The following is a 57,671-nucleotide window of genomic DNA, read 5'->3' on the forward strand; positions in this document are numbered from 1 at the left end:
GTTGGCAGTAATTTGAAATGACGAACTTTAAAACTGAAAAAGATAAATTACTATTGGAATTAGATTTCGAAATTAAACGGAATCTTGACAATGGAATTCTAAAATCATTGTATCGGAATTTGAATTCATTACAATCTGTTTCTGACCTGAATGGAATTTTAAGTAGACTTGTTGTTGACAGCCTCGATTATGAATTTAAAATCGGAGAAAAATTAATTGAATTTGAGAATTATTTCTCTGACTTTTCTAACTCAATTCGTTCAGCTGAATTGAAACGTTTAGCGAAAAAATTAATTAAGGAAAATACGAGAATTACATTTTACGGAAAAGCTTGGTCTGAAAGTAAAGCGAATTGGATTTATTTTGACAAAGTGTTTGACTTAAAAAAAATGCGGAACAAATTCGAATTTGGAGAAAATATAATTGAACATCAGAATTTGGACATTAGGTCTGGATTAGAAAGCGGATTTATTGACAAAAATACTAACGAGGGAATAATGGGAAAAATAAAAACTACTGCCAACAATGTATAAAAATAATTGCTACATTAGTGCTTAAACAAAGGTAGTTGCAGTTTTGTTACGTCTGATTTTCCTGCGGAAAATCCTCGCACACAAAACCGCAACTATTCTTATACGAGACCGTTGGCAACAATTAAGAAATGAACTTATTTAGACAATTTTTTAAAAAAGAAACCAAAAGCATTAGTGATGATTTTTATAATCGTGCCAAACTTGCAATTGAAATGTCCATTAATTCTTCCGTTGATGTGCATAAAACACTTTTAAAAGAAAAAAATTGGAGTCAAATATTATTTTGTAATAAAAGTTTAAGTTCTGGACTATTACGTCTTCACATGTTAGAAAGAAGAAGTAAAATAAAATTAGGTTCTGAAATAGAATTTAAAAATAAAGAAATAATATTAGATTCTCTTTTCAGTATTATACATAAGACAGAAGTATCAATAGCTGATGTTTATTATCAACTAAACCTTTGGATTATTCATAATCGATTTGACAAAATAAACGAACTTATTAAAATAATTCACCTTATCAAACCCTCAAGATATAGAAAACAGAGTCTGTATGAAAAACACTATATGAATTTTTTAAATTTCCTGTCTAGGAATACTGAAAAAATCAATCATGACTTTATTCAAAAAAGCCATAAAGACCCTATTATCACTTACTATTCTTTATTCCCTGAATTGTATGACGGAATTTTGAATAAAACCGATATAAAAGATAACATTCTAACTATTAAAGATGAGTACAAAATTTTACAAAAGAAACTATTCAAAGACTCATCTTCTTTGTACGGAGGATTTAAAGACACTGAAGTAGTAACAAATTTCACATTAGAGGTTCCTTTGAAAATATCCAGTAATATAGACAAATTAAAAGCTGACTAATAAAATAAAAAACTATTGCCAACATTGTATAAAAATAATTGCTCGACAAGCGTACTTGGGAAATTCCTTCCGAATTTTCCAATGGCAGTTTTTATTTGGTAATTTAGTAACCTAACCAAGCAACTATTCTTATACGTAACCGTTGTACAAAATATAACCACTCAATCCCATTTAGAATTTGACTGACCAGAAAGTAAATCGATTTTTAATACCTATTGCGGTAATCGTTGTAATATTTTCTATTTTCAAAACGATTAAGAATGACAAAAAAGAGGAACAACTGAAATTAGAAAATAATTATGTGATTGGAGAAATTACAGACCATAAAGTAACAGGTTTAGCCGAAACCTATCATATTTATTATAAGTATAGCGTTGATGGAACTGAATACTCAAAATCTGTAAATTATAGTTTTAAATATTCAGATTGCCAAAGAACAAAAAATTGTATCGGAGTTAAGCATCCTGTATACTATGACATAGAAAATCCGAATAATGCATTTATGGACTTTAATTCAACGGAATTAGACCTAAAAAAACTGAATATTCAAAAAAAGAGGTTTAAAGAACGGATTGATAATTAAAAAAAGGAATAAAATACTGTGTACAACAACGGCTATAATTCATTGCTTCTGACTTTCCTTTCGGAAAGTCCTCGCAGATTTGCTATCTTCGGTTTACGGCGGAAAATCCTCGCGGATTTTCACGCAACGAAATCATAGCCAAAACCGTTACCTGCAAGCTGAAAAAAAAATCCGTAAATGGAAGAAATAAACGAACTACAATTTAAAGAATTACTTGCTTCTACGGAGATTTCTGAACACAATGACCTTTTAATAAATTTTGAGAGTGTAACTAATGTAAACTTAAATAAAGTTACTCTTTCAAATAAGTTTAAAAACTGTAAACTTACAGGTAAAAGAGTTGATTTTATGAACTTGAGTCTTGAAGAGAACTCTGAATTAACTCATTTTTTTAGCTTTGATAATTGCGAATTTGAAAACGATGTTTATTTTAAAGATTGCTTTGTTCAAGAGATTAAATTTTCAAATATTTCAAAGCCAATTAAAAACTTACATTTAGCACCAAAAAAGCTTGGATATTTTACTTTTGAGTGTTCGGAAAGTTTAGAGCGAGAAATATTAAATGAAATTAATATTACTATCCATAATTGTGAAATTGTAAAATTTTTAGACTTCTTACATCTAAAATCAACGGGCAATTTACTGATTTCTCGTTGTAAAATTAATCGGGTTAAAATCCACGATTCCAAGTTCAAAAGAATAGATATTGACCATTGTAATTTTGTTAGTGATTTTCAATTTACTCTCAATTCTGTAGAGGATAGTTATTTTAAACATAACGAGTTTAATAAAACAAATTTTTCACTCACAGATTTCGGAATTGACGCAGAATTTTCTTTTAATGATTTCTCTGGAACTGCATTGTTTGAGAAACTAAAAAACGAGAATAGAACTAGAGTTAAATTCAAGAGTTGTAATTTTATGAAATACACATATTTCAATAAATCAACTCTTTATGACTTATATATTGATACTTCAAAATTTCAAGAATTTACTTCTTTTCAAGAACTAGAGTTAAACTCTATATTTTTAGACAGAACCATATTTGAAAAATCTGCTTTTTTTGATGACATTGAAATTTTTAAATTCAGTAAATGCAACAAAAGAACTTTAAGAAATATAAAACAACAATTATTACGAGCTGACAATAAAATAGATTACGACAATTTCCGTGCTCACGAACTTAATTCATACAAAGAAGAATTAAAGAAAAATATTAAGTCAAAACCAAAAGCTAATCGGAAAAAATTACGGAGAGATTTAACAATTTTACGAGTAAACTCATTCTTCTCAAACAACGGAACTGATTGGGTTAAAGCAATTAAAAGAACTTTATTTGTTGCGATTCTATTTTATTCAATATTTTATGGAATTCATAATTCCGAAAGAGAAATTGATTTGTTAAATACATCTGCTTATAGTGAGTATTTTATTGGACTATTTAGGTACTTTTTGCTAACTGACTTTCATAATCCTTTAGTAAATAGTAGAGAGTATTTGACAAGTGTTTGGGAATGGATTCCATTTATTTTCGGAAAGATATTTATTGGAATCGGAATTTATGAAATTTTGGTTTCATTTAGAAAATTTAGGAAATAAAGCCAGCAGGTAACAACGTATAAACGCAATAACGGCTGAATTTCCTAATCGGAAATTCAAGCCTTTTTATTATCTTGGTTGCGTCAGCGGAAAATACTCGCGCATTTTCCCGTTACTGACGCTTATACAAAACCGTTAGCAAACATAACTCACTCAAGTTTAAAAAAATAGAATTAACACAATGAACCATTAACACTATATGAGAAAATACTTATTAATTATATGCCTAATCTGTTTAAGCTCTTGTATAAAAAATTTAACTGATGAAGAATTAATAGAAACATATCAAGAATCGATTAATAATCATAAATGGAAAAAGGCTCTTGATTGTGTAAAAGAAGGATTAATAAGAAAACCTACTGATACTTCTCTATATTTTAGTCAAGCATTATGTTTGAAAAATATAAACCCTATAAAGAACCATCAAGAGGTTTTAACAAACATAAATATATACCTTAATCATTATAAAACATCTAGTCGGGGGAGATTATTAAAATATATAAATTACTACGAAAATGATCTATTTACAGAATCAATTGAAGAAGTAGAAAGAATCGAGAAATATTACGGAATTTCAGCCATTACACTTTTGATGAAAGCAAATGCTCATTTTTTAAATAAAGATTACAAAAATGCTGCTTTTAATTATGAAGAGGCAACAATGTACCCTAACTCTATAGAAAAGTTTAAAGCTATTTATTATTATAAAATTTATTCCAAATATTTTGCAGGAAACAAAGAAGGGGCGTCATGGGATACAGCTTTTTTGGAAAATTACGGGCTTGAAGAAGATATGGAATTGATGAGTTTAATTTCAAAAGACCAACTCAATATTGATGACTATAATAAAATCCCCTTTTATGCAGAATCAGAGAACTTTGATAAAGAAATTAGATTAAAAATAAATTTAAGCTATGACAGGCTTTTTAAACCCATATATACAGAAAAATTATTTTATGAGCCTAGAAAAACAGTAAAAGACTTAAAAAACTTAGATAAAAATCTAGAACTTCTCAATTTAAGTTCTTCAAATATATCTGAGCTTCCTGATAACATAAAAGTATTTAAAAAATTAAAGGCATTAGATTTATCGAGAAACAGAATCAAAGATTTTGATAAATTATTTAATCAATTAGGTGAATTACCAAGTCTTGAATATTTAGAATTAGATTATTCAAATCTGAAAGAATTTCCTTCTTCTATATCCAAATTACAAAAACTAAAAGGTTTATCAATTGAAGCTTCAAATATTCGTAAACTTCCACCAGAAATAGGAACACTAAAAAACTTAGGTTATTTAAGTATTCGTAATAATGGAAAAATTAAAGATTTACCAAAAGAAATAAAATATTTAAAAAATTTAAATTGTTTAGATGTTTCAGGAAGTGGAATTCAAAGATTAAGAGAAGAAGTTGGTCTATGTTACAACCTAATTTCAATTAAGAGTAATGCTTCTAAAGTTAAAACGATACCGCATACAATAGGCAATTTAAAAAACTTGAGGTCGTTAAATTTAGGTTTCAATAGAATTGAGACTATTCCTAAAAGTATTGGAGATATTAATTATTTAACCAATCTTGATTTAGGTAGTAATGAAATTAGAGAATTACCAAAAACAATTAAAAATTTACAAAACTTACAAATGCTAAGTATTGAATTTAATCGCTTTAGAAAATTCCCATCAGAAGTACTAGAATTAAAAAATCTACAAACGCTGTGGCTTCACAATAATAATATACCGCATTTACCAACTGATATAGGTAACTTAACAAAACTCACTCACTTGTTAATAGACCACGAAGTTATTTCTGATAAAAATATCAATCAAATAAAAGAAAGAAATACTAATATTTATATAGTAAGAGAAGATTGTAGAAAATATGTAGGAGGTATAAAAAGAAAAAAATAACGTTTGCTAACAATGTATAAAAAACATAGGGCGTTTGTGCTAAATCGAAAGGTCTATGTCTATTAACAAAGTCCGCTAAATATAAAATTTGGCGTTTATAGAAGAAAAGATAAAAGCAAAATATTTATATTTAGCTAAGTAATAAACCGAAACGAATGTGCTTATTTATTGCCCTACGTTTCTTATACTAAACGTTGTGTGCAATTTGAGAAATGAAAGACATTTTAAAATCAATTTTACTTATTCTAATATTTTTAATTGGAATTATTGTTAGTCCATTCCTCTGGTTCATTTCTCTATTCATAGGAAATGACAAAACGGAATACTACCATACTATAAGGAAATTTATACGTAGAGAAGATAACTGTAATGAACATTGGAACGAATCTTTCCATTCAGAATCTGACTTTATTAAATTTGAAAAAATATTAGAAAAGAAATTTACACCAATCGCACAAACAATTTCTTATTCACCAAAAGTTAAGTTTCTAATTTATGAATATGGAGCGGAAAATTGGGAAGGTGGATTAATTTATGAATGTGCTAACTGTAAATCTCTTTGGGAATTATCCCATCCTGAAAATGCTTATAGAGGATATTTTAAGTCAATTAATCTGAATAAGAATGAAATTGAAAAATATTTAAAAAAATAAAAACTGCACACAACAACGTGTAAAAATAATTGCTATTTTTAGTACAAAACAAAGGTAGTTGCAATTTTGCACACTCGGATTTTCCGTAGGAAAATCTGCCGCGTACAAAACCGCAACTATTCTTACACCAACCGTTGTAGGTAATTAAAAACTCACTAATGAAATTATTGTTAAGATTTTCAATTTTACTTCTGATTATCTCTTGTACTTTGAATAAATTCAGAAATGACGAATTAATTGGAGAGTGGAATACTTTTTATATAATCAATAGTGACAATGTAGATTTAGCAAAAAATTATTCACAAAAAAGTATTTTGACTAAACCACTATCTATTAGGAGAAATGGCTTTTTTTTAATTCAATTAATTGACTCTGCGAATACTTATTTAACAGGAAATATAGAAAGAATTGATTCAACTAAAATCAAAATTATCAACTCGAATTATTCAAGACTTAATGGAACTTACAATGTTTTTATCGAAAAAAGGTTAAGAAAAGGTTCATTGACAAGTTATTTAGAATTAACTTCTGATCAAAACCTGATAATAGCGGAAAGGTTTGAAAAAAGGATTAACCCAAAATGGAAATAAAACTACCTACAACAACGTGTATAGTTCATTGCTTGTTGATTTTCCTCTCGAAAAACCCTCGTACTTTTACTATCTTTGGTTTATAACCGAAAATTCTTGCGAATTTTCTCGCAACAAATCATAACACAAAACCGTTGTGCAACATTTGACAAATCACACGCAAAAAATGAATTCGGAAATATTTGAACATATAAAATTCATATTAATTGACTCAATAAATGATGATATTCAAGGAATGTATGAATTGAATTATGCTGTGAAAAAATATTACTCTGAATTGGAAACTCAAAACGAAACTGAGTTTGTTTGCGGAAAAATACTCTCTGAATTGATTTCGGAAAATTATGTGAGAATTATTAAAATGACCAATCCTGAATTTAAAGTAATTGAATCACTTGAGACCGAAATCGGACTGAAAATAGCGTCGGACAAAACTAATTGGACTGAATATGAAAATGAATGGATTTATGGAATTGAAAGTGTGGATGTGAAAAAATCAGTTGAATTGGAAAATATACTGTACGAAAAAATAAAAACGTTGCACAACAATGTATAAAAATAATCGCTCAATTTTGGGCTTAACCAAAGGTCGTTGCAAGTTTACTACGTCTGAATTTCCTTCGGAAATTCCTCGCACGTAAACCCGCAACTATTCTTATACTAACCGTTACCTACAATATGAGAAAGACGATTTTTATACTAACATTTTTTATAATCATTAGTGCTTTTTCACAAGAAAAAAAACTAGGAAAAAGTGAATTAAAGTATTACAAAGAACTAATAAAACATTTTAAGTCTAAATCAATAAACAAAGATTCAATTGACTGGGAAAATTTTGAAAAAAAAATATTAAAAAAAGCTCTTATTTCTAGAGATTCAGCAATTAAAACAGCACTAACTATAAACGGAGAAAGTCACTCTTTTTATTACAAATTAGATAATAAAATAAGAATCTATGGAAATTTTGAGTCAAAATCTTTTCTTGGAAAAAGAAAGAAAATAAGTGATATTAAAATTAAAAATACTGGTTTTATTAAAATAAACCACTTTATTTCATCTAAAGTAAGTTTAAAAGAAACAATTGAAAGTTCTAAAATTTATATAAATAAGAATATTGAAAATATTAAATCTAATGATAGTGAAAATTTAAAATGTTGGATTATTGATTTAAGAAATAATGGAGGTGGGCAAATGTGGCCAATGATAATTTCATTAACTCCTTTTTTAAAGGAAGGAAATATAGGATATACAATTAAAGGGAAAAAAGAAACCAATTGGAGAAAAGTGAATGGTGAAATCTTATATGGAACAAGAAATAAAACGAAAAAATATTTAGGAAAAACTTTCAATTATTCTCTAAAAAACCCAAGAGTGAAAGTTGCTGTATTAATCAACGAATGGACAGCAAGTTCTGCAGAAGCAACAGCAATTGCAGTTATGAGTAATTCTAATGTAAAATTTTTTGGAACTAAAACATTAGGTTATCCATCTAACAATACAAGTATTAAAATGAAAAACGGAGATTATCTTCATTTAACAACTGGATTTTGGAAAAATCATCTTGGAAATAAAATTTCAAAATCGATAATACCAGACGAAATTGCAAATTCAGAAAAAGACTTGATTGAAAAAATAACAAATTGGATAAATGAATAATACTGTAGGTAACACCGTGTATATTTTATTGCTTTCTTTTAGCCAACTTACGAAAATCCTTGCGGATTTTCTATTCAGTATTTATTTGCTAAATTTACGCTAAACCAACGCAACAAACCATACACAAACACGTTATGTGCAATTAAAAACAGCTATGAAAGATTTATTATTGTTTAGAAATAAGCAAATTAATGTTACTGAATTTGAAAAGAAAAACAACTTGAATCTTCCTCCTGTATATAGGTCATTCATTTCTGCATTTAAACCTTATTTTGGGTTTACAAATTGTTTAGACGAATCTGATAATATTGAAAAGGAATTTATGACTCATATATTCTCTTCTGTTAAAAAAGAAAATTATGAAATTGATGATGATGAATTGAGTTTTGAATCATTTATAGATTTAGAAGATTTATTAAAATATGATAGTCAAAAGTCATATATAGAAGAATTTGACTTATTACCTATTAGTTATCATGGTCATGGAGGGTCTTTATTTATTGGAATGAAAAAAGACAATCTTGACAAAATATACTATGCCATTGATTCTTATGAATTCAAATTTTTAGCTGATAATATTTTTGATTTATTAAGTCAATTTAGGGTAGTAACTGTAAATTACGATTTCGAAAAATTAGATACTAATAAATTATATAAAAACTGGAATGAAGATTTTTGGAGACAAAAAAGCACATAACAATGTATAAAAAACATAGGGCTTTTGTGTAAACTCCAAAGGTCTGTGTATTTTTATGAAGTCCGCCAAATATAAAACTTGGCATTTTCAATAAAAAAAATAAAAGCAAAATATTATATTTGGCTAAGTTATAAACCCGAAATGTAGTGCTTATCTTCTGCCCTACGTTTCTTATACTAAACGTTGCCACACATTAGAAAAAAAATATAATGCTGAAAAAGAAAACCCTAATTATAATCATATTAATTCTTGTCGGAAATATTAATCAATCATTTAGTCAAGAATTAACAATCGACCCAATGTATCGAATTCAATTATTGATTCAAATGGAAAATTATGAATCCGCTATTGAATTTACTGAAAAGCTTAACGATAGTTTAAAATGTGAGAAATTGGAAATTTTAGGATTTAGTCATCGAAATTTAAATAATCATTCAAAATCGATTTCTTACTATGAGCAATACATTAAGGAATGTGACCCAAGTTACATTCAAAGAGTGAATTTAGGAGATAGTTACTATAAAACTAATCAACTAGAAAAGGCAAAAGAACAGTTTTTGATTGTAGAAAAAGAAGTGCCAGATTTAGGATTAGTTGATTATAATCTCGGATTGATAGCATATGATAGCGGAAATAAAGAAAAAGCAGTTGAATACTTCACTTCTGCCATAAATAAAACAAAAGGCGAAACATTAGATTTTGATTATGTTGAAATGCAAATTAAAATACTTAATGAATTAGGTAAATATGATACTGCGATTAAAAACATTGATACTATTTTAGAAATTTGGGATAAAAATTCTGTTGAATATAAATACACGTTGATTATCAAATCTTCAATATTTGGAGCAAAAAGTGAGTACATTAAAGCAATTAAAATGTTAGACCAAATTATTGAGACGGGAATTGAAAATGAAACGGTTTTACTTGAGGCTTATTCTTATCAACTTGACTTCTATTCGAAAATGAAAAAGAAGAAAAAAACTTGTGATATTTATCAAAAAATTAAGAATGTAAATTCCAAAGCTAGAATACTAAAAGAATATAAATGCGAATAAAAACGTGTGGCAACACCGTGTATAATTCATTGCTACTACTTGCCTACTTACGAAAATCCTCGCGGATTTTCTATTCGGTTTGTATTTGCTAATTTAGTTGCTGAAACACGCAACGAAATCATACACAAACACGTTGGCAATAATATGAAAAAACAAATTTTACTTATTCTTTTCGGATTGACATTAACTTTGTTAAATGCTCAAAAAAATATTATTGACTCAACTTTAATAACTAAAACCACATTCATTGAAACTATAAATCATAGCACAATTGACGGAAAACTGATTAAGCTCAAAGGCTATAATTATAACTCTATTTATAATCAAAAATATTCCAACGATACACTGACATTAATGTTTGCTAGAAAAGGACTTGGAAGCCAAATATTTAAACTAAATATCACTGACACTATAGTTCCTGAAATAATTCTATGGTCAGACTATCCCGCTTTTAATGGTAAATATTTTAAATCTCTTGAATTTGAACACTTAGAGATTATTGCGAATAAAAAAAATTACAAATCTGGCGACACAATAATGATTAAATTAAAATGTATATCTAAACAACACAAAGGACACATTGGACACCCTAAATTTGAATACAAAGGAACAATTAAACATATCCTAAAAAATTGATTAGAACACTATTGCCAACACCGTGTATAAAAAATTGCTAAATTAGTGCTTAAACAAAGTTAGTTGCATTTTTTGCTACTTCTGATTTTCCTACGGAAAATCCTCGCACACAAAAAACGCAACTTTCCATACACAAACACGTTGGCAGTAATTTAGAAAAACAATAATGACTCAAGAACTATATCAAAAAGCTCTTAAATTTGCTGGGCAAAAGCATAGTAATCAGAAAGTCCCAGGAACAAAAGCAAACTATCTTTTACATATTTCTAATGTAGCTATGGAAGTGATAATGGCTTATAACTTTGAAAGTTCTTTTAATTTAAACTTTGCAATACAAATAGCTATTTTACACGATACCATTGAGGATACTGATACCAATTATGAAGAAATCAAAAAAATATTTGGACAAGATATCGCAATGGGAGTTCAAGCCTTAACAAAAAATGAAAATCTGAAATCAAAATCTGAAAGAATGCTCGACAGCTTGAACAGAATAAACACATTACAAAAAGAAGTGGGAATTGTTAAAATTGCTGACCGCATAACAAACTTACAATCACCTCCTGAACATTGGAGCAGAGAAAAAATAATTAAATATCACAAAGAAGCTCAAATCATTTCAGATTTACTTAAAGAAAAAAACAATTATCTAAATAAAAGATTAGAATCTAAAATATCTGACTATGAAAAAAATATAATAAAGTTTAAGCCTAAATAGAAAATTAATATGCATACAACTTCAAAGAACTATTTAGAATTAAACAACCAAGATTGGTTTAACAAACTAACTTTAGATTCAGTTTTCACTCTTAATGGACTAAAGATTGCAGACTCTGAAAACCTTATTGATAAAAGCTACAAATCTACTGTTTTCAACAATACAGAAAAAGATAATCGAAAAATATACAGATCCTCAAATTATCAAAACCATTATAAAGTCAAAAATGGTGAAATTATCGGATTCGGTTTAGTTATTAAAAATATATCAAAACTTGATTTTTCTATTAAATTTGGAAAACCAATTTCTGAGTATGCTATAATTGGTCATATATATTCAATGGATTTGTATGAAATAGAGGGGTACGATTTGGTTTACACTAATTTTAGATTGGTTCTTGACCCTACAAAGGAAAAGTTAGAATCTATCCAATTCGGCACTAAATTACTTTACGGAGATGAATAAAACTACTGCCAACAATGGCTAAAATCAATACGGGTTTGAGTGTCTAATCCAAAGTTTAGTGTATTTTTATAAAGTCCGCCAAATCTTTTGATTTGGCTTTAGAATAGAAAAAAATAAAACAAAATAAAAAGTTTTGGCTAATCGCTTAATCCGAAATTAAATGCTAATTTAATCCCGTACTAACCTTAGCCGAAGCCGTAAGCTGACAAAAAATTCGTGAAATAAGAAAATGGGAGTATTTGACTTTTTAAAAGGTAATAAAAAAGGTAAATCGGAAAGAACCGAAAAGCCATCGCCTGAACAAAAGTTATTCTTTGAAAAAGCTATGGAAATCGTAATTCCGACTTTTGAACAGTTCGGATTCCAAAAACACCGAATTGAAATCGGAAAACATTCTTCGACAATAATTTACCGAAAAGACAAACAGTATCTTAAAATATCAAGTAGCACTTATCCAAGGGATTATCCTTATCACTATAACATAATACTTGGAGAAGGAAATAGCGAAGACTTTTTTGAATACGACTGGAATTCAATTGCACTCTGGAGATTTAAAAAGGAAATTAATCCAGAATTAAAAGTAACGGAATATGAATTCCCAAAGGATAACGGAATTGAACCAAGTTTGAAAAATGCTAACTCTGAATTAATAAAATACGGACTGACTTTTCTAAATGGAGAATTGGAATTGTTCCATAAAATTAGAAAAGAGCAGAATAAAGACAGAGAACCTTACAAGATTCACTCACCTGACAAAAATGGAAATTACCAAACGTCATTTGAACCGAAAAGTGTGGAACAAAAGAAAAAATACAGTTGAATAAAAAAAGCCTACACACAACAATGTATAACCGCAATTACGGCGGATTCGACTACGTCCGAATCCACTCGAAATTGCTAAAGCCTGTGTCAAACAGAAAATAAACGCTAATTTAACCCGTAACTGACGGTTATACGAGACCGTTGTAAACAATTTATGAGAACCGAAAAAATAATAATAATTTTAGTCCTGATTTTGACATTTAGTTGTCAAACAGGAAAGAAAGAGTCGGAAACAAAAACTGATTCGAAAACTGAACTTGAAAATCAAAATTCAGAAATAGAATTAAATTCTGACACCAAGACTATCTCAAAAAATGATTCTGAAAGTGTTACTTTCCGAAATATAACGGATTTAGAAAAATATAATGGATTTGAAAAAGTAAGTGCACAAGTTTTAGGTAATTCAGATAAGGCTTTGGTTTACATTCAAAAAGACAGTTTGAAAGTGTTGATTTTAGAGAAAATAATTAAAAATTCATCCCCTATACCTAATTATTCAATTCTTGACGAAGTGAATTTGATATTTAAAAATTCTGACCAATACGTTGCTTTAACTCAATGTGAATTAATTGAAAATCCAAATGAAAGAATGGTTTTTAGTTTGGTAGAGAATGAGGATGTTGAATTTTTTGACAAAATATTAAAAACTTGGTTTATTGACTTAAAGGAAAATAAATTCAAGGAAATTGAATCGAAAAAAGTTAACTGTGAAAACGAATGGTTTGGTTATGATGGATAAAAACTGTTTACAACAATGTATAACCGCAATTACGGCGGATTCGACTACGTCCGAATCCACTCGGAATTGCTAAAGCCTGTGCTAAACCGAAAATAATCGCTAATTTAACCCGTAACTGACGGTTATACGAGACCGTTGGCAACAATAATGAAAATGAAAAAGATAATTCTAGTATTGATTTTAACAACAACCTTTACGGAAACTTTCGGATGTAGTTGTAGTTCAATGAAAATTACAAATGCTTATTCTATTTTGGATTTCATTGGAATTATTGAATTCAAAAGTTTGACAGAAATTGAAAATAATTACGGAATCTATAAATCTACTTTTGAAATAAAAGAGCTATTTAAGGGAAAAGAAAATGAGAAAATATTTGTAGATAGTATGAAAGATAGTTCTTGTTCTTTTATTCCGCAAAAGAATAGCAAATATTTAATCTTTGGTTACAAAAATACAGACGGGGAAATTATGACTTCCTTCTGTCTTGCTCAAGGAAATCCAGACAAAAGAAGTTTATCTATTTTAAGATATTTAAAAAAGAAAAAAATTGAGAACGAAATAAGTTCTAATCTAAGACAAACTCTTAACAATGAAATTAATTCTAATCTTTTTGAAAAAGCAATAAATGGGATTTTCCTCTACAAAGTTATTTTAAATTCAGATTTGAGAATCAAAGAAATATTACCCTCTAATGAAAATGCTAAACGAAACTTTAATGAAAAAATCAGAAAAGAATTAACTAGTAAAATAGGTTATAAAATAAACGAAGTAGATAAAGGAATAAGGACTGAAAATCTGATTTCATATATAATTCTAACCTGGGAATATAATTATGAAAATGATAAAATTATAACAACAACTAAATTATAAATTACAGTTGCCAACAATGGCTATAATTCAACGTTCCGAATGAATAAGAAACAAAATTTACTAACTTTAAAACGGCTGATTTCTACTAAGGAAAAGTCTCCGACTTATTCCACGCCGAAATCATAGCCGAGACAGTTAGGCAACATAAAACCAAATATGAATCTACAAAAACTAAATGGTGAAATTGTATTAAGAGCTATAGTCGTTTTTATCATTGGGACAATTTATGGAATACTAGATAAAGGAGAATTTAAAGAAGGGTCGCTTATTGGAGATGGCCTAGGGCACTTGATTCTTTCTTATGGCTTGGGATTGATTTCATTTTACACATATAAACTCATCTCTAGAAAAAAATACCCTGATGGAAGAAAAAGGAGAATAATAATTTGGAATACCTCTATTTTTTGGGCATTATTTATTCTCGTATGGCTTGGACTATTATAAACCGACAGAAACTAAAATAACACCTAAATGAAATATTTAAAGAGTATTAAAAAAAGTTATTAATGAACAAACCTGACTTCTTATTTCTACTACTTGGAGCAAGTTACTCCTCTTTCAGATTTGCTAAAGAATTTGTGAAAAACGACTTAAAATCTGAATTCAAGTATGATTTAGAATTAAATGTTTCTCACGACAATCCTGAATTAAAACAATTTGACATTTATCCAGATGATAACGGAAAGAAATACTTTGATTTAACTGACAAAGAAGTAGTCGAAATTCTATGTCGAAAAAACAAAATTCCTGTTTGGATTGATATTGCAGTCTCTAAATCTGACAGAAAGAAAACAACATTTAAACTTCTATGTGCGGGTAGATATTCTGATGATAAAAATGAATTCTATTATACAGATGGTGGTTCTGGACCTTTTGGAATTAAAAGCCCTAATCATCCAATTGGTTATAAAGAAGGAACTAAATTTAAACTGAAAAAGAAATAACGATTGCCTAACAATGGCTATAATTAATACGGGTTTTGGTGCTTAACCCAAAGTGTAGTGCTTTTTAACTAAGTCCGCCAAATCTTTTGATTTGGCTTTAGAACAAAAAAGATAAAACAAAATAAAAAGTTTTGGCTAAGTGCTTAATCGGAAATTTAGTAATTTTAATTCCCGTACTAACCATAGCCGAGACGTTGCACTGCATTAAAATCGACACCGAAAACAACATCTAATTAATAAAAAACAAATCTGAAATTATTAATTCTATTCTGACAAAAAATTATCAGTTGAAAACCTTTTGCTGAAAGAAATGGGGAATTTTGATGTTTCCAATAGAATTAGAAAAACAAAAAACCTTCATTTCGTTACTACACGCTCCGATTGCGATAAGTCAGACAAATAAAGGTTACCTCAAATATACAAAAAATAACTTTCGTTCCTGTTTGCGCTTTGTTGCGTTAAGGTGATTTTTCTTAATTACTAACTCTAAAAAAACAGAAACAACTGATATTTAATATGTTTTAAATAAATATTTAATACTTCTTTTTTGCGTTAATTTCGTTTATTAAAAATATTCTTTAACAAGTATTGAATAGCCTCTTCCTTTGTTAATATTACTCTCTTATCTTTCTCAACATAAAATTTATTAATACTAAACTTTTTCTGTAGCATTTCAAACAACAACCTTTGCTCTTCTTTTGGAAGAGCTTCTGCTACTTGATATACTACTTTTGCGTTCAAAACTTATCTTAAAAATGATATTAAAACGCAATAATAGTATGTTTAAAATATAAAAAATAAGCTAGGTTAGGTTAGGTTAGGTTAGGTTAGGTTAGGTTAGGTTAGGTTAGGTTAGGTTAGGTTAGGTTAGGTTAGGTTAGGTTAGGTTAGGTTAGGTTAGGTTAGGTTAGGTTAGGTTAGGTTAGGTTAGGTTAGGTTAGGTTAGGTTAGGTTAGGTTAGGTTAGGTTAGGTTAGGTTAGGTTAGGTTAGGTTAGGTTAGGTTAAAATGAAATATTACTCTATAATGCACAACACATTAAGGTTATTATTTCATTAATATAAAAATAATCTTCTAGTAACTCTGGAATATACTTTTCTAAAAAACGCAATTAATGTAAAGAAATAAGCTAAACATGGAAAAAATTACAAAGTCAAAATCTCATTTCTCAACAGATAAAAATCCAAAAAAGTTACTTAATTATATATAACTAGTTGGCACGTATAATCAAAACCTGGTTGATTCTAAGAAACTTTAAAAAAAAAAGGAAAAACTTACTATAAAAAAGTTCCAAATGGCACACTAGTAGTTCTAATTACTTTCGCTCAAAAATGAAACATTAATCAGATATAGACTTTACGCAAAAGCGCAAATAGAAACGCAAAAAATAAAAACAACTACTCAAACACAATTAATATACTTGCTATCAGCTAGTTAACAAAATCCATCTAAGAAAAATGTCATTTCCGCAAGAAAACGCAAAGAAAGCGCAAAACGCAAAAAAGAGTTATTTGATTACAAAAAAGCTCTAATTGCCAAAGGTTCAAAATAACTCACTACTCTAAAATTATAGTGTTTGTAAGTTTATTCAAAAAGGCACAAACTTTATTTTCTATTATTCTATCAATGAAGAATAATCTTCTGGTAGCTCAGCATCAATATCTCGGAGATATTTATCTAATGCTGTCATGGTCGTATGACCAGTGATTAACATTAATTTACTTTTTGATTCAAATGGTGACATTGTTTGTCGTATTTCTCTATATAGTTTTGTGATAAAAGTATGTCTAAAACTGTAAAGTCCATATTCTTTACCTAGTTCAAAATGCTCTTTTACTTTTTTGAATCTTTTTGTAAAATGATCTCTTTTATTGGTCTCATCAATATTCCATATACCTCCTATTTCTTTCTGAGTAAATAAAAATGACTTAGGATCTTTTTTAGAAAGGTTAGGAATCTGATTTAATAATATTTCAGGAATAATTTTAATTTTTACAGGACTATTCTTTGCTTTTACATACAGTTTCTTATCTATTATATCAACATCTTCAACTCGTAATCTACAAACTTCAATAGGACGTAGAAAGTTGTACGAAACAAATTGAATAAATAGTAATAAATGCTTATTATTATCTTCTAGATAGTTATAAATATCTTCTTGAAGTTTCGGGGTGTATGTTTTATTTCTTTTCGGAATAGATTTCAATACATTAATTTTCTTAACATAGTTTTCTAAAATCAATTCATTATCCTCTAGCATTTGAAATAAAGAACTAATATCTGTTCGCGTATTATTTCTATTTCTAGCACTTGTATCTTGTAACACTTCATTCAAATACTCTATAATAATTTTCTTATTTAAAGTATCTATTGATTGGTTTTCAAAACCCTTCCTCTTAAGCCATTTGCTAAAACGAATAATTCTACTTTTATACTTAGTAAAAGAATTTTTATTCATTAACCTTTTCTTCAATTTAAGTCCTAACTCAAAAGCCTTATCAATTGAAATTTCACTTACTTCCTTCTCTTGTTTTGCGCTTTTTTGTGTTCTTTCGGAAAGCGCAAAAGAATTTTGTGAAGCTGTTTTAAGTTTTTCTTCTCCGAATAATTCTGCTTCTAATAATGAATTATCTTCATAAGGGTTAAAACCAGCTTGCAGCAATTGAAATAAGGCTCTTTGCATTGTTTTCAAAAATGCAATTCGTTCCCTTTTCGTTTTTAACTTATTTACACCTGCTTTTATATAAGGCTGTCTTTTTAATTTTAACGTTTTAGGGTCTCGATAAGAATAATAAACAAACCAATCCTTACTTAAAGCTAATTCTTTTTCTGTTTTAGTGAGCTTTGACCACTCTGAAATTAACACCCCTCCAGTGTAAATTTTAGGTTCAGAAAAATTGAGTTTCATATCAAAAACGTTTACGGTAGCGTTTACGGTTCGTAAAAGTAAAAAACTTAAGGGCATAAAAAAACGGATTGTCGTAAACAATCCGTTAGTTTTAAAAGCTTTAAGCTTAGTAGCGGGAACTGGACTCGAACCAGTGACCTTCGGGTTATGAGCCCGACGAGCTACCTACTGCTCTATCCCGCGATTTGCGGTTGCAAATATACAACCTTTTCTTTCTTCTATCCAAATAAAACAATACTTATTTTGAAACTATTTTATAACTCACACCATAACAGCACAATAAAAAACAATAAATCTTAAGTAAAACAACTTATCTTTGCCACATGATACATAAAGCAGGATTCGTAAATATTATTGGTAACCCAAACGTTGGTAAATCAACTTTAATGAATGCATTGGTTGGTGAAAAACTTTCAATCATTACTTCTAAAGCACAAACAACTCGACACCGTATTTTAGGTATCGTAAATAATGAAGATTATCAAGTTGTTTTTTCCGACACTCCAGGAATTATTCAGCCAGCATATGAATTACAATCATCAATGATGGATTTTGTAAAGTCTGCTTTTGAAGATGCTGATGTACTTATTTACATGGTTGAAGTTGGAGAAAAAGAACTTAAAAATGAAGCTTTCTTTAAACGAATAATTCACAGTGAGATTCCTGTTATCTTATTATTAAACAAAATTGATAAGTCTTCTCAAGAAGAAGTTGAAGAGAAAATAGCTTATTGGAGAAATAAAGTACCAAACTCTTTTGTTTATGTTATTTCGGCTTTAGAAAAATTTAATGTGGAAACTGTTTTTTATAAAATTATAGAACTGCTTCCTGAAGCGCCACCTTTTTATCCAAAAGATCAACTAACTGATAAATCAGAGCGTTTTTTTGTAAACGAAAAGATTCGAGAAAAAATCCTACAACAATACAAGAAAGAGATCCCTTATTCTGTTGAAGTAGAAACTGAGGAATTTGTTGAAGAGGAAGACATTATTAAAATTCGCTCGGTAATTATGGTTGAACGTGATACTCAAAAAGGAATTATCATTGGGCATAAAGGAAGCGCAATTAAACGTGTAGGAACTGAAGCTCGAAAAGATTTACAAACTTTTTTTGAGAAAAAAGTATTTCTAGATTTATATGTAAAAGTGAATAAAAACTGGCGTTCAAATGAGCGTCAATTAAAGCGTTTTGGTTATAAAGACTAGCTGGTTTTTATTTTATTTAACAACTCTTTTGTAAACTTCTTTAATTCGTCCATTTGTTTTTTACCTGTAGACTTACCTATGGTTCCGACAAAGTATAATAACACCCAAACTATTGGCAAAACAAACAACATTACAATAGATAATAAAGAAGTTTTATTTAGCGACCAATTGCTATAGGCTATTACTCCAAAAACTAAAAAAGCAGTTGCTACAAAAAAGTGAAGAAACATAAAAAGTGTCCAAACTTGAGGCTTGGGTCCAAACAATCCTTTAATAACAGAAGTTTCTTTTGTTAACTCTTCTATTTCAATATGTAATTGAGGAGACCAAAAATGTGTTTCACTCTCAGGAACATCAATAACTACATGGTTATCTACCATTTTCATCTTGTACTTAGAATCATCAAGTGTATGCTTACTAATCTCTTTTAACAAAGCGTCTGACTCTAAATCAAAATTTATTTGAAATCGAGGTTTTAAAAAAATCTGATTGTATAACTGATCATCCATAAAACTAATTTACTTCAAAATTTAATTTCATAGTAATTGAAGCTGTTTTTTCTTTTGATGATGTATTATAAGTTCCTCCCCAAGAATAATTCTCATTTGAATTCTGACCTGTAATTTGGAAAATTCCCATTTTAGCAGAAATCAAATCTCCTAAACTCTCACCTGAATTCTCTGCTATTTTTTCAGCTCTAGAACGAGCATCAGCAGTAGCTTTACTAATCATTTCAACTTTTAAATCAGCTAACTTTGTATAATAATATCGTGGGGGCTGTGAATAAAACTGAATTCCTTTATTCAATAATTCTGTTATCTCACGAGAAATTTTCTCAACTTTTTCTACATTATTAGATTCAACTTTTATCGATTGCGTTAGTCTATAACCCAAAAACTCTTCTCCCATATATTTTCCTTCAGGAGAATATTTAGTTCTTGTATTTTTATTACTTTTTACAGCTTTAAAAATTAATTCTTCAGGTTTAATGCCTTTAGACATTAAATAGTCAGTGATAATTTTTTTGTCTTTTTCTAAATTATTATACCCTTCTTTTAAATTTGGATTCTCCTTCGAAAAAGACCCCTCCCAAACAATTAAATCTGATGTAAAATCTGCCTTACCTAAACCAGTAACAGCAATATTTCCTTGAGGTTTATTTCTATTTATAATCGAATTCCCTAATAAATAAGCAGCAATTACAATAGCTATTCCAAAAATTACAGCATTTAAATTCGTGTTCTTCATAATCATTTTTTTTATTCATATAAAACTACAACAAATATTGCAACGTTAAATTGTATCTTTGCACAAATTTTAACAAAATGAGTAGTATTGTAGCCATTGTTGGTAGACCTAATGTAGGTAAATCCACTTTATTTAACCGCTTAGTTCAACGTCGTGAAGCTATTGTAGATTCTGTTAGTGGAGTTACAAGAGATAGACACTACGGGAAATCTGAATGGAACGGAAAAGAATTTTCGGTAATAGATACTGGTGGGTATGTTGTTGGTTCTGATGATATTTTTGAAGGAGAGATACGTAAACAAGTTCAGTTAGCAATTGATGAAGCTGATATTATTGTTTTTGTAGTCGATGTTGAGCAAGGAATTACTCCAATGGATGATGCTGTTGCTAAAATATTACGCCAAGTTAAAAAGCCTCTTTTTATGGCTGTAAACAAAGTTGACAATGCAATGCGTGATGCTGATGCTGTTGAGTTTTACAACTTAGGTTTAGGTGATTACTATACTATTTCTTCAATAAACGGAAGTGGAACTGGTGAATTATTAGATGCTGTTGCGGAAGCTATTCCAGAAGAGGAAGAAGAAGAAGTAAACGAACTACCTCGTTTTGCAGTTGTAGGACGTCCTAATGCTGGTAAATCTTCATTTATCAATGCGTTGATTGGAGAAGATAGAAATATTGTTACAAATATCGCTGGTACTACTCGTGATTCTATCGATACAAAATACAATCGTTTTGGTTTCGAGTTTAACTTAGTAGATACTGCTGGAATTAGAAAAAAATCGAAAGTAAAAGAAGATTTAGAATTTTATTCTGTAATGCGTGCCGTTCGTGCAATTGAACATTGTGATATTGCTATTTTAGTTGTGGATGCTACTCGTGATTTTGAGGGTCAGGATGAAAAAATATTCTGGTTAGCTGAAAAAAACAGAAAAGGAATCATTATTCTTGTTAATAAGTGGGATTTGGTAGAAAAGCAAACCAACACAATGCGTGATTTTGAAGCGCATATTAGAAAGAAAATTGCTCCTTTTACAGATGTGCCAATTGTATTTATTTCAGTATTAACAAAGCAACGTATCTTTAAAGCAATTGAAACTGCTGTTGAAGTTTTTGAAAACAGAAAACGTCGTATTCAAACAAGTAAACTAAACGAAACAATGTTGGAAATCATGGATCATAATCCACCACCAGCAACGAAAGGAAAGTTTATCAAAATAAAGTACTGTATGCAATTACCAACGCATACACCTCAATTTGCATTTTTCGCGAATTTACCTCAATATATTAGAGATCCATATAGACGTTATTTGGAAAACCAATTACGTGAGCGATATGACTTCAAAGGGGTTCCTATTAGTATTTATTTCAGACAGAAATAATATTCATTAAATATTTTTAAAAAGCCATTATTTAAATAATGGCTTTTTTATTGGTAACAAGATAGTATCAGTAGTAAAAAACGACCAACTACTTACAATTTTGTAAATTTGCAGTTAGAAAGAGATAGAAAACATGGAAATAAGGCAACCTAAAAGCTTACAAAACATAGAATTACCATTACACCTTAACATTAGTTTTGAAAAGGTGTATGATATGTTACGTGGATATGCTAGTGAAGAACAAAAGGATCATCCTTTTTATGCTTCTGCTACTATCTTAGTAAAAGAAGTAGAAAAACATCCTGAACTAATTAATGGTTTTTCTGACTTTTCTCTTTTAGAAAAACATGATGAAATTATTAATCTTTTATTAGAAGGTTTATTTCCAATAGCACTTACAGATAATGAAATTAAAGCTGCCACTATTCCATTTACTTTCACTTCTTTTAAGTTTACCAATCGTTTTGAAAATATCATAAAAAATGCTGGTAACGATTATGAGTTAAAAGTTCGAAATTTCGAAGAAGATTTAATGTACATTCACTCTTGTATATTAATTTTAAACATCGTTTATCAACATCCAGTAGATTTAAAAAGGCCTTTCTTTTTTGATATTCCAGATAAAAACTCAGGAATTATAAAACACTATCGTGTTGCTTTCAATGGCGACTTTATGGAAATTTATCCAAAAGAAAATGCACCAAAACTAACCAAAGAAGATATCGAGATGTTGTTAGATAATTTCAACAACATAGATGTTTGGAAAGAAAAATTTCCTCCAAACTCATATACTTTTAAGGGATTTGGACTAATGAATTTATTTGATGTTACTGCTGACGAAACTATTTCTTCAGTTAGAAACACCTTGCTAGAAAAGCATGATAATAATATAAATGAAAAGCTTCAAAAAGATTTAAGTGAGTTTTTTAACATTAAAGATTTAACCACTGGTTTTTCAGTTTTTGACACCTCTAGAAAAACACTAGAATCTACTCGTGTAAAAAAATCAGAAAGTCTCATTTTAAACGATGAACGCTCTATTATGTGTAATCAGTTTTTCTGTAATCATATTCTAGAAAAAATATTTTGCAAAACTGAAGCTGTTACTATTTCTGATGTTGAGAAATATGGAAGACAATCAAATCAAAACCCATTTTATAAAAGACTAAAAGAAAAAGGCATAGGTAGCCTTATATTAATTCCTATAAAAGCTTCTTCAAATAGCGATTTGGCCTTAGTTGAAATAGCTTCACCAAGACCGTATGAGCTAAACACAGTTAATCAACAAAAATTAAAAGATTTAATTCCTGTTTTTGAAGCTGCTGTTGAACGTTCGGCAGACGAACATCAAAATATTTTAGAAGCTACTATTCAAGAGCATTATACCTCAATTCATCCATCTGTAAAATGGCGTTTTTACGATGCTGCAGAAAAATATCAAACAGATGTTTTTAATAAAATTGAGAATGTTAAAATTGATCAAATAGTTTTTGATGATGTGCATCCTTTATATGGACAGTCAGACATTAAAGGATCGTCTATTGCAAGAAACGAAGCTATTAAAGAAGATTTAACAACTCAACTTACTTTAGCTATTTCTGTTTTAAAAGAAGCTTGTAAATCGGAAGAATTACCTATCTACAAAGAACTAATGTTTCGTGTAGAAGAATATCTTTTAGAAGTAAAAAACGGCTTAAAAGCAGGAGATGAAATTGGAATTCTTGACTTCTTAAAACAAGATATTTATCCTGTATTTAGTCATATTAAAGAAATCAATACTGATTTAGAAGTACTAGTTACAACCTACATGGATCGCTTAGACCCTAATTTACATGTTGTTTATGAAAAGAGAAGAGCTTACGAGCATAGTGTTACACTTTTAAATGATAAACTTGCTAAGTTTATTGATGCTAAACAAGAAGAAGCACAAGTAATGTTCCCTCACTATTTCGAACGTTATAAAACAGATGGTGTAGAGTATAATATGTATATCGGGCAATCGTTAACGAATGAAAAAAAATACGACGATTTATACTTATACAACCTAAGATTATGGCAATTACAGGTAATGTGCGAAATGGAAAACGTAGCTAATACAGCTCGAAAATCTATGGAACACGATTTACAAGTAGCTTCATTAATTTTAGTACACAGTAATCCGTTAGCTATTAAATTTAGAATGGATGAAAAGCAATTTGATGTTGATGGCGCTTACAATATTCGATATGAAATTATTAAAAAACGTATTGATAAAGCACATATAAAAGGTACCGACGAACGATTAACTGTTCCTGGTAAAATTGCCATTGTTTACTCACAAGATAAGGATGCCCGTGAGTATTTAAAATACATTAAATATTTACAATCAAAGAACTTGTTAGGAGAAGTTGAAAACCTAGTGTTAGAAGATTTACAAGGTGTTTCAGGATTAAAAGCATTACGTGCAGAAGTTATCTATCAAAAAGATTTTGATTCTGAAAAAACAATTACTATCGACGAACTGATTGAAGAGTTTAAGTAACCTATGAAACCGATTCTTAGAAATATTTCAGCCGTTATTATTGGATGGATTACAGGAAGTATTGTAAACATTTCTTTAGTAAATTTAGGACACAAAATATTTCCTATAGAAGGGATAGATTTAAGTGACATGAATCAGTTGGCTGAAATTATGCCAACTTTAGATACTAAGTATTTTCTTTTTCCTTTTTTAGCTCACGCATTGGGTACTTTGGTTGGAGCTGCTATTGCATGGAGTATCGCTTCTAACCATAAAATGAAACTTGCGCTTACAATTGGTGTACTTTTTTTGTTAGGAGGAATTATGGTTAACTATATGTTACCAGGACCTACTTGGTTCGCTATTACAGATATTCTTTTGGCCTATATCCCTATGGGGTATCTCGGTGGTAAGTTAGCTGAAAGAATTTCAGCTAAAAAGTAGATAATAAGCTCGCTACTTCTCCAATAGCTCCTAACTCTCTTTCTTGATTATAAAAAGCAATTGCAAAAGCAGCAACACTTACTATAATTCCTATCATAAAAACAGTATAAGTAGTACGTAAAAGTTTATATTTTCTATTTAAAACCAATCCTAAAAAATATAAATCTTTAGTAAGAGAATTGTATAAATAATCGCGGTCTTGCATCATCTCACTCATCCCCCATTCAAAATCAGGTAAATCCATTTGATGAAAATTTCCAAAGAACAATAAATTCACTTTTTTGTTAGCTACGTCCTCCTTCGTAAATTTCCCTTCTGTTACATTAGGTCTTGTTGCTAAAATTGATAAAATGATAGACGTTACCGTAAATGCTATAAAAATTAAAGAAGGAATAATTAAGTAATGGTTAGATGGATTATCTAATTTTGGAATTAATGTAGATAAAGCCATCGAGATAATAATTGCATTAACCGATAACAAAATATTAGCTTTAGTATCAGCAATATCACTTAAAGTAATATGGTTACGTAACGCAACTCGAAACATCGTTTCAATTCCACGTTCAGGTAATTCTATCTTATTTTTTTTAAAATCTAATTCTGCTTTCTTTTGCTTAATTTTTTGCGATTCTTGCTTTAATTTCTTTTGTTCTTTTAATAATTGAGCTAAATTTTTACTTTCAGTCTTGCTCCAATTTTTAGCAGCAAAATCTGTATAAAAACGATGATTTGTTAAAAACTGAATATTCTCTTCGTTCCATTTTGCATCAGAAACAACATGGTTTTTCGTTAGCTCCCACTCTTTTCTTAAAAGCGACGTATAGTCACTAAAATTTTTACTTCCTAAATGAGCACAATCGGCATCTCTAATAATTTTTTCTAAATTAGATGACGGTTTTACCCCCATCTTTGTAGCTAAAATTAATTCAGAGATTTGCTTAATAACATCTTCTGAAACATTTTTACTTTTAAAAAAATCTTCAGCAATCTTTGCACTTTCTTCTTCATGACCTTCAATTGATTTTGTATAACCTACATCATGAAACCAAGCAGTAAGCATTAATACATGAGCAGATTGCTCATCTATTTGCATTCCTTCTATCAACTCCTTAGTCTTCTCAACTACTCTTTGCGTATGAAAAACATTATGATATACAAACGAAGAATCTAATTCATCATTTAAAAGATTTATTACAAAATTCTCTACTTCAATTAATAAGTTTTCCATCAAAAAAGGTTTTTGCTAAATTAAAAATAATATTTAATTTCTGTTAAACGTAAGTTTCATGGGATTAGTACGACTACCTTAGTGTTAAATGCAATAAGATATAGTACAGCGACAACACCTCAGTTGACGTTGTACTATATTTTTTGTCTAAATTTTTCATATTTTTAATTTTAACTAAAAGAAAGGATCTTGATATGCTAACATGGAAAAACATTATTCATTATGCTGTAAATGGAAATCTAACTCCCGATAAAAGAGTTGAGAAAACCAAAACAGAATGGAAAGAATTATTAACCCCTGAGCAGTTTAGAATTACACGTTTAAAAGGAACAGAACGTCCTTTTTCTGGCGAATTATGTTCAGCTTATGATGAAGGCAAGTACAACTGTGTTTGTTGTAATACTCCTTTATTCGACTCAACTATTAAATTTAATTCAAGTTCTGGTTGGCCAAGTTTTACGCAACCTATTACAGAAAACGCGATTCAGTATCATAAAGATATAACTCTTGGAATGGTACGTGTTGAAGTTTTATGCAATACTTGCGATGCTCATTTGGGACACGTTTTCCCTGATGGCCCAGAACCAAGTGGATTACGTTACTGTATTAATTCTGAATCTATGCAATTAGAGAAAGGAGTAGAAAATGAATAGTAATAATATACAAATAGCTACTTTAGGTGGTGGATGCTTTTGGTGTACTGAAGCAATTTTTCAAGAAGTAAAAGGAATAACAAAAGTTGTTTCAGGATATTCAGGCGGAAATGCACCTGGTCATCCTACTTATCGCGAAGTGTGTTCTGGGTTAACAGGTCATGCAGAAGTTATACAAATTACTTTTGATGCTCATATTATTTCTTATCAAGAGATTTTAATCATTTTTATGACTACGCACGACCCAACAACACTAAATCGTCAAGGAGCAGATCGTGGTACAGAATATCGTTCTGTAATTTTTTATCATAATGAAATTCAAAAAGAAATTGCAGAAACTGTTTCGAAAGAAATTTCACCATATTACGAAAACTCTATTGTTACAGAAATAGCCCCTTTTGATGTCTTTTATGAAGCTGAAACCGCACATCAAGATTATTACAGAAGAAATCAAGAACAAGGGTATTGTAGCTTTGTAATAACACCTAAACTAACAAAATTGAGAAAATTACATGCTGATAAATTAAAGTAAGATGATTAAATTATACGGAGCCGAAAGGTGTCATAAAACTAAATATTATAAAACATTTTTTGAAACGCGTAATCTAGATTACGCGTTTCTTGATGTTGAACAAAGCCTTCTTTTTGCTGAAGAATTACGTAGCTTATACGAAAACCGTAAACTCAATTTCCCAACAATTACCATTGGTAAGAAAAAGCTAAGAAATCCGACAGATAAAGAATTAAACAAATGGTTAGATAAACTTAAAACTGAAGAGATATGAACTTAATTCAAAACCTTAAAAATTACTTTTCATCAAAATCAAAAGACAACACAACTTTAAAAGCTCCTGAAGGAATTTGCCCTAACTGCTGGGGGAAACAGGAATGGGAAGGAGAATTTTACAAGAAAATTAAAGCCAACAACATAACCCCTGAACACAATACTTACGACAGCTTTATACACGAAGTAGCTTCGAAACTCGATAAAATAACTTTAAAAGAAGACGTTTTAGTTTGCGAAACATGTAAAACATCTTATAAATAATTCTGTTAGTACTACCTTTGTAAAATGAAGTTAAACATTCAAGATACTTTTAATAAAGAACTACCTGCCGATAAAATTTTAGAAAACTCGCGTAGGCAAGTTTTAGATGCTTGTTTTTCATTTGTTACTCCTAAAAAAACAGCCAATCCAAAACTCATTCATGTTTCTAAAGAAATGCTAGAAGCTATCGGATTAACTTCTGAAAACGCTACATCAGAGGATTTTTTAAAGGTTTTTACTGGAAATACAGTTTTAGAAAATACACATCCGTATGCCATGTGTTATGGCGGACATCAATTTGGTAATTGGGCTGGTCAATTAGGCGATGGTCGTGCTATCAACCTAACTGAAGTTGTACACAATAATAAGTGTTGGGCAATACAATTAAAAGGGTCAGGTGAAACTCCATATTCAAGAACTGCAGACGGTTTGGCCGTATTGCGTTCTTCTGTTCGAGAATACCTGTGTAGTGAAGCTATGTTTCATCTAGGAGTTCCAACGACTAGAGCCTTATCATTAAGTTTATCTGGTGATGAAGTTTTACGAGATGTTATGTACAACGGAAATCCAGCTTACGAAAAAGGAGCGATTGTTTCTCGTTTAGCACCAAGTTTTATTCGTTTCGGGAATTTTGAGATTTTAGCTGCAAGAAAACAACATTTAATCTTACAACAATTAGCTGATTATACAATTAAGCACTTTTATCCTAAAATTACATCCGAAGGAAAACAAAAACACCTTGATTTTCTAACGGAAGTTCGTAACCAAACTATAGATATGATTGTCCATTGGCAACGTGTTGGTTTTGTACACGGAGTAATGAATACCGATAACATGTCTATCCTTGGGTTAACGATTGATTATGGTCCTTATGGTTGGTTAGAAGGTTATGATTTTGATTGGACACCTAACACTACCGATAATCAACATAAAAGATACCGTTACGGAAATCAATTTCAAATTGGTTTATGGAATCTATTCAAATTAGCAAATGCCTTGTACCCGCTTATAGAAGAAGTTGAACCTTTACAAGAAATCTTAGACAATTATTCTACCATTTATAATGCAAAATATCATCAAATGATGAAATCTAAAATCGGTTTATTTACTGAGGATAAAGATGATAAAGAGTTAATTGGTAGATTAGAAGAAACTTTGCATTTATCAGAAACTGATATGACAATTTTCTTCAGAAACTTATCCAACATTACTTCAGAAGATAGCTTTGAAATTGCTTTTGATAAAATTAAGGGTGCTTTTTATTCGATCAATGAAATACAAGGAGAAATTATAAATCATTGGCAAGATTGGTTTAGTAGGTATTTCCAAAGATTACAATTAGAAACCCTTTCTAATAAAGAGAGAAAAGAAAAAATGGACTTAGTAAATCCAAAATATGTATTGCGTAACTACATGGCGAAATTAGCTATCGACGATGCGGATAAGGGAGATTATAAATTGATTGATGAATTATATCAATTACTTAAAAATCCATATTCCGAACAACCTGAATATGAAAAATGGTTTGCAAAACGACCAGAATGGGCACGTCATAAAGTAGGTTGTTCTATGTTAAGCTGTAGTTCGTAAAAAATTGTACATTTAGAAGTAGAAATTACACACAACTAGATGACATACGAATTCAAAGAAATTATTCAGCAAGCTTTTCTCAATCAACAGGAAGAAATACAAAATGTATTAGCTACTGTTGTTGATTTAGATGGTTCTTCATACAGAAAACCTGGTGTTAGAATGTTATTGTCTTCCGACGGAAAAATGGTTGGTGCTGTAAGTGGTGGTTGTGTAGAAAAAGAAGTACAACGTAGGGCACAAACAGTTTTTGCTGATGGAAGGTCTAAAATAATGATTTACGATGGTCGCTATCGTTTAGGTTGCGAAGGAATACTATACATTTTATTAGAACGAATAACAATTTCAACAGATTTTGTGAATGCTTTTTCTAACACTTTAAATAAAAGAGAATCATTTAGTATTGATTCTTTCTACCAAAAAAAAGATGAGTTTTTTGGTGATTTTGGTTCAATAGTTCAATTTAAAAACGGAAAAACACTTACTTTTTCTGAAAATAAAATTGACAAAAACAATCTAATATTTTCTCAAACACTTCACCCGTTATTTAAATTATTAATAATTGGCGGAGAGCATGATGCTGTAAAATTGTGTACTCATGCTACTCAATTAGGTTGGGAGGTTGATGTAGTAACTTCAATAAAAGACCCGAAACAATTGTCAGATTTTCCGAATGCGAAATCAGTAGTGGCACAAACTCCTGAAATGATTGAATTATCTGATGTAAATGAACATACCGCTGTGGTAATTATGAATCATAATTTTACCTATGATTTAAGATGGTTGGTAAAATTACAAGAACAAAACCCAATTTACATTGGCATTCTAGGAGCTGCAAAACGTCGTGAAAAATTATTGAACGAATTGTTTGATTTCACTCCAGAAGTTACGGATGAGTTTTTAGAAAAAATTCACACTCCTGCTGGTTTAAATATTGGAGCAGAAACACCTGAAGAAATTGCTTTGTCAATTTTAGCTGAAATACTATCGGTAGTTAGAAATAAAGAAGTCTTTTCTTTGAAAAAGATTACTGGTAGAATTCATAATTAAATTATGAAAACCGCTATACTCATATTAGCCGCTGGAAGTTCATCTAGAATGGGAACTCCAAAGCAATTACTCCCTTATAAAAACACCACATTATTAGGTTACTCAATTGAACAAGCCAAACAGGTTAATGTTAAAAAAGTTTTTTGTGTTTTAGGTGCAAACGCAGAGATTATTGAGAAATCAATTGAAAATTATCAAATTGAGACTATTTACAATCCAGATTTTAAAAACGGTTTGAGCTCAAGTATTGTTATCGGTATAAAAGATCTACAACACAATTTTGATACTATTCTAATCATGTTAGCAGATCAACCAAATATAGATGCTATTTACTTAAACAAGCTTATAAAAACATCAGAAGAGAATCCATCAAAAATAATTGCTTCTAACTATCAAAACAAAATAGGAGTTCCTGCAATTTTTCCTAAAAAGTATTTTAATCAACTACTAGAATTAAAAGGAGATAAAGGAGCGAAAAATATTTTAAATAACAATAAATCGGACATTATAAAAATGCTTCCTTTTAATTTAACAGATATCGATACAAAAGAAGATTATCAAAATTTAATTAGCTAATGTATCCATATCACAATAAAATAAAACAACGAATCAAGAACGGAGAATTAGTTAAGTTTGAATATGTAGCCAAATACAAACAAATTTCACCTTGCCTTTTACTTTATTTTAATACCGAGCCTTATGTTCGACCAATTAGAGAGCACCGATTTGAAGAATATGAAGTATTTTTACAATCTAATGAATAAACTTATGAAATTAAGATCTTTATTATTTTACATAGCAGTAATCATTTTATCTGGATGTGCCTCATACAATGCTAAATATGCAGATAATATTACTCAAAAAACCATTACTTCAAATAAAGAGCTAGTACACTCTTTTTACTTAATTGGAGATGCTGGTAATGCTAACATAGGAGAGACTATTCCATCACTAACTTATTTTCAAAAAGCATTAGAAAAATCTAACAAAAATGCTACAGCTTTATTTTTAGGTGACAATGTTTATCCGCATGGTGTTCCTAAGAAAGACCATAAAAATAGAGTCCTAGCAGAACATCGTATACAAACACAAATTGATGCGGTAAATGGTTTTAAAGGAAACCCAATTTTCATTCCTGGGAATCATGATTGGTACAATGGTGTAAAAGGATTAAAACGACAAGAAAAAATAGTTGAAGAAGCTTTAGGTAAAGGTTCTTTTTTACCTGAAAACGGATGTGGACTTAAGAAAGTAGAAATTAATGATGATTTAACTTTAATTATAATTGATAGTCGTTGGTTTATTACTGATTGGAACAAACACCCTACAATTAACGAAAACTGTGACATAAAAACTCGTGAACGATTTATAGATGAAGTTTGGGCTTTATTTAAAAAGAACCGATATAAAAATGTGGTAGTTGCAATGCATCACCCAATGTTTTCAAACGGACCACATGGTGGAAGTTATTCTTTTAAAGATCACATGAGTCCATTACCTATTTTAGGTACACTAAAAAATGGATTGCGTACACATGCAGGAATTCAAACCGATATTTTCAATAAAAATTATACCTCTTTTGTAAACAGGCTTCAAGCTATTTCTGGAGACTTTAGACAAAACATTGTTTTTGTTTCTGGGCACGAACACAATTTACAATACATTGAAAAAAATCCTGAGACTGAAAATAATTTACAATACGGTAAATTCAAACAAATTATTAGTGGTGCAGGATCGAAACAATCAGCTGCATTGGCTAATTACGGAGCTCAATTTACGTATGGAAATCACGGATATGCTATTTTAAACTACTACAAAGACGGTTCTGCTATTGTAGAGTTTTATTCAGCCAATGAAAAAGATGGAAACAAGTTATTATTCAGCAAACAAATCATTGAGCCTAAAAAGGCACAAATCCATAATAATTTTCCAGAATACGATACTCATAAAGAATTTGTAGAGGCATCTATTTATGATTCTAAAAACACTAATGTAAGTGGTTTTCATAAATTTATGTGGGGAGATTTACACAGAGACAAATACGGCAAAAAAATTAAAGTTCCTGTTTTAGAATTAGAGAATGTATATGGAGGATTAAAACCTATTCAACGAGGTGGAGGAAACCAAACCAATTCTTTACGTTTAGAAAATACTGATGGAAAGCAATATGTACTACGCTCTATGGTAAAAGACGGAAGTCGTATTATGGGAGGTATTTTAAAAGGAACTATTTTAATTGATGTGGTTCAAGATATTTTTACCATGTCGCATCCGTATGCTGCATTTGTAGTTCCAGATATGGCAGAAGCAGTAAATATTTATCATACCAATCCGAAATTATATTATATGCCAAAACAGCCTGCTTTAGCACAATACAATGATGTTTTTGGTGGTGGATTGTACTTATTAGAAGAGCGTCCTGCAGGAGACAGAAGTGAGTTAGATAACTTCGGGAATTCTAAAAAAATCATCAATACGTTGGATGTACTAGAAAAGATTCGTAAAAACGGTAAACATTCAGTAGATCAAGAGTGGGCTATGCGTTCTCGATTATTTGACATGGTAATTGGTGATTGGGATAGACACGAAGACCAATGGCGTTGGGCATCTTTTAAAACTGATGATGGTAAAACTTATTATCGTCCAATTCCTAGAGATAGAGATCAACCGTTTTCTAAGTTTGATGGAGTAATGATTCCTTTATTTCAACAGTTTGCACCTTTAGTAAAAAACATGCAAACTTTCGATCACGATATTAAAGACATGAAATGGTACAACAATTACCCTCGTTTCTTTGATGCAGAGTTTTTAAATAAATTAACGCTTGCAGATTGGCAAAAGCAAGCTGATTATATTCAAGAAAATTTAACGGATACTGTTATTGAAAATGCCATAAAACAATTGCCAGAAGCGATTTACAATTTAGATGGAAAAGAAACCATTGATAAAATTAAATCTCGAAGAGATAAATTAAATGACATTGCTAAACGTTACTATGAAAAGCAAGCAAAGACTGTTTATGTAGTTGGTACTGATAAAGACGATAAATTCATCATTAAAAGGTTAAATGATGATGAAACCAATATTACAGTCTTTAGAAAAGAAGACGAAATATACAATCGTACTTTTAAAACAGATGAAACCAAGGAAGTTCAACTATATGGACTAAACGGCAATGATGAATTCTTAATTTCTGGAGATGTAAACGATGGAATTTTACTTAGAATTATTGGAGGACAAGACCATGATGTATATACCGATAAATCTAGAGTAGCTGGATGGAGTAAAAAAACAAAAATCTATGATTATAAATCGAAGAAAAATACGGTAAACCCAAGTAAAGAAACAGCCGATTTACGTTCAGACAACTATATCAAAAATACATACGACCACAGAGATATTAACAATAATACTACCGTAGTTTTTCCTAGTTTAGGTAGCAACCCAGATGATGGCTTTTTCTTTGGTGCTGCATTAACCTATACTAAGCACGGATTTAAAAAACGTCCATTTGCTAGTCAACACAACTTAGCAGCGAATTATTATTCGTCAACTAATGGTTACGACTTCGAATACAATGGAGAATTCACAGAGTTCATTGGTAACTGGAGCCTACATTTACGAGGTAAAATTACGAGTAATAATTATTCAATTAATTTCTTTGGCTTTGGTAATGATACACAATTCTTAATGCCAACTGGAGATATTGATGAAGATTTAGATAGATATCGAGTGAAAAGAAGTGAATTGAGTTTTACACCATCACTATTAAGAAGATTACGCGGTGGAAGCATTTTAAAACTATCTGCTTTAATTGAAGGAATTGAAGTACAAAACACTCCTAATAGATTTATTACAAACTATAATCAAAGTCCGATTAATATTTTCGACAGAAACTATTTCTTAGGAGGTGAATTAAATTTCACGCACAATAGAGTAGACAATACTAGCTTCCCTACCAAAGGAATGAATTTTGAAGCTTCTATAGGAGCTAAAGCAAAATCTGACGATTTTGATAGACGCTTTGGATATATTAAAAGTTCATTAGCTTTTTATCAGAACTTAGTACAAAATCGATCGTTAGTTTTTGCATCAGAAATAGGCACACATATTAATTTTGGTAACCGTTTTGAGTTTTACCAAGGAGCTACTTTAGGAGGTGATAAAAGCTTAAGAGGATTTAATCGTCAACGTTTTACAGGTACCGAAAGCTTTTATCATTCAAATGATTTAAGATTACGTTTTGGTAGGTTTAAAACAGGAGTTCTTCCTATGAAAATTGGTGTTTCTGGTGGATTCGATTACGGTCGTGTTTGGTCGCCGCATTCTCCTAATTCAACTACTTGGCATACCAGTTATGGTGGTTCTGTTTGGTTAAGCGGTATTGATATGTTTACTGCTAACATCTCTTACTTTCAAGGAAATGAAAATGAAAACAGGATTGCTTTCGGAATTGGCTTTGCCTTTTAATTTATTTATATGTCTCAACAAATTATATTAGTTTTTGCCGCAGTATTCGGTATGTTAGCAGTAGTGTTTGGTGCTTTTGGGGCACATGCTTTAAAAAAAATCTTAACCGATGATCAACTTAAAAGCTTTGAAACTGGTGTAAAATACCAAATGTATCATGCAATTGTGTTACTATTTATTGGCAACCATTTTACAACTCCAAATCCACTAATGGGTTGGTGTTTCATTATCGGAATTATTTTATTTTCCTTTAGTATTTACGGGTTAGTATTATCGGATGCCAAAGGTAAAAAGATGAAGTTTTTAGGGCCTGTTACACCGCTAGGAGGTTTATTATTAATTATTGGATGGGCTACGGTGTTATTTAAGTTTATTGCCTAATATATCCGTAAGAAATTAAATCTTCTTCAGTTTTAATTTCTTTTAAAACACCTTTAAACAACATATATTTTTTATCTGAAAGTTGTAATGTGTTTTCATAATTGTGATCTACAATTACAATTCCTTTATCTTTTTTATTTTCTAAAATGTAATCAGAGATTAGTTTAGTATATATGGGAGACATCCCACTAAAAGGCTCATCAAGTAGCACAAATTTATGCTCTAGGTTTAATAAAATAAAAACCTCTAAAAACCGTCTATTTCCATAAGATAAATCTTCAACTTTCTTATTATAAAACTCCTTTACTATCTCAGGTAAAATAACTTCTTTAGAAAGATACATTGCTATTGTTTTTTTTACCGATAAGCTTTTTAGCAAATATCCATCTTGCGGTAAATAAGAAATTACATCTTTATATTTATACGGTTGCTTAAGTACTTTATTATTGAATTTAAAAAAGCTAAAATCGGCTTTCTCAACTCCAAATAAAACTTTAAGTAATGTAGACTTTCCAGAACCATTTCTTCCAAGTATTGCTACAATTTCAGATGGATTTAGTTTTAAATACACTCCGTTTAAAATTCGAGTGTCTTTATACTTTTTAACTATGCTATCAGCTTCGAAACTACAAGACATTATAAATCATTTTTGCAACCACACCTATCATAAAATTTAATATAAATACGAATAAAAACAATTGTGCTTTGGTTATGGATTTATTAAAATAATAATAAAATTCTTGTTGCTTAAAATAAGTTGAATATATAAAATATGGCAACCATCCAAGACTAATAAAAAAGACTAATCCGACAAAAAAGTTTGTTAAAAAAGTAATTAGAAAGGAGAACACAATTCCATATAAAAATGACTTGTAATAAAACTGTAAAAAGAATCTTAGAGTTTGAATATATTTTACCATAGTTATTTTATAGAAAACTCATATAAATTACCTCCTTTTAAATGTGCTTTCTCATCTGTAATAAATAGTGTGTTATTATTTTTAAAAGTAACCCCTTCTTTTTGAGAAACATGATTAAATGAATATTCTTTTACAACTCCACTAAAAAAATCATCATCATTAAAATCAGTAAAAACGAGTACTGATTGATGATTTAACAATGCTACTTTTTTTCCATTCGGAGAAATTGCAGCAGCAGTTATCCAACAATGTAAATTGCTACAAGATTCAAACTCAGAAATATATTCAGCAACATGATTGCCTTTAGTTGCTGGTATCTTATAAAGTGATGTTTTACCGTAATTTCCTTTAACTCTACTTTTCGTAAAAACATAGATAAATCCGTTTTTATAAAACATGCTTTCAGCATCAAAAAAACGATCTTTCTTTTTTGGCGGAAACTTTTTTTGCGATGGATATGAAAAATGGATTTTTTCAACCTCAACTTTATTTTTAGTTAATAAATCTTGATGCTTAATTTTAAGAATTCTTAAATCTTTTCGCTTGTTATTATTATTTCCAAAATCTCCAATATACAAGTTCCCTTCTTCATCAGATGTTAAATCTTCCCAATCCTTATTTTTTGCTTTTATGGCTATTTCTTTAATAATTCTTCCATTTAAATCAACCTTATAAATGGTAGGTGAGTTCCCTCCATCATTAAGCATCCACAATAAATCAGAATTATTTGTTTTTTCTATTCCAGAAACTTCTTTAAGTTCATCGGATAAACTAGCAAGTATTTTTAGTTGTCCATAATTTTGACAACTTATTATCAATAGAAAAGAAAAAAATACAAGTAGTTTTTTCATAGTAGTTATTACCAACCTCCTGAAGCTCCTCCACCACCAAAGCCTCCGCCGCCAAAACCTCCTCCGAAGCCTCCGCTGCCAAAACCTCCTGATGACCCGCCGAAACCACCACCAAATCCTCCTCGACCTGCGTTGCTTAAAATAATCGTTTCTAAAATATCTCTAGAATCTGTTCTTCTATAATTTCTTCTACCACCACCACGATTGCCTCTATTTCCTCTTGAAATTAAAATAAAGAAGATGATTATTATGATAATAAAAATAATGAAACTTGGGTCGAAACCTTCTGATGATTCTTTTCGATTGCCTTTATACTCTCCTGCTAAAGCATCAAAAATTACAGTAGTTCCCTTATCTAAACCAATAAAATAATTACCAGTTTTAAACTCAGGAATCATAACTCTATTAATGATTCTTTCAGACATTAAATCTGTTAGCAGATATTCAACCCCATACCCTGTAGAAATATCAATTTTTCGATCTTCTACAGCCAATAAAATGAAAACTCCATTGTCCTCTTTCTCTTGCCCAATCCCCCAAGTATGAGCCCAATTAGCTCCTACTAAAGAAATATCGTCATCATTTAATGTTTTAACGGTTGCAATTACAACTTGAGTAGAAGTTGTGTCGGAATATTTTACTAGCTTATCCTCCAAAAACTGTTTCTGATTCGTTGAAAAAATATTCGCATAATCATAAACACTTGTTTGTTCTTTTAAAGGTGGTTTTTTCGGAATTGTAAATCCGTCTTGTGAATATACATTACAAACAAAGAGTAGGATTACAACACTAAGTATTTTAGAAATTTTATTCATTCGAATTACCCTTTTGAAATTTCATTAGACAATTCATCTTCATCGTTGATCTGCCAAGGAAAATGTTTCTTTAACTCTTCCCCAGCTTTTAAAATCCCATTGACAATACCTTGCTTAAAGTTTCCTTGTTTAAATTGGGATTGCATACTATTTTTAGTAGTGTCCCAAAAGTTTTCTGGTACTACTTTGTCAATACCTTTATCACCATAAATTACAAATTTATGGTCATGCACTGCAATATAAATTAAAACAGCATTTTGTTGTTTTGTGTTAAACATTTTAAGCATACGAAATACTTCTAGTGTACGATTGTAATGAGAAATCTCAGACGATTTTTCTATATGCACACGTATTTCACCAGAAGTATTTCGTTCAGCCTGTCTTATTGCTTGAACAATTTCTAATTCTTCTTCCGAAGTTAAAAACTCTTCTACTTCAGACATTATTTTTTAATAAAATCATTAACATCTGGAGCTTTTTCAGCACCTTCATCTGCATTAAATCTATCTTTCTTTTCAAAACCAAACATTCCTGCTAAAACATTTCCTGGAAATTGTCTGATATGATTGTTATATGGTGTAATTTCTTCATTATAGCGATCACGTTCAACTTTAATTCTGTTTTCTGTACGCTCTAATTCGTTCATCATTTCCTTATAGTTCTCATTAGCTTTTAACTCTGGATAACGCTCAAAAACAGCTAATAAACGTGATAAAGCAGATGTTAATCCGCTTTGTGCTTGTTGAAATTGTTGTAATTGTTGTGGTGTAATATTACTTGGATCTATCTGAATGCTTGTTGCTTTAGATCTAGCCTCAATAACCTTTACAAAAGTTTCTTGTTCATGCTCTGCATAACGCTCAGCAACTTTCATTAAATTAGGAATTAAATCTGCTCTACGTTGGTAAGCACTTTCTACCTTAGACCATTTTTCGTTTATATTTTCTTCTAACTTAATTGTTGTATTGTAAAACCCTTTTACCCATCCATAGATTCCAAACCCAACAACTGCAAGTATGATTATAGGAAGTAATTTTTTCATAATTTTTGATTTTTCGTTTTATAATTGATTTTTGATTTTTTTTAATTCAGCTTTTACTTTTTCTAATCTACTAATAATTTCGTGATTACTAATGACTTTGTTTGGGTTTTTCTTTAACTTTTGTTTTGCTCCATCTAAAGTAAATCCTCTTTCTTTTACAAGATTATATATCAATCTAAAATTATCAACATCTTCTTTGGTAAACAAACGATTACCTTTTGCATTTTTCTTGGGATTTATAATATCGAACTCATTCGCCCAAAAACGAATTAGAGAAGTATTAGCTCCAAATGCTTTAGCTACTTCTCCAATTTTATAATATCTTTTTTCAGGTAATTCTATATACATTCTTCATAGCACTATTAATTAATCATACGATTGCCCCTTTTGTTGTGAAGCTTTTTGCATAGCTACAAATTCTTCTGGAGTTAAATCTCCATAATAATAATAAATAGGGTTTACCGGTCTACCATTTTTATGCACTTCGTAATGTAAATGCGGGGCAGCAGAACGACCTGTGTTACCAACATAACCTATTAAGTCTCCACGCTTCACTTTTTGCCCTCTTTTAGCAACAATTTTATTCATATGTGCATAAATGGTTTCATACCCAAAACCGTGGTCTATATATACTACTTTACCAAAAGTAGAACTACGGTGTGCTTTTTTTACAGTTCCATTACCCGAAGCAAAAATTGGTGTACCAGTTGGAGCTGTAAAATCCATACCATTATGCATACGCCACGACTTTAAAATAGGATGCATACGCATACCATAACCCGAAGCCATACGCTTTAAATCTTCATTCTTTACCGGTTGAATAGCTGGTATAGAAGCTAACATCTTATCTTTTTCTTTAGCTAAACTTACAATTTCATCTAACGATTTTGATTGCACCACCATTTGTTTAGACAATACATCTATCTCTTTGGTCACATTTTTTATCATTTCGCTATTATCAAAACCATCTAAATGCTTATATCTATTTACCCCTCCAAAACCTGCTTTTCTTTGTTCTTCTGGTATCGGGCTAGCTTCAAAATAGGTTCTATAAATATTATTATCTCTTTCTTGTAGTTCTGTTAAAATATTAGAACTCTCTTCCATTTTTTTAGAAAGTAACTCATAATGTAATTGTAAGTTTTCTAATTCTCTTTTTTGAGTACGCTCTTTTGGAGACATTAAAAACTGACTAAACCCAATAAAACCAAAGAAAGCAATTAACATTGCTCCTAAAACCCATAAAACACTTTTTTTAAGAGTCTCGCTTTTTTTAGCTTCTATTTTTCGGTAAGACAGCGTCTCTGGGTCGTAATAATATTTTACTTTCGCCATAATACTAATTATACTATTTTTGTGCTCTTTAAACGAGCTACCTCAAAAGAGGTTATTGTTTGGAAACTCACAAATTTACAAAATGTTTTAAAACTTCTTTTTACAAGTAGTTTTTTAATGATATTTTAACAGAAATCAAGATACTAGAGGTATGAAATCTCAAGAAATTAGAGCTAAGTTTTTAGATTTTTTTAAATCAAAACAACACGATATCGTTCCTTCTGCACCAATGGTGTTAAAGAACGACCCTACTTTAATGTTTACTAACTCTGGTATGGCGCCATTTAAAGAATTTTTCTTAGGAAATGCCGCACCAAAAAACAATCGTATTTCTGACTCTCAAAAATGTTTACGTGTTTCTGGTAAGCACAACGACTTAGAAGAAGTTGGTTACGACACCTATCATCATACCATGTTTGAAATGTTAGGAAACTGGAGTTTTGGTGATTACTTTAAAAAAGAAGCTATTGCATGGGCTTGGGAATTATTAACCGAAGTTTATAAAATAGATAAAGATATTTTATATGTTACTGTTTTTGAAGGAGACAAAGAAGACGGAACAAAAATGGACCAAGAAGCATACGACCTATGGAAACAATACATTTCTGAAGATCGTATTTTAATGGGAAATAAAAAAGATAACTTCTGGGAAATGGGAGAACAAGGTCCTTGTGGTCCATGTTCAGAAATTCATGTAGATATCCGTTCTGCTGAAGAAAAAGCAAAAGTTGACGGAAAATCATTAGTTAATGAAGATCATCCACAGGTTGTAGAAGTATGGAATTTAGTTTTCATGCAATATAACCGTAAAGCAAATGGTTCTTTAGAAGATTTACCTTCTAAACATATCGATACAGGTATGGGGTTTGAGCGTTTATGTATGGTTTTACAAGGTGTTCAATCTAATTACGACACCGATGTTTTTACTCCGTTAATTCGTGAAATTGAAACTATTACAGGGATTACTTACGGCAAAGATGAAAAGATTGATATTGCTATTCGTGTAATTGCAGATCACGTTCGTGCAGTTGCATTTGCAATTACTGATGGTCAATTACCAAGTAATAACGGTGCTGGTTATGTAATTCGTAGAATATTGCGTCGTGCAATTCGTTACGGATTTACGTTCTTAAATAAAAAAGAACCTTTTATTTATAAGTTAGCTGAAACGCTTGCACATCAGATGGGAGATGCATTCCCTGAAATTAAAAAACAAGACACTCTTGTACATAATGTAATTAAAGAAGAAGAAGCTTCTTTTTTAAGAACTTTAGATCAAGGATTGTTATTATTAGATAGAGTAATTGAAACTACAAACGGTAAAACTGTTTCTGGTAAGAAAGCGTTTGAATTATACGATACTTATGGATTCCCTTTAGATTTAACGCAGTTAATTGCTCGTGAAAAGGGTTATGATATTAATGAAGATGAATTTAATGCTGGAATGAAGGCTCAAAAAGACCGTTCTCGTGCTGCATCAGCAAGCGAAACTGGTGATTGGGTTACTTTAATTGAAGATGAAACAGAAGAGTTTGTTGGTTACGACACTTTAGAAGTTAATGTAAAATTAACTCGCTACAGAAAAGTAACTACTAAGAAAGATGGAGATCAATACCAATTAGTTTTTAATATGACACCGTTCTACCCAGAAGGAGGTGGACAAGTTGGTGATAAAGGATATATTGAATTTCCTAATGGTGATGTAATTTATGTAATTGACACTAAGAAGGAAAATAATGTGATTATACATTTGACGAAAAACCTTCCTAAAAACTTAAACGAAACGTTTAAAGCCGTTGTAAATAGTGAATTCAGAAATTTATCTGCAAGTAATCATACTGCAACACACTTATTACACCAAGCTTTAAGAACTATTTTAGGAACACATGTAGAGCAAAAAGGATCGTTAGTAAGTCCAGATTATTTACGTTTCGATTTTTCTCATTTCTCAAAAGTAGACAAAGATCAACTACAAGAAATTGAAGAATTTGTAAACGCTCGTATTCGTGAAAACCTTCCTTTAATTGAAAGAAGAAACATACCAATGCAACAAGCTATTGATGAAGGAGCTATGGCTTTATTTGGTGAAAAATACGGAGATAGCGTGCGTGCAATTAAGTTTGGGCAATCTATGGAATTATGTGGAGGAACTCATGTACAACAAACTGGTGACATTTGGTATTTTAAAATAAAATCTGAAGGAGCTGTTGCTGCTGGTATTCGTCGTATAGAAGCTATAACAAACGTAGCTGTTGGTGATTACTTCGAAGATGTTGAGAAAAATTACACATCAGTAAAACAGTTATTAAAAAACCCTAAAGATGTAGCTAAATCTGTAAGCAACTTACAAGATGAAAATGCTTCTTTAAAAAAGCAAATAGAGCAGCTTTTAAAAGATAAGGCTAAGAACATGAAGGGAGATCTTAAAAATCAGCTACAAGAAATTAACGGCGTTCAGTTTTTAGCAACTAAAGTTGATTTAGATCAGAATAGTATTAAAAACTTAATGTTTGAACTAGGAGGAGAACACAAAAATCTATTCTTATTATTCGCTACTTCTGCTTCACCAGAAAAAGCAATGTTAACATGTTATATTTCAAAAGAACTAGCTAACGAACGTGGTTATGATGCTGGTAAAGTAGTTCGCGAACTAGGAAAATACATCCACGGTGGTGGTGGTGGACAAAACTTCTTTGCAACTGCAGGTGGTAAAAACCCTGGTGGATTACCTAAAGTTTTAGATAAAGCTAAAGAATACATCGTATAGCTACTATTTTATAAAAACTAAAAAGGCTCAAAATTAATTTTGAGCCTTTTTTTTATGCTAAATGTTTTAAGATTTTCTTACTCATCGGTTTTGTAATTGAGTAGTAATAGTTGATAAATTTTCCTTCCTCATCCACTAAGTATTTTTGAAAGTTCCATTTTACTGAAGAGTTTTTAACTCCGTTAAACTCTTTCTTTGTTAACCATTTGTATAAATCATGTTGATTTTCTCCTTTCACCTCAACTTTTTCAGTGATTAAAAAAGACACTCCGTAATTTAGTTTACAGAACGATTGAATTTCACTTGAATTTCCAGGTTCTTGACCTCCAAATTGATTACAAGGAACTCCAATAATCATTAATTTTTCTTTATACGCATCATATAATTCTTGCAAGCCATCATATTGGGGCGTAAATCCGCATTTAGAAGCTACGTTTACAAAAAATATTTTCTTCTCTCTAAATTGAGATAAATCAATTCTACTTCCTGAAATATCATGTATTTGAATATCGTGTAAGCTCATTTAAATAGTGTTAATTATACATTACAATATACGCATTTAAACTTGTAGCAATGGTCATCCAAACTAAATAAGGTATTATAAGCAGTGTATAACCTTTTACTTTTTTAACATGCTCAAAAGTAAAATAACCTATTAATAGCCATAATAAAGTTATACTTAGTAATCCTACTTCTATTAAATACTGATTAAAGAAAATATAGTTCCAACTTATGTTTGAAAACCATTGAACTACATATAAAGTCATTAACTTTTTATCTAAAAAATCATATTCAAAACTTAGTTTTGTCATATAAAATGAAAACAAAATCATAATGGTAGTCCAAACTGCTCCAAACACCCAGTTTTCAGGTGTCCAAGGTGCCTTATTTAATGATAGATACCAATCTGTTCTTGGTCCGTCGTTCATTAGCCAAACACCAATTGCTAAGGCTAAAAAATTAACTACTAGGAATAGCAGGAATCGTATGTATTTATTTTCCTTCAAGTTGTTTCGTTTTTAAATGATTAAAAATTAATTGGATTGAAAACAATAGGTTAAATGCATAAAAAACATCTTCAAACGGAATTGTAAACAACCTAAATCCTAGATTCTCTTCATTATTATACCACACTACTGGACTTTCTATAAAACTCCCTGTAAGAATTCCATTTACTAAGAAAAACGGAATCAAAATCACCACAAAACTTGGCAAGTATTCTTGTAATATTTTTAAATGATTCTTTAAACCATATATTAATAAGGCAAGAAAAAAGATGAAATTTACCGTTGTATACCACTTACCAAAATTGAATATCAATAAGAAAAAAATAATTATGACTGAGGTTAAACCTATAAATCTAGTAACTATCCTAGATAATTTAAAGTTTGGTAAGTAATACTTTAATACTTCATGTGTGAATAAACAGGCATAAGGAATGCAAAAGAAAAACATCCATTCTTCTATAGGCATTTTAAAGACCTTAGTTCCTAAAAAATAATCAGAATTAAACCCCCAAATACCTTCAGCAGTAAAAAATCCATCCCAAATTAAAAAAGGAATTGCAACTAAAACAATACTTATCAATGCAATTTTAAAGTATTGAATAAAATGAAAGTCCTTTTCAACTATACTATAGAGTAACGGAATACTTAAACTTCCTAAATTTAATATAAGGTATAGATATTCACTCATTGTTTTTTCTTAAAGTATTTAAACGGAACGAATAACATACCAAAGCATTCTCCATCTGGTTTATCAAGGTGTTTATGATGAATTTTGTGTGCTTTTCTTAAACCTTTTAAATATTGACTATTGGTGTTTTTAAACCAATTAAATCGTCTATGAATTAATACATCATGAATTAAAAAATAAGCAATACCATAAAATAAAATTCCTAACCCAATAAAGAACAAATAATTAATTTCTGGTCTTATACCAAAGTAAAATAAAAGTATACTTGGTATTGCAAATACCACAAAAAAAGCATCGTTTTTTTCAAAAACGTGTGGATATCCTGGTTGATGATGATCTTCATGTAAATACCATCCAAAACCATGCATTATATATTTGTGTGTACACCAAGTAACTCCTTCCATTATAAGGAAAGTAGCAACTGTAGTTCCTATCCAAATTACAAAACTCATAATGATGTATTTTTAATAATGTATTTATCTAAATAATCTGTCTTATCTTTTTTACTAAGCATTTCTTTAAGAAACTTTTGATCTTCTTTTATATGAGAATGATAATTTAATATTCTAGGTAAATTCTCTTGAATTACCAATCTTATATAACGCAAATGAATATTATTAGGGTTCTTGTTTATTAAGTTTTCAATATTCCTTTTTTCTGAATTGAATATTTTTAATTTACTCCAAGGTAACAATTTGTATTCTGCTTGTTTCATTTTTAACGAAACTACATATGCTTTAATATTAATATTATTACTATCCTGATATTTATCAATGTATTTTAACTCTTCTGCTTTATTGGATAATGCATCATACTCTTTTATAAAATCAGGAACTTTTAAATTCGTTGATTGAAAAAATAATATAATATGTAATAATACTACTAACACTAAATTAAATTAAGTTTATATTTTACATAACTCCTTGCTAATAAATTAATTTTCATTGGATTTGAAATTCTAATTCTAGTATCCATAATTTTAGATGAAGGTGTAGCTTTTAACTTTTTAAGTAATTTTTTATAATATCTATAAGCCATAAACACCCCAAACTTTGCTTCTACTGGAAGCTTTAAAATTCCATTTTGAAAAGCATAATCAAAATCAGCTTCAATATCCTTTATTATCAACTCTTTTGATCTTGCATTTAATTCTTTTAAATCTACATTTGGAAAATATGAGCGATTTAAAACTTCAATATCATCTTTTAAATCACGTAAGAAGTTTACTTTTTGAAAAGCCGAACCTAATCGCATTGCTGCATCTTTTAGCTCATCATACTTTTGCTTATCTCCATTTACAAAAACTTTTAAACACATTAAACCAACTACATCTGCAGAACCATATATATATTCATTATACTCTTCTACTGTTTTATACTCTGTTTTGTATAAATCCGCTTTCATACTTTTTAAAAAAGCCTGTACAAGATCATCTGTAATTTTGTATTTATGAACTGTATGCACAAATGAATTTAAAATAGGATTTAAACTTATTCCTTCTTCTTTAGAAAGATAATAGTCTGTTTCAAATCTTTTTAACAAAGTCTCCTTATCATATTCATGAAAAGAATCTACAATTTCATCTGCGAAACGAACAAATCCATAAATATTATAAATTGCTGAACGTATTTTAGGAGACAACATTTTAGTTGCTAAAGAAAATGATGTGCTGTATTTTTGAGTTACAAGCTTACTACAAGCACAAGAAACCTCATCAAATAATTGTTTCATTTTAGTGGTGTTTTAAAATTAAATCTGAAGCTATTTTTCCTGATATTAATGATGGAGGAACTCCAGGTCCTGGAACTGTAAGTTGACCAGTGAAAAATAAATTCTTTACTTTTTTACTTTTAATTTTTGGCCTTAAAAAAGCTGTTTGGGTTAAAATATTAGCTAAACCGTAAGCATTCCCTTTGTATGAATTGTAATCTTTAACAAAATCATTTACACAATAGCTCTCCTTAAATATTATATGCTCTTTAACCGATTGATTAGTTAGTTTCTCTAACCGATTAATTATAATATTAAAATACTTTTCTCTAATTTCTTTAGTATCTTCTATTCCTGGAGCTAATGGAATTAAAAAAGTTCCTGCTTCTTTATTTGTTGGCGCAAAAGAACCATCAGTTATTGAGGGAAAACTTGCATAAAATAATGGTTCTTTAGGCCAACTAGGGGAATCATATATAGTTTTAGCATGCATATCAAAATCAGTATCAAAAAACAAAGTATGATGACATACATTTTCTATTTTTTTATCAAAACCTACATAAAACAATAATGATGATGGAGCAAAAACCTTCTTATCCCAATATTTTTCAGAATACTGTCGTAAATTATTTGGTAATAAAGTTTCAGTATGGTGATAATCTGCTCCACTTAATATTATATCAGAAGGAATAAACTCTTCATTCACAACAAGACCAATTGCTTCTCCTGCAGAATTCACAGTAATTTCTTCAACATTAGATTGTGTTCTAAACTCTACACCCAAATCTATTGCTAAAGTTACCATAGCTTCGATAACCTTATACATTCCTCCTTTAGGATGCCAAGTACCTAAACCAAAATCAGCATAATTCATGAAATTGTAAAAAGCTGGAGTATTACTAGGTTTTGCTCCAAGGAATAATACTGGAAATTCAAGAATTTGAATTAACTTTTTACTCTTAATTTTCTTTCGAACTTGCTTTCTAATAGTTGAAAAAAACTGAGTAATTTTACCAAGAGTAACTGGAGTTACTAGCTCTAAAGGAGATACACCTGGTTTATAAACCAAGTCGTTTATTGAAACAGCATAATTATAATGTGCAGACTTTAGAAATGATTTTAAATGAACAGAACTTCCTTTTTCTTCCTGCTCAAAAACTTCATAAATTTCTTCTAAATTTCCAGGAATTGTAATTGAATCTTCTTTATTAAAATACACTTGATAAGCTGGTGCTAGTTTTTCTAACTCATAATAGTCACTAGGTTTTTTACCAAAATCAGCAAAGAATTTCTCAAAAACATCTGGCATCCAATACCAAGTTGGCCCAATGTCAAAAGTAAAGCCATCTCTTAATAATTGTCTTGCTCTACCACCAACATTTGTGTTTTTTTCAAAAACTGTTACTTCATAACCTTTTTGAGCTAAATAACATGAAGCTGCTAGCGATGAAAAACCTGAACCTATTATGTTTACACTTTTTTTCAATTTATGTATCTTTAAATTCAATCCAATTACTTAATGGTCTCATTATTATTATTATTATTATTATTATTATGGCAATAAAACATTATCTACCACATGGATAACTCCATTAGTTCCTTGCACATCAGTTAAAGAAATTACAACAGATTGACCTGAACCAGTTTCTAACTTTGCTCCACTTGATAAATCGACAGTAACATCATTACCATCAAACATGGTAATAACCTGATTATCGCTCAACTCATCAGACTGCACATTACCACCAGCAAAAACATGATATTTTAATACCGCTTCTAAAGTAGCGATAGGTATATCTGCTAATGAATTCCACATTGCATTAGAATCTAACAAAGCTTGAAAGGCATTGTTTGTTGGAGCAAATACTGTAAATGGTCCATCTCCACTTAAAATATCTACAAAATCTGTTGTATGCCTAGAATCTGTCAATGCAGCAACTAAACTCGTAAAACCAGCATTGTTTAAGGCCAAGGTTACAATATTTGGAGGTAGCATTACTTTATCTATGGTATGAATAACCCCATTAGATGCCATAATATTAGTATCAATTGGCTTAGAGTCTCCATTAAATTCAATAGCACCCGTTACTTCAACTTGTAATGATAAATTTTCATCATTTGGTCCTGTAGCCAAAGTTTTAACATAAGTATCAGATAAATCTGATGATGTAACACTCATATTTAAAACATGAAATAATAATACTGATTTTAAAGTTTCAGTAGGAATGTCATCTAACGAAGACCATGCAGCGTTAGAGTCTAATAAATCTTGAAAAGCTTTATTTGTAGGCGCAAATACTGTAAATGGTCCATCTGCTTGCAAAGCAGATACTAAATCTACCTTTTGAAGAGCAGACACTAAAATACTTAAATCAGAAGTTTTTATTGCACTTTGCACAATATCATCTTTTTTAACTATTACCGGGTCATCATCACTACACGATGTTAACAAACTAAAGCTTCCTATAAATAAGCTAATAAAAAACACAGAAATTAAATTTTTAAGTTTCATGGTTGTATGATTTTAATTAGTGCGTACTCTTAAATCTTTATAGTCTACTTTTCTGCCATCTTAGACTTTGTTTATTTTTTAATAAAAAACATTAAACAAAATTGATTTAGTTAAAAAAATATGTCTTGAAAATCAAAACATTAGCCAAATATACATATTTTGTTTAATTAAACAAAAAAAACATTAAACAAAATATTGTTATGTAAAAAAAATTATAACTGATTAAGCAATTCTATTGCAGATGGAAAAACTGATATTTTAGACTTAAAGTCAATACTAGAAACGTCCATAGCTTTTTTACCTACAGCAAATAATTGATGATCGGTATTTTTTAAAATATTTTCAATTTCATAAAAATAATCAACAATTTTGTCGTCATATGGTCTTACGGTCATTGAAGTAATGAAACACACTTTTGACTCACTTTCAAAAAAATAATTTAAATTATTTAAAGGTAAACTTTGCCCTAAATATATGGTTTGACACCCTCTAAGAACCAACTCATAATTTAAATACATTAACCCCAATTCATGTATCTCGTTTTCAGGCAAGAACAAAACATAAGTAATATCTGTATTTGAAACAGAGTATTCTAAATTCTCTATATTAATTTGAATCTTCTGCAATATTAGATTAGATATAAAATGTTCATGCGCAGGTAGCAGAGTATCCGTTTGCCATAATAATCCAATATGATTTAAAAAAGGAATAAAAACATCCTTAAAAATCTGTCTAAATGTTTTTTGATGCAGTAATTTATTATAAGTATTATTAAATAATGCTTTATCAAATTGGAACATCGCTATTTTAAAAGAATTTATAGCTTCATCATTTACTGCATATTTAAAAGCCAACTCTCTTGCATTTACTTTAATCTGATCTCCACTCATCATTGCAATCTTAGAAATTTTAAAATTATGCTTGTTTAAAAGTGCTACATTAAGCAACTTCATTAAACTATCTGATGAGTAATACCTAATATTTGTATCTGTTCTATTTGGCTCTAACAAACCATATCTTTTCTCCCATATTCTAATTGTATGAGCTTTAATCCCTGAAATATTTTCCAGGTCTTTTATTGTAAATATGGTTTTTATATTGTTCAACTTATTTTAAATATTAATAAACAAATATAGTTTATTTTAAATAAACTATAATCTCTTTTAAAAAGTATGCCAACTAATTTCTATTTTTGAGTTGAATTGAAATAATCAAATTTAATGATTTTATCCACTCAAATACCTTTAAAAAAGCAACAGCACAACCAAATTGACTACAATTCAAAATTGTTTTTATTAGGCTCTTGTTTTTCTGAAAACATAGGAAATAAACTTGATTATTATAAGTTTCAATCACAGCAAAACCCCTTTGGAATTCTTTTTCACCCAAAAGCTATAGAGCGTTTAATTACAAGTGCAATTAATAAAAAAGAATACACTGAAGATGACATCTTTTTTCACAATGAGCGTTGGCATTGTTTTGAAGCACATTCTAATTTAAGCTCATTAGATAAAGAAGATTTATCGCAGAACTTAAATGCTACTATAAAAGCAACAAATAATAAATTACAAAACTCAACCCATCTTATAATTACACTAGGGACTTCCTGGGTTTATAGAGAAATTTCATCTGATACCATTGTTGCTAACTGCCATAAGGTTCCGCAAAAGAAATTCTTAAAAGAGATTTTATCTATTAATGAGATTACAGAAAGTTTAGACGCTATAATTGCTTTAGTAAAGTCTGTTAACCCAACAATTAATATCCTTTTTACAGTATCTCCTGTTCGTCATATTAAAGATGGTTTTATAGAAAATCAGCAAAGCAAAGCACATTTACTTTCTGCAATTCATCAGGTTGTAGAACCTAGAAAAAATACTTATTATTTTCATTCCTATGAAATTATGATGGATGAATTACGTGATTATCGTTTTTATGCAGAAGACATGATTCACCCAAATGAAACAGCTATAAATTATATCTGGGAAAAGTTTTCTGATGTTTGGATTTCTGAAAAAGCTCAACAAACAATGAAAAAAGTAGCAACAATTCAAAAAGGATTAACGCATCGTTCTTTTAATCCTAATTCTGAACAGCATCAATTATTTTTAAAAAATCTCCAAGAAAAAAAGGAAACACTTATTAAAGCATTTCCTTTTATGAATTTTTAAGTATCGAAGTATTTTACTTAACTAAATACTGATCTACATTTTGCCAAGGACCTCCATTAATCACATCAATTCCGTGATTTTGTAAAAACTGTGCTGCTTGTCCACTACGTCCACCACTTTTACAAACCGCAATTACCGGTTTATTCCAAGATTTAATCTCCTCAACATTCAAAGGAACAACAGTTAAAACAATATGCTTTGCACCATCTGAATGTCCTTCATTCCACTCCGCTAACGTCCTAACATCTAAAACAACTGCTCCTTTATTTAAATATTCTTCTATTTCGTTATTCATGTTCTTCTTTCTAAATAAATTAAATAATCCCATTTGTCTTTTTTAATTATGAGACAACAAATTTAATCCGTTTTCTATTAATGATTTGTAACTCTTGTTACTTTTTAAATTCTCTAAATAATTATTCAATTCTGTTTGAATAGAATAATTATTTATGATTGACAATTCTAATAATTCTAAAGGCAATAACCAATCATTCTCATACTCATTTTGTAATTTTAAGAAAACAACTTTTACTTTCTCTTCTGAAACCGTATTTTCTTCACGTATTACTCTTACTTCATTATATAATTTATACAACTCTTTTTCAGCTTCAGAATAATTAATTTTATGTGTTTTTGTTTCAGAAACCTTTCCTATATCTCCAAAAGAATTAACATCTGCTGGCCCTGAGTATGCGGCTTTAATTTCTTTACCAACTGCCATATCGTAAATTCCCCAATCAGGATGAAATAACACTTTTTCTCCATGAGTTACCATACAGTTTTTAAATGAAACTAATTGAATTCGTCCTCTTAAGTCTCTTGTTCCTGTAATAACTTCTCCAACAACTTTTATTCCTCCTTCAAAATCGAGTTGTACTTGCTTACCTTCATAAATTCCATATGCTTCTAAATCACGCGGACTCATATCTTCAATAGGTAAATTAATTCCTTTTAGTTTACCAATAGGACTTCCAAAACCTTCAGCATGATATTCAATCCCATGCCCAATCAATTCTTTATCTCTATTCGCTAGAGCTGTAGGTCCGGTAGTTTGAATATAAATAGCGTTGTTTTTCTCGTCTTTAATCACATTAGTAAATACTCCCGAAACCTGTAAACCAGTACTTAATTCAAGTGTTCCAAGGTTTTTAGAATCTATTAATTTCTCAACTCCTCTTAAACCACCTGTCCTAAGCGCCATAGTATTTGCAAACTCATTTAATACTAAACTTAAATGCGAAAAACTAGGTGTTACAAATAATTGTGGCTGAGGTTTTGTAATATCGAAACTCACATTTGCTGCATCAATAGAATAAGGTACTTTTTTCACCTCATCTTGCATACACCACTTGCTTTCTCCTATAGATGATAATAGACCTGCTCCGTAAATTTTAGGATCATTAAGCTCACCAATTAATCCGTACTCAACTGTCCACCAGTGTAAATTTCTAATCTGAGCCATTTCAGATAACTCACCCATATTGTCTTGCAGCCATTCTACCTTTTCTTGTGCTTCATCAATCTCTTTTTGAGTAGAATTCGGGTTTTCTTTTAAAATAGAAAGTAAACGAATCGCCTCATACATCTCATAATCTTTTGATGACGAAATTGCTTTCGATCCTATTTCTCCAAAACGGCGTAAATATTCTGAATATTCTGGGTTTGCAATGATAGGTGCATGACCAGCTGCTTCATGTATAATATCTGGTGCTGGTGTATACTCTATATGATCTATAGTACGCATATCAGAGGCAATCACCAAAACATTATAAGCTTGAAACTCCATAAATGCATTCGGCGGAATAAACCCATCAACCGAAACTGCTGCCCAACCAATTTCTTTTAAAATCCGATTCATTCCTTCCATATAAGGAATACTATCAACAGAAATACCAGTTTTTTCTAAACCATTTATGTATGATGAATGTGCTACTCTACCTAAATAATCAACATTCATACGCATTACATAACGCCAAACTGCTTGGTTTTGCGCCGTGTATTCATCATAAGGCTGTTTTACTACAAATTTATGTAAGTGTTTTGGTAGTTTTTTAGTGACATCATTTAATTCAAAATGAGATTCCATATAGTTGTTTGTTTTGCTGGGTAAATTTAAGTTTTTTATGCTTCACAAAAAATCGATATCAGTTAAATTATAATATTTAGTATCTTTACGTTTATCACAAAAATCAAAAAATAATATGAGAAATCGCGGAGGTTTAAAAATTAGACTTTTAATCGGAGCTGCTATTGCATTATTTGCTTTAGTAAAATATTGTTCTAGCGCAGAAGTAAATCCATATACAGGTAAAAAACAGCATATTTCTATTTCTCCAAAACAAGAAATAGCCATTGGTTTAAGCAGTGCTCCACAAATGGCACAACAACATGGTGGATTATACCCTAATCAACAGTACCAAGATCTAGTAGATCAAATAGGTAAAAAATTGGTAGACAATAGTATCGCTAGAGAATCTGGTTATCCTTTTGAATTTCACTTATTAAGAGACGAAAGAGCCATTAATGCATTTGCTTTACCTGGCGGACAAGTATTTATTACCTATGCTTTATTCTCTAAACTAAAAAATGAAGATCAATTAGCGGGTGTTTTAGGGCATGAAATTGGACATGTTATCGGACGTCATTCTGCTGCTCGCATGGCGAAACAAGATTTAACACAAGGGTTACTTTCTGGGGTTTCAGTTGGGTTCGACCCCAGTACCGCTCAAGGTGCTGCTGCCATAGCCAATGTTGTAAACATGAAGTATGGTCGTGGAGATGAATTAGAAAGTGATGACTTAGGAGTTAAATTAATGGTAGATGCAGGTTATAATCCTGAAAGTTTAATTGGTGTAATGGAAATTTTAAAAGCTGCTGCGGGTCCAAATAGAACTCCTGAATTCCAAAGTACGCACCCCGACCCTGAAAATAGAATTGAAAAAATTAAAGAAGCGATTCGTAAGTATCGTAAATAATTTATAAATCATATTTATTAAAAATGCTTTTAGAAACTAAATCTAAAAGCATTTTTTTGTAACAAAAACAATAAAAAAGCTACTAATAAGTATAACTTTAAATTATTAGCTATGGGATTTGGAGGTTCGGTTGCAGGCATGATCGTTAGCCTAAAAAACAATAAAAGAAATCGTAAAAGTACTTTTGAAAAATTAGACCGTTTTCAGAAAGAAAATAGTGATACACTACATTTTAAAAACTCTGCGACTCAAGAAGAACTTGAAGCTATAAAATCTCGCATAAAAAAAGAGAACAACGTTTTACTAATTAAAAACATCCTTCTTTTTATGATTGCATTAGCTATTTTATACTATGCGATTAGTTTCATTAATTTTTAATAATCTTTCTTACTTTTACCATTCAATTCTACAGAAATGAATAAAAAAGTAATTTTAATGATACTTGATGGTTGGGGAATTACCCAAGACCCTAAAGTGTCTGCTATATACAATGCAAAAACACCGTATATAAATTCATTACACAACAAATTTCCTCATGCTGAATTACGCACCGATGGTGAACATGTAGGTTTACCTGAAGGGCAAATGGGCAACTCAGAAGTTGGACATATGAATTTAGGTGCTGGTAGAATTGTGTATCAAAATCTAGCGAAAATAAACAAGGCAGTTAAAGATGGTTCTTTAGCTCAAGAAACTGAATTACTCAACGCTTTCGAATACGCTAAAAAGAATAATAAAAATGTTCATTTTTTAGGATTAGTTTCTAATGGCGGAATTCACTCACATATTGATCATTTAAAAGGACTACTTGATGCAGCAAGTAAACATGAACTAAAGAATGTATTTCTTCATGCCTTTACAGATGGTCGTGACTGTGACCCGAAATCAGGAAAATACTTTATCAACGATATTCAAGAACACATGCAAAAAACTACTGGTGAGTTGGCAACAATCACCGGTCGCTATTACGCTATGGATCGTGATAATAGATGGGAACGTGTACAATTAGCTTACGATGCTTTAGTCAACGGCAAAGGTTCTTTATCAACCAACGCTACCGAAAGCATTCAACAAAGTTATGATAGCGGTGTTACCGATGAATTTATAAAACCAATAATTATGGTTGATGATAATAATCAACCAAAAACTACGATTAAAGAAGATGATGTAATTATATTCTTTAATTTTAGAACTGATAGAGGTCGTCAATTAACGGAAGCTTTACATCAAAAAGATTTTGTTAAATTTAACATGAAAAAACTACCATTATATTTTGTTACCATGACAAATTATGATGAAACTTTTAAAAACACCAATGTTATTTACAACAGTAACAATATTGAAAATACATTAGGTGAAGTTTTAGAAGCTGCAAATAAAAAACAAATCCGAATTGCAGAAACTGAAAAATATCCACATGTAACATTTTTCTTTTCTGGAGGAAGAGAGCAAGAATTCGAAGGAGAAAAAAGATTATTATGTCCTTCGCCAAAAGTAGCTACTTACGATTTAAAACCAGAAATGAGTGCTTACGAAATTCGCGATGCTATTGTTCCTGAATTAAAAAACGGAGAAGTAGATTTTGTGTGCTTAAACTTTGCAAATGGTGATATGGTTGGACATACTGGTGTTTTTGAGGCTGCAGTTAAAGCTTGCGAAACGGTAGATAACTGTGTAAAAGATGTAATCAACACTGCTTTAGACAACAACTATACTACTATTTTAATTGCCGACCACGGAAACTGTGAAACCATGATAAATCCAGATGGATCGCCACATACAGCACATACAACTAATCCTGTACCAATGATTTTAATTGACAAAGATTTAAAGTCAATAAAAAATGGTGTTTTAGGTGATATTGCTCCAACTGTTTTACGACTAATGGGAATAGATCAACCAAAAGAAATGACACAACATTCGTTAATTTAAAACAACAACTACAATGAAAAAAATTATATACTTTTTAACCGTATGTTTAATAGCATCATGTGCTACAACACCAAAGCAACCTGCAGTAAAAGATAAAGATGGAAACTTAGTAGGAATTGCTACTAAAAAAGATTTTCAACAAGAACCATACGGATCAGAATGGTTTAATGATTTCTACTCGTATTACGAAACTGACAAGAATATTGTAAATCAATTAAAGCCATATTTAAAAGATGTAAAAATTAAAGGTTTTATGGGTACATGGTGTGGAGATAGTAAAAGAGAAGTTCCTAATTTTTACAAAATATTAGATGAAGCTGAATTCAATTATAAAAACCTTGAATTAGTAACCGTAAATCGTAAAAAGAAAGCAAACGGACTGGAAGAAGGTTTTAACGTTCTTAGAGTACCAACTTTTATTTTTTATAAAGACGGAAAAGAAATTGGGCGTTTTGTAGAGCATGCTGTTGATAATAGCACTGTAGAAAAAGATTTCTTAAAAATAGTTTCTGGTCAGCCATACACGCATCCATATCAAAAATAACCGTAAATTTGCGCTTCAATATTTTTAACATGATCAAATCAAAAACTAGAGAAGAAATCGAACTAATGCGCGAAAGTGCATTGGTAGTATCAAAAACTTTAGGAATGCTTGCGAAAGAGGTAAAACCTGGAGTTACTACTTTATATCTTGATAAGCTTGCTGAAGAATTTATTCGAGAGCAAGGAGCTATTCCTGGTTTTTTAGGACTGTATGATTTTCCGAATACACTTTGCATGAGTCCAAACTCACAAGTTGTACATGGAATTCCAAACAATACACCTTTACAAGAAGGTGATATTATCTCTATTGATTGTGGTGCTATTAAAAACGAATTTTATGGAGATCATGCTTATACTTTTGGTGTAGGTGAAATCGCTCCTGAAGTTCAAAAATTATTGGACGTAACCAAAGAAAGTTTATACGTTGGCATTCGTGAATTAAAAGTAGGAAATCGTGTAGGCGATGTTGGTTTTGCGATTCAGAATTTCACTGAAAAACATGGTTATGGAGTTGTTCGAGAACTAGTTGGTCATGGTATTGGTAAAGTGATGCACGAAGATCCTGAAATGCCAAACTATGGGCGTAGAGGTCGTGGTAAAAAATTTATTGAAGGGATGGTTGTTGCTATTGAGCCTATGACAAACATGGGAACTCAAAAAATATTACAACATAAAGACGGATGGACAATTACCACTTTAGACGGTAAACCTTCAGCTCATTTCGAACATGATGTTGCCATTGTTGATGGTAAACCAGAAATACTTTCAACTTTTAAATACATAAACGAAGCTTTAGGTATTGAAACGGATGAAGAAGATGAGTTCAGACAGCAACCTTTAGTTTTATAAGGTGTCTTTATTCAAAACTATATTAAACACTATTCCAAGACCAATTTTAATCAAGGCAAGCTATTTAGCTCGCCCTATAATTGCTTGGTGGTTAAAAG

At 30.1% G+C, this 57,671-nt stretch carries 64 protein-coding genes and 1 tRNA gene (1 of these 65 running past the window's edge); 41 read left to right on the forward strand and 24 right to left on the reverse strand.

From position 1 onward, the window contains the following. The first annotated feature begins 17 nt into the window (after positions 1-17). From H3Z83_RS11775 to H3Z83_RS11865, 19 genes are all read left to right on the forward strand, one after another. Complete coding sequence (locus tag H3Z83_RS11775) at positions 18-533, forward strand: hypothetical protein (protein WP_182125697.1); 516 nt, start codon at positions 18-20, stop codon at positions 531-533. 128 nt (positions 534-661) lie between these two features. Then, positions 662-1,411, forward strand: coding sequence for a hypothetical protein (locus H3Z83_RS11780; protein ID WP_182125698.1), 750 nt, complete (start codon positions 662-664; stop codon positions 1,409-1,411). A gap of 178 nt (positions 1,412-1,589) precedes the next feature. Then, on the forward strand, positions 1,590-1,994 hold the full coding sequence (locus tag H3Z83_RS11785) for a DUF3592 domain-containing protein (protein WP_182125699.1): 405 nt from the start codon (positions 1,590-1,592) through the stop codon (positions 1,992-1,994). Positions 1,995-2,171: 177 nt separating this feature from the next. After that, positions 2,172-3,593, forward strand: a complete 1,422-nt coding sequence (locus H3Z83_RS11790; RefSeq protein ID WP_182125700.1) for a hypothetical protein — start codon at positions 2,172-2,174, stop codon at positions 3,591-3,593. A gap of 199 nt (positions 3,594-3,792) precedes the next feature. After that, on the forward strand, positions 3,793-5,502 hold the full coding sequence (locus H3Z83_RS11795; protein WP_182125701.1) for a leucine-rich repeat domain-containing protein: 1,710 nt from the start codon (positions 3,793-3,795) through the stop codon (positions 5,500-5,502). 212 nt (positions 5,503-5,714) lie between these two features. Further along, the gene (locus H3Z83_RS11800) at positions 5,715-6,155 is read left to right on the forward strand and encodes a hypothetical protein (protein ID WP_182125702.1); all 441 of its coding nucleotides are present in this window, start codon (positions 5,715-5,717) and stop codon (positions 6,153-6,155) included. Between the two features lie 158 nt (positions 6,156-6,313). Continuing rightward, on the forward strand, positions 6,314-6,745 hold the full coding sequence (locus H3Z83_RS11805) for a hypothetical protein (RefSeq protein ID WP_182125703.1): 432 nt from the start codon (positions 6,314-6,316) through the stop codon (positions 6,743-6,745). A gap of 166 nt (positions 6,746-6,911) precedes the next feature. Then, positions 6,912-7,301 (forward strand): hypothetical protein, encoded by a 390-nt coding sequence (locus H3Z83_RS11810; protein ID WP_182125704.1) that lies wholly within the window; start codon positions 6,912-6,914, stop codon positions 7,299-7,301. 122 nt (positions 7,302-7,423) lie between these two features. Further along, positions 7,424-8,401 (forward strand): S41 family peptidase, encoded by a 978-nt coding sequence (locus H3Z83_RS11815; protein ID WP_182125705.1) that lies wholly within the window; start codon positions 7,424-7,426, stop codon positions 8,399-8,401. Between the two features lie 154 nt (positions 8,402-8,555). Continuing rightward, positions 8,556-9,098 carry an SMI1/KNR4 family protein gene (locus tag H3Z83_RS11820; RefSeq protein WP_182125706.1) on the forward strand — a complete coding sequence of 181 codons (543 nt, stop codon included), beginning with the start codon at positions 8,556-8,558 and terminating at the stop codon, positions 9,096-9,098. A 209-nt stretch (positions 9,099-9,307) separates the two neighbouring features. Continuing rightward, positions 9,308-10,156, forward strand: a complete 849-nt coding sequence (locus H3Z83_RS11825; RefSeq protein ID WP_182125707.1) for a tetratricopeptide repeat protein — start codon at positions 9,308-9,310, stop codon at positions 10,154-10,156. 39 nt (positions 10,157-10,195) lie between these two features. Then, positions 10,196-10,792, forward strand: a complete 597-nt coding sequence (locus H3Z83_RS11830) for a hypothetical protein (RefSeq protein ID WP_182125708.1) — start codon at positions 10,196-10,198, stop codon at positions 10,790-10,792. A gap of 166 nt (positions 10,793-10,958) precedes the next feature. After that, positions 10,959-11,510 (forward strand): HD domain-containing protein, encoded by a 552-nt coding sequence (locus tag H3Z83_RS11835; protein WP_182125709.1) that lies wholly within the window; start codon positions 10,959-10,961, stop codon positions 11,508-11,510. 9 nt (positions 11,511-11,519) lie between these two features. Continuing rightward, positions 11,520-11,975, forward strand: coding sequence for a hypothetical protein (locus H3Z83_RS11840; protein WP_182125710.1), 456 nt, complete (start codon positions 11,520-11,522; stop codon positions 11,973-11,975). A 229-nt stretch (positions 11,976-12,204) separates the two neighbouring features. Continuing rightward, positions 12,205-12,795: a hypothetical protein gene (locus H3Z83_RS11845; protein ID WP_182125711.1), complete on the forward strand. Its 591-nt coding sequence runs from the start codon at positions 12,205-12,207 to the stop codon at positions 12,793-12,795. A gap of 156 nt (positions 12,796-12,951) precedes the next feature. Then, the gene (locus H3Z83_RS11850; RefSeq protein WP_182125712.1) at positions 12,952-13,536 is read left to right on the forward strand and encodes a hypothetical protein; all 585 of its coding nucleotides are present in this window, start codon (positions 12,952-12,954) and stop codon (positions 13,534-13,536) included. 153 nt (positions 13,537-13,689) lie between these two features. Beyond that, entirely contained in the window at positions 13,690-14,406 is a 717-nt protein-coding gene (locus H3Z83_RS11855) for a hypothetical protein (protein ID WP_182125713.1), read from the forward strand. Positions 14,407-14,562: 156 nt separating this feature from the next. Then, positions 14,563-14,850 carry a hypothetical protein gene (locus tag H3Z83_RS11860; protein ID WP_182125714.1) on the forward strand — a complete coding sequence of 96 codons (288 nt, stop codon included), beginning with the start codon at positions 14,563-14,565 and terminating at the stop codon, positions 14,848-14,850. Positions 14,851-14,912: 62 nt separating this feature from the next. Beyond that, positions 14,913-15,350, forward strand: a complete 438-nt coding sequence (locus H3Z83_RS11865; RefSeq protein ID WP_182125715.1) for a hypothetical protein — start codon at positions 14,913-14,915, stop codon at positions 15,348-15,350. Positions 15,351-15,902: 552 nt separating this feature from the next. Here H3Z83_RS11865 and H3Z83_RS11870 read toward each other — a convergent pair. The 3 genes from H3Z83_RS11870 to H3Z83_RS11880 all read right to left on the reverse strand — a co-directional run bounded on the left by H3Z83_RS11870 (position 15,903) and on the right by H3Z83_RS11880 (position 18,440). After that, complete coding sequence (locus tag H3Z83_RS11870; protein ID WP_182125716.1) at positions 15,903-16,091, reverse strand: hypothetical protein; 189 nt, start codon at positions 16,089-16,091, stop codon at positions 15,903-15,905. 873 nt (positions 16,092-16,964) lie between these two features. Beyond that, positions 16,965-18,257: a tyrosine-type recombinase/integrase gene (locus H3Z83_RS11875; RefSeq protein WP_246337566.1), complete on the reverse strand. Its 1,293-nt coding sequence runs from the start codon at positions 18,255-18,257 to the stop codon at positions 16,965-16,967. 110 nt (positions 18,258-18,367) lie between these two features. Continuing rightward, positions 18,368-18,440: transfer RNA gene (locus H3Z83_RS11880), tRNA-Met, on the reverse strand. A 110-nt stretch (positions 18,441-18,550) separates the two neighbouring features. On the opposite strand from H3Z83_RS11880, the gene era reads away from it, so the two are divergent. After that, entirely contained in the window at positions 18,551-19,462 is a 912-nt protein-coding gene (gene era, locus H3Z83_RS11885) for a GTPase Era (RefSeq protein WP_317167229.1), read from the forward strand. Here era and H3Z83_RS11890 read toward each other — a convergent pair. After that, positions 19,459-19,971: an ABC transporter permease gene (locus H3Z83_RS11890; protein ID WP_182125718.1), complete on the reverse strand. Its 513-nt coding sequence runs from the start codon at positions 19,969-19,971 to the stop codon at positions 19,459-19,461. The two genes, era and H3Z83_RS11890, sit on opposite strands and share 4 nt — an antisense overlap. 4 nt (positions 19,972-19,975) lie before the next feature. Further along, positions 19,976-20,710: an SIMPL domain-containing protein gene (locus tag H3Z83_RS11895; protein ID WP_182125719.1), complete on the reverse strand. Its 735-nt coding sequence runs from the start codon at positions 20,708-20,710 to the stop codon at positions 19,976-19,978. Positions 20,711-20,787: 77 nt separating this feature from the next. On the opposite strand from H3Z83_RS11895, the gene der reads away from it, so the two are divergent. The 3 genes from der to H3Z83_RS11910 all read left to right on the forward strand — a co-directional run bounded on the left by der (position 20,788) and on the right by H3Z83_RS11910 (position 25,036). Next, positions 20,788-22,092 (forward strand): ribosome biogenesis GTPase Der, encoded by a 1,305-nt coding sequence (der, locus tag H3Z83_RS11900; protein WP_182125720.1) that lies wholly within the window; start codon positions 20,788-20,790, stop codon positions 22,090-22,092. 133 nt (positions 22,093-22,225) lie between these two features. Beyond that, the gene (locus H3Z83_RS11905) at positions 22,226-24,613 is read left to right on the forward strand and encodes a GAF domain-containing protein (RefSeq protein ID WP_182125721.1); all 2,388 of its coding nucleotides are present in this window, start codon (positions 22,226-22,228) and stop codon (positions 24,611-24,613) included. Between the two features lie 3 nt (positions 24,614-24,616). Further along, the gene (locus H3Z83_RS11910) at positions 24,617-25,036 is read left to right on the forward strand and encodes a hypothetical protein (RefSeq protein WP_182125722.1); all 420 of its coding nucleotides are present in this window, start codon (positions 24,617-24,619) and stop codon (positions 25,034-25,036) included. On the opposite strand, the gene H3Z83_RS11915 is transcribed toward H3Z83_RS11910, so the two are convergent. Next, on the reverse strand, positions 25,026-26,264 hold the full coding sequence (locus H3Z83_RS11915; RefSeq protein WP_182125723.1) for a Pycsar system effector family protein: 1,239 nt from the start codon (positions 26,262-26,264) through the stop codon (positions 25,026-25,028). The two genes, H3Z83_RS11910 and H3Z83_RS11915, sit on opposite strands and share 11 nt — an antisense overlap. A gap of 194 nt (positions 26,265-26,458) precedes the next feature. Here H3Z83_RS11915 and msrB point away from each other — a divergent pair, with 194 nt between their 5' ends. The 10 genes from msrB to H3Z83_RS11965 are packed head-to-tail and all read left to right on the forward strand — an operon-like array spanning position 26,459 to position 35,456. Next, positions 26,459-26,917 carry a peptide-methionine (R)-S-oxide reductase MsrB gene (gene msrB, locus H3Z83_RS11920; protein WP_182125724.1) on the forward strand — a complete coding sequence of 153 codons (459 nt, stop codon included), beginning with the start codon at positions 26,459-26,461 and terminating at the stop codon, positions 26,915-26,917. Continuing rightward, a complete protein-coding gene (msrA, locus tag H3Z83_RS11925) occupies positions 26,910-27,449 on the forward strand; it encodes a peptide-methionine (S)-S-oxide reductase MsrA (protein WP_182125725.1) in 540 nt (179 codons plus the stop codon). Before msrB ends, msrA begins: the two co-directional genes overlap by 8 nt. A gap of 1 nt (position 27,450) precedes the next feature. Continuing rightward, positions 27,451-27,702, forward strand: coding sequence for a glutaredoxin family protein (locus H3Z83_RS11930; protein ID WP_182125726.1), 252 nt, complete (start codon positions 27,451-27,453; stop codon positions 27,700-27,702). After that, positions 27,699-27,965, forward strand: a complete 267-nt coding sequence (locus tag H3Z83_RS11935) for a hypothetical protein (protein ID WP_182125727.1) — start codon at positions 27,699-27,701, stop codon at positions 27,963-27,965. The genes H3Z83_RS11930 and H3Z83_RS11935 overlap by 4 nt, the downstream gene beginning before the upstream one ends. 24 nt (positions 27,966-27,989) lie before the next feature. Next, the gene (locus H3Z83_RS11940) at positions 27,990-29,555 is read left to right on the forward strand and encodes a protein adenylyltransferase SelO (protein WP_182125728.1); all 1,566 of its coding nucleotides are present in this window, start codon (positions 27,990-27,992) and stop codon (positions 29,553-29,555) included. 39 nt (positions 29,556-29,594) lie between these two features. Beyond that, entirely contained in the window at positions 29,595-30,605 is a 1,011-nt protein-coding gene (locus H3Z83_RS11945; RefSeq protein ID WP_182125729.1) for an XdhC family protein, read from the forward strand. A gap of 3 nt (positions 30,606-30,608) precedes the next feature. Further along, positions 30,609-31,181, forward strand: a complete 573-nt coding sequence (locus H3Z83_RS11950; protein ID WP_182125730.1) for a nucleotidyltransferase family protein — start codon at positions 30,609-30,611, stop codon at positions 31,179-31,181. Next, the gene (locus H3Z83_RS11955) at positions 31,181-31,369 is read left to right on the forward strand and encodes a hypothetical protein (protein WP_182125731.1); all 189 of its coding nucleotides are present in this window, start codon (positions 31,181-31,183) and stop codon (positions 31,367-31,369) included. The genes H3Z83_RS11950 and H3Z83_RS11955 overlap by 1 nt, the downstream gene beginning before the upstream one ends. Before the next feature lie 4 nt (positions 31,370-31,373). Further along, the gene (locus H3Z83_RS11960; RefSeq protein ID WP_182125732.1) at positions 31,374-35,075 is read left to right on the forward strand and encodes a ShlB/FhaC/HecB family hemolysin secretion/activation protein; all 3,702 of its coding nucleotides are present in this window, start codon (positions 31,374-31,376) and stop codon (positions 35,073-35,075) included. A 9-nt stretch (positions 35,076-35,084) separates the two neighbouring features. Further along, entirely contained in the window at positions 35,085-35,456 is a 372-nt protein-coding gene (locus H3Z83_RS11965; protein WP_182125733.1) for a DUF423 domain-containing protein, read from the forward strand. Here the strand turns inward: H3Z83_RS11965 and H3Z83_RS11970 are convergent. The 7 genes from H3Z83_RS11970 to H3Z83_RS12000 form a co-directional block, all read right to left on the reverse strand. Next, the gene (locus H3Z83_RS11970; protein WP_182125734.1) at positions 35,446-36,093 is read right to left on the reverse strand and encodes an ATP-binding cassette domain-containing protein; all 648 of its coding nucleotides are present in this window, start codon (positions 36,091-36,093) and stop codon (positions 35,446-35,448) included. The genes H3Z83_RS11965 and H3Z83_RS11970 overlap by 11 nt on opposite strands. A 285-nt stretch (positions 36,094-36,378) precedes the next feature. Beyond that, positions 36,379-37,227, reverse strand: a complete 849-nt coding sequence (locus tag H3Z83_RS11975) for an SdiA-regulated domain-containing protein (protein WP_220455474.1) — start codon at positions 37,225-37,227, stop codon at positions 36,379-36,381. An 8-nt stretch (positions 37,228-37,235) separates the two neighbouring features. Continuing rightward, complete coding sequence (locus H3Z83_RS11980; protein WP_182125735.1) at positions 37,236-38,042, reverse strand: TPM domain-containing protein; 807 nt, start codon at positions 38,040-38,042, stop codon at positions 37,236-37,238. 5 nt (positions 38,043-38,047) lie between these two features. Continuing rightward, positions 38,048-38,485, reverse strand: coding sequence for a TPM domain-containing protein (locus H3Z83_RS11985; RefSeq protein ID WP_182125736.1), 438 nt, complete (start codon positions 38,483-38,485; stop codon positions 38,048-38,050). Beyond that, positions 38,485-39,084 carry a LemA family protein gene (locus tag H3Z83_RS11990; RefSeq protein WP_182125737.1) on the reverse strand — a complete coding sequence of 200 codons (600 nt, stop codon included), beginning with the start codon at positions 39,082-39,084 and terminating at the stop codon, positions 38,485-38,487. Before H3Z83_RS11990 ends, H3Z83_RS11985 begins: the two co-directional genes overlap by 1 nt. Before the next feature lie 18 nt (positions 39,085-39,102). Then, positions 39,103-39,432, reverse strand: a complete 330-nt coding sequence (locus H3Z83_RS11995) for a MerR family transcriptional regulator (RefSeq protein ID WP_182125738.1) — start codon at positions 39,430-39,432, stop codon at positions 39,103-39,105. 18 nt (positions 39,433-39,450) lie between these two features. Continuing rightward, positions 39,451-40,419, reverse strand: a complete 969-nt coding sequence (locus tag H3Z83_RS12000) for a M23 family metallopeptidase (protein ID WP_182125739.1) — start codon at positions 40,417-40,419, stop codon at positions 39,451-39,453. Positions 40,420-40,570: 151 nt separating this feature from the next. Between H3Z83_RS12000 and alaS the strand changes: the two genes are divergently transcribed. Further along, a complete protein-coding gene (alaS, locus tag H3Z83_RS12005) occupies positions 40,571-43,186 on the forward strand; it encodes an alanine--tRNA ligase (protein ID WP_182125740.1) in 2,616 nt (871 codons plus the stop codon). 52 nt (positions 43,187-43,238) lie between these two features. On the opposite strand, the gene H3Z83_RS12010 is transcribed toward alaS, so the two are convergent. The 9 genes from H3Z83_RS12010 to H3Z83_RS12050 form a co-directional block, all read right to left on the reverse strand. Next, positions 43,239-43,709: a glutathione peroxidase gene (locus tag H3Z83_RS12010; protein WP_182125741.1), complete on the reverse strand. Its 471-nt coding sequence runs from the start codon at positions 43,707-43,709 to the stop codon at positions 43,239-43,241. 10 nt (positions 43,710-43,719) lie between these two features. Further along, on the reverse strand, positions 43,720-44,193 hold the full coding sequence (locus H3Z83_RS12015) for a TspO/MBR family protein (protein WP_182125742.1): 474 nt from the start codon (positions 44,191-44,193) through the stop codon (positions 43,720-43,722). Next, entirely contained in the window at positions 44,180-44,881 is a 702-nt protein-coding gene (locus H3Z83_RS12020; protein WP_182125743.1) for a lycopene cyclase domain-containing protein, read from the reverse strand. The genes H3Z83_RS12015 and H3Z83_RS12020 overlap by 14 nt, the downstream gene beginning before the upstream one ends. Then, positions 44,878-45,333, reverse strand: a complete 456-nt coding sequence (locus H3Z83_RS12025) for a sterol desaturase family protein (protein WP_182125744.1) — start codon at positions 45,331-45,333, stop codon at positions 44,878-44,880. The genes H3Z83_RS12020 and H3Z83_RS12025 overlap by 4 nt, the downstream gene beginning before the upstream one ends. Next, entirely contained in the window at positions 45,330-45,770 is a 441-nt protein-coding gene (locus tag H3Z83_RS12030; protein ID WP_182125745.1) for a hypothetical protein, read from the reverse strand. The genes H3Z83_RS12025 and H3Z83_RS12030 overlap by 4 nt, the downstream gene beginning before the upstream one ends. Further along, positions 45,770-46,612, reverse strand: a complete 843-nt coding sequence (locus H3Z83_RS12035; protein ID WP_182125746.1) for a phytoene/squalene synthase family protein — start codon at positions 46,610-46,612, stop codon at positions 45,770-45,772. Before H3Z83_RS12035 ends, H3Z83_RS12030 begins: the two co-directional genes overlap by 1 nt. Before the next feature lies 1 nt (position 46,613). Beyond that, positions 46,614-48,077 (reverse strand): phytoene desaturase family protein, encoded by a 1,464-nt coding sequence (locus tag H3Z83_RS12040; protein ID WP_182125747.1) that lies wholly within the window; start codon positions 48,075-48,077, stop codon positions 46,614-46,616. Positions 48,078-48,143: 66 nt separating this feature from the next. Continuing rightward, positions 48,144-49,103, reverse strand: a complete 960-nt coding sequence (locus H3Z83_RS12045; RefSeq protein WP_182125748.1) for a fasciclin domain-containing protein — start codon at positions 49,101-49,103, stop codon at positions 48,144-48,146. Between the two features lie 212 nt (positions 49,104-49,315). Then, a complete protein-coding gene (locus H3Z83_RS12050) occupies positions 49,316-50,209 on the reverse strand; it encodes a MerR family transcriptional regulator (protein ID WP_182125749.1) in 894 nt (297 codons plus the stop codon). A gap of 114 nt (positions 50,210-50,323) precedes the next feature. Between H3Z83_RS12050 and H3Z83_RS12055 the strand changes: the two genes are divergently transcribed. Beyond that, entirely contained in the window at positions 50,324-51,274 is a 951-nt protein-coding gene (locus H3Z83_RS12055) for a GSCFA domain-containing protein (RefSeq protein WP_182125750.1), read from the forward strand. 13 nt (positions 51,275-51,287) lie between these two features. Here H3Z83_RS12055 and H3Z83_RS12060 read toward each other — a convergent pair whose 3' ends face one another. Together H3Z83_RS12060 and H3Z83_RS12065 are read right to left on the reverse strand one after the other, a co-directional pair. Then, complete coding sequence (locus H3Z83_RS12060) at positions 51,288-51,602, reverse strand: rhodanese-like domain-containing protein (protein WP_246337568.1); 315 nt, start codon at positions 51,600-51,602, stop codon at positions 51,288-51,290. Positions 51,603-51,611: 9 nt separating this feature from the next. Continuing rightward, positions 51,612-53,360, reverse strand: a complete 1,749-nt coding sequence (locus tag H3Z83_RS12065) for an aromatic amino acid hydroxylase (protein WP_182125751.1) — start codon at positions 53,358-53,360, stop codon at positions 51,612-51,614. 115 nt (positions 53,361-53,475) lie between these two features. Between H3Z83_RS12065 and H3Z83_RS12070 the strand changes: the two genes are divergently transcribed. The 6 genes from H3Z83_RS12070 to H3Z83_RS12095 form a co-directional block, all read left to right on the forward strand. Continuing rightward, positions 53,476-54,249, forward strand: a complete 774-nt coding sequence (locus tag H3Z83_RS12070; RefSeq protein ID WP_182125752.1) for a M48 family metalloprotease — start codon at positions 53,476-53,478, stop codon at positions 54,247-54,249. Positions 54,250-54,360: 111 nt separating this feature from the next. Further along, entirely contained in the window at positions 54,361-54,627 is a 267-nt protein-coding gene (locus H3Z83_RS12075) for a hypothetical protein (protein ID WP_182125753.1), read from the forward strand. 36 nt (positions 54,628-54,663) lie between these two features. After that, positions 54,664-56,181, forward strand: a complete 1,518-nt coding sequence (gpmI, locus tag H3Z83_RS12080) for a 2,3-bisphosphoglycerate-independent phosphoglycerate mutase (protein ID WP_182125754.1) — start codon at positions 54,664-54,666, stop codon at positions 56,179-56,181. 13 nt (positions 56,182-56,194) lie between these two features. Then, complete coding sequence (locus H3Z83_RS12085) at positions 56,195-56,725, forward strand: thioredoxin family protein (protein WP_182125755.1); 531 nt, start codon at positions 56,195-56,197, stop codon at positions 56,723-56,725. 29 nt (positions 56,726-56,754) lie between these two features. Beyond that, on the forward strand, positions 56,755-57,573 hold the full coding sequence (map, locus tag H3Z83_RS12090) for a type I methionyl aminopeptidase (protein ID WP_182125756.1): 819 nt from the start codon (positions 56,755-56,757) through the stop codon (positions 57,571-57,573). A 1-nt stretch (position 57,574) separates the two neighbouring features. Next, a protein-coding gene (locus H3Z83_RS12095; RefSeq protein ID WP_182125757.1) for a class I SAM-dependent methyltransferase crosses the window boundary here: on the forward strand, positions 57,575-57,671 show its beginning. The gene runs 674 nt beyond the window's last position; only the first 97 of its 771 coding nucleotides appear in the window; it begins with the start codon at positions 57,575-57,577; its stop codon lies off the right edge, out of view.

It is taken from the genome of Tenacibaculum pelagium, assembly GCF_014062345.1.
GTDB lineage: Bacteria > Bacteroidota > Bacteroidia > Flavobacteriales > Flavobacteriaceae > Polaribacter > Polaribacter pelagius.

Bases quoted from the DNA above. Each gene is read 5' to 3' on its own strand.
- H3Z83_RS11775 (WP_182125697.1), top strand. From the start codon at position 18: ATGACGAACTTTAAAACTGAAAAAGATAAATTACTATTGGAATTAGAT.
- H3Z83_RS11780 (WP_182125698.1), top strand. From the start codon at position 662: ATGAACTTATTTAGACAATTTTTTAAAAAAGAAACCAAAAGCATTAGT.
- H3Z83_RS11790 (WP_182125700.1), top strand. From the start codon at position 2,172: ATGGAAGAAATAAACGAACTACAATTTAAAGAATTACTTGCTTCTACG.
- H3Z83_RS11795 (WP_182125701.1), top strand. From the start codon at position 3,793: ATGAGAAAATACTTATTAATTATATGCCTAATCTGTTTAAGCTCTTGT.
- H3Z83_RS11800 (WP_182125702.1), top strand. From the start codon at position 5,715: ATGAAAGACATTTTAAAATCAATTTTACTTATTCTAATATTTTTAATT.
- H3Z83_RS11805 (WP_182125703.1), top strand. From the start codon at position 6,314: ATGAAATTATTGTTAAGATTTTCAATTTTACTTCTGATTATCTCTTGT.
- H3Z83_RS11810 (WP_182125704.1), top strand. From the start codon at position 6,912: ATGAATTCGGAAATATTTGAACATATAAAATTCATATTAATTGACTCA.
- H3Z83_RS11815 (WP_182125705.1), top strand. From the start codon at position 7,424: ATGAGAAAGACGATTTTTATACTAACATTTTTTATAATCATTAGTGCT.
- H3Z83_RS11820 (WP_182125706.1), top strand. From the start codon at position 8,556: ATGAAAGATTTATTATTGTTTAGAAATAAGCAAATTAATGTTACTGAA.
- H3Z83_RS11825 (WP_182125707.1), top strand. From the start codon at position 9,308: ATGCTGAAAAAGAAAACCCTAATTATAATCATATTAATTCTTGTCGGA.
- H3Z83_RS11835 (WP_182125709.1), top strand. From the start codon at position 10,959: ATGACTCAAGAACTATATCAAAAAGCTCTTAAATTTGCTGGGCAAAAG.
- H3Z83_RS11840 (WP_182125710.1), top strand. From the start codon at position 11,520: ATGCATACAACTTCAAAGAACTATTTAGAATTAAACAACCAAGATTGG.
- H3Z83_RS11845 (WP_182125711.1), top strand. From the start codon at position 12,205: ATGGGAGTATTTGACTTTTTAAAAGGTAATAAAAAAGGTAAATCGGAA.
- H3Z83_RS11850 (WP_182125712.1), top strand. From the start codon at position 12,952: ATGAGAACCGAAAAAATAATAATAATTTTAGTCCTGATTTTGACATTT.
- H3Z83_RS11855 (WP_182125713.1), top strand. From the start codon at position 13,690: ATGAAAAAGATAATTCTAGTATTGATTTTAACAACAACCTTTACGGAA.
- H3Z83_RS11860 (WP_182125714.1), top strand. From the start codon at position 14,563: ATGAATCTACAAAAACTAAATGGTGAAATTGTATTAAGAGCTATAGTC.
- H3Z83_RS11865 (WP_182125715.1), top strand. From the start codon at position 14,913: ATGAACAAACCTGACTTCTTATTTCTACTACTTGGAGCAAGTTACTCC.
- H3Z83_RS11875 (WP_246337566.1), bottom strand. From the start codon at position 18,257: ATGAAACTCAATTTTTCTGAACCTAAAATTTACACTGGAGGGGTGTTA.
- H3Z83_RS11890 (WP_182125718.1), bottom strand. From the start codon at position 19,971: ATGGATGATCAGTTATACAATCAGATTTTTTTAAAACCTCGATTTCAA.
- H3Z83_RS11895 (WP_182125719.1), bottom strand. From the start codon at position 20,710: ATGAAGAACACGAATTTAAATGCTGTAATTTTTGGAATAGCTATTGTA.
- der (WP_182125720.1), top strand. From the start codon at position 20,788: ATGAGTAGTATTGTAGCCATTGTTGGTAGACCTAATGTAGGTAAATCC.
- H3Z83_RS11905 (WP_182125721.1), top strand. From the start codon at position 22,226: ATGGAAATAAGGCAACCTAAAAGCTTACAAAACATAGAATTACCATTA.
- H3Z83_RS11910 (WP_182125722.1), top strand. From the start codon at position 24,617: ATGAAACCGATTCTTAGAAATATTTCAGCCGTTATTATTGGATGGATT.
- H3Z83_RS11915 (WP_182125723.1), bottom strand. From the start codon at position 26,264: ATGGAAAACTTATTAATTGAAGTAGAGAATTTTGTAATAAATCTTTTA.
- msrB (WP_182125724.1), top strand. From the start codon at position 26,459: ATGCTAACATGGAAAAACATTATTCATTATGCTGTAAATGGAAATCTA.
- msrA (WP_182125725.1), top strand. From the start codon at position 26,910: ATGAATAGTAATAATATACAAATAGCTACTTTAGGTGGTGGATGCTTT.
- H3Z83_RS11930 (WP_182125726.1), top strand. From the start codon at position 27,451: ATGATTAAATTATACGGAGCCGAAAGGTGTCATAAAACTAAATATTAT.
- H3Z83_RS11935 (WP_182125727.1), top strand. From the start codon at position 27,699: ATGAACTTAATTCAAAACCTTAAAAATTACTTTTCATCAAAATCAAAA.
- H3Z83_RS11940 (WP_182125728.1), top strand. From the start codon at position 27,990: ATGAAGTTAAACATTCAAGATACTTTTAATAAAGAACTACCTGCCGAT.
- H3Z83_RS11945 (WP_182125729.1), top strand. From the start codon at position 29,595: ATGACATACGAATTCAAAGAAATTATTCAGCAAGCTTTTCTCAATCAA.
- H3Z83_RS11950 (WP_182125730.1), top strand. From the start codon at position 30,609: ATGAAAACCGCTATACTCATATTAGCCGCTGGAAGTTCATCTAGAATG.
- H3Z83_RS11955 (WP_182125731.1), top strand. From the start codon at position 31,181: ATGTATCCATATCACAATAAAATAAAACAACGAATCAAGAACGGAGAA.
- H3Z83_RS11960 (WP_182125732.1), top strand. From the start codon at position 31,374: ATGAAATTAAGATCTTTATTATTTTACATAGCAGTAATCATTTTATCT.
- H3Z83_RS11965 (WP_182125733.1), top strand. From the start codon at position 35,085: ATGTCTCAACAAATTATATTAGTTTTTGCCGCAGTATTCGGTATGTTA.
- H3Z83_RS11970 (WP_182125734.1), bottom strand. From the start codon at position 36,093: ATGTCTTGTAGTTTCGAAGCTGATAGCATAGTTAAAAAGTATAAAGAC.
- H3Z83_RS11975 (WP_220455474.1), bottom strand. From the start codon at position 37,227: ATGAAAAAACTACTTGTATTTTTTTCTTTTCTATTGATAATAAGTTGT.
- H3Z83_RS11980 (WP_182125735.1), bottom strand. From the start codon at position 38,042: ATGAATAAAATTTCTAAAATACTTAGTGTTGTAATCCTACTCTTTGTT.
- H3Z83_RS11985 (WP_182125736.1), bottom strand. From the start codon at position 38,485: ATGTCTGAAGTAGAAGAGTTTTTAACTTCGGAAGAAGAATTAGAAATT.
- H3Z83_RS11990 (WP_182125737.1), bottom strand. From the start codon at position 39,084: ATGAAAAAATTACTTCCTATAATCATACTTGCAGTTGTTGGGTTTGGA.
- H3Z83_RS11995 (WP_182125738.1), bottom strand. From the start codon at position 39,432: ATGTATATAGAATTACCTGAAAAAAGATATTATAAAATTGGAGAAGTA.
- H3Z83_RS12000 (WP_182125739.1), bottom strand. From the start codon at position 40,419: ATGGCGAAAGTAAAATATTATTACGACCCAGAGACGCTGTCTTACCGA.
- alaS (WP_182125740.1), top strand. From the start codon at position 40,571: ATGAAATCTCAAGAAATTAGAGCTAAGTTTTTAGATTTTTTTAAATCA.
- H3Z83_RS12010 (WP_182125741.1), bottom strand. From the start codon at position 43,709: ATGAGCTTACACGATATTCAAATACATGATATTTCAGGAAGTAGAATT.
- H3Z83_RS12020 (WP_182125743.1), bottom strand. From the start codon at position 44,881: ATGAGTGAATATCTATACCTTATATTAAATTTAGGAAGTTTAAGTATT.
- H3Z83_RS12025 (WP_182125744.1), bottom strand. From the start codon at position 45,333: ATGAGTTTTGTAATTTGGATAGGAACTACAGTTGCTACTTTCCTTATA.
- H3Z83_RS12035 (WP_182125746.1), bottom strand. From the start codon at position 46,612: ATGAAACAATTATTTGATGAGGTTTCTTGTGCTTGTAGTAAGCTTGTA.
- H3Z83_RS12045 (WP_182125748.1), bottom strand. From the start codon at position 49,103: ATGAAACTTAAAAATTTAATTTCTGTGTTTTTTATTAGCTTATTTATA.
- H3Z83_RS12055 (WP_182125750.1), top strand. From the start codon at position 50,324: ATGATTTTATCCACTCAAATACCTTTAAAAAAGCAACAGCACAACCAA.
- H3Z83_RS12060 (WP_246337568.1), bottom strand. From the start codon at position 51,602: ATGGGATTATTTAATTTATTTAGAAAGAAGAACATGAATAACGAAATA.
- H3Z83_RS12065 (WP_182125751.1), bottom strand. From the start codon at position 53,360: ATGGAATCTCATTTTGAATTAAATGATGTCACTAAAAAACTACCAAAA.
- H3Z83_RS12070 (WP_182125752.1), top strand. From the start codon at position 53,476: ATGAGAAATCGCGGAGGTTTAAAAATTAGACTTTTAATCGGAGCTGCT.
- H3Z83_RS12075 (WP_182125753.1), top strand. From the start codon at position 54,361: ATGGGATTTGGAGGTTCGGTTGCAGGCATGATCGTTAGCCTAAAAAAC.
- gpmI (WP_182125754.1), top strand. From the start codon at position 54,664: ATGAATAAAAAAGTAATTTTAATGATACTTGATGGTTGGGGAATTACC.
- H3Z83_RS12085 (WP_182125755.1), top strand. From the start codon at position 56,195: ATGAAAAAAATTATATACTTTTTAACCGTATGTTTAATAGCATCATGT.
- map (WP_182125756.1), top strand. From the start codon at position 56,755: ATGATCAAATCAAAAACTAGAGAAGAAATCGAACTAATGCGCGAAAGT.